This window comes from Catellatospora sp. NPDC049609, assembly GCF_040675365.1.
GTDB lineage: Bacteria > Actinomycetota > Actinomycetes > Mycobacteriales > Micromonosporaceae > Catellatospora.
Genome location: NZ_JBFAOU010000063.1, coordinates 1 through 42222, shown reverse-complemented (window position 1 = coordinate 42222; position 42222 = coordinate 1). Strand labels below are relative to the sequence as shown.

The window sequence follows — 42222 nt, the reverse complement described above, 5'->3', positions numbered from 1 at the left end:
CGACCACCTGCTGCCCCGGCAGCTCGACCGGGCGGGCCTGACCGCCGACGAGGTGTCGGTCAGCGACGGCGCGCTGGGCGCGATCGCCGCCGAGCCGCCGACGCCTACGCCGCGATCGCCGCGACCGGCAGCGCCACGGCGGTCGACCGGATGGCCTGGCCCGACTTCACCTCCCTGGTGGGCCAGGACGACGCGCTCGCCCTCGACGCCAGGTACGCGGCATGAGCCGCCGGAGCGCGCAAGCCGCAGTCTCCCGGCCGCGAAAGCCGGCCGGCCCCCAGCCGTGCCATCCGCAGGATCACCGCGAGGAGAGGCCATGACCCACGTCGTCGTCGCCGGGGCCGGACCGGTCGGGCTGACCGCCGCGCTCGCGCTGGCCCGCCAGGGCGCGCAGGTCACCGTGCTGGAAGCGGGCGGGAGCCTGGCCGCCGAGTCGCGGGCGTCGACGTTCCACCCGCCGACCCTGGAGATGCTCGCCGAGCTGGGCGTCGTCGACGAGCTGCTGGCCCGGGGCCTGGTCGCGCCGACCTTCGCCTACCGCGACCGCGCCGCCGGGCACGTGGCCACCCTCGACCTGGCGGTCCTCGCGAACGACACCCCCTACCCCTACCGCGTGCAGCTCGAACAGTCCAAGCTCACCCCGATCCTGGCCGAGCACCTGACCCGCCGGGGTGGCGAGATCCGCTTCGGGCACGCGGTCACCGGCGCGGAGCACACCACCACGGGGGTACGCGTCCACGCCGGCGCGACGACCCTCGACGCCGACTGGCTGATCGCCGCCGACGGCGCGCACTCGGCCGTGCGCCGCGGCCTGGGCGTCGAGTTCGCGGGCATCACCTACCCCGAGCGGTTTCTGGTCGCCTCGACCGGGGAGGACCTGCACGCGCTGCTCGACGAGCTGGCCGAGGTCAACTACGTGTTCGACCCGGTGGACTGGTCGGTGCTGCTGCGTACGCCGGATCACTGGCGGGTGCTGCTGCCCACCCCGGACGGCTCGCCGGACGAGGCCGAGCTGGCGCGGCTCGACGCGCGGCTGCGCCTGGTCGCCGACCCGGGCCGCCCGTGGCGGGTCGCGCACGCCAGCATCTACCGGGTGCACCAGCGGGTCGCCGCGTCGTTCCACCACGGCCGGGTCCTGCTGGCCGGGGACGCCGCGCACGTCAACAACCCGCTCGGCGGCCTGGGCATGAACTCCGGCATCCACGACGCGGTCGCATACGCCGCCGCGCTGTCCGGGCCGGGCCCGGAGCGGGCCGCCGCCGACGCGGCCGACGACCGGCGCCGCATCGCGCTGGAGTACGTGCAGACCGTGTCGCACCGCAACTACGAGCGGCTCACCGCCACCGACCCGGTCGCGCGCGCCGCGCACCTCGACGAGCTGCGCACGATCGCCGCCGACCCGGCCCGCTCGCGGGCCTACCTGCTGCGCGCCTGCATGATCGCCTCGCTGCGCCCGGAGACGGTGTGAACGCGCCGGCGTGGCCGCACGCCCCCGAGATCGCCGCCCCGCGACCGGTGACGGCGTGAACGCCCCGGCTCCCCTGTCCGGCCCCGAGTCGGTCGCCCGGACCGCTGCGGCGGCCGACGGCGGCCAGGTCGCCCGGTACAACCCGGCGCGGGTCTACGAGCTGGTCGGCACGGTCCCCGCCGCGTCACCGGCGCAGGTGGACCGGGTCGTGCGCGCCGCCGACGCCGCCCAGCGCGGCTGGGCCGCGACGCCGGTAGCCGAACGCGCCGCGCTGCTGCGGGACGCGGCCGGCGCCGTCGAGCCGCACCTGCCACTGCTCGCCGAGCTGCTGGCCCGCGAGTCGGGCAAGGTGCTGGCCGACTGCCGCGGCGAGATCGGCTTCGCGCTGACGTTCCTGCGCTGGGCCGCCGGGCGGGCCACCCGGGTGCTCGCCGACACGGAGCTCGACGACGCGGCCGGCCGGCTGCTGCTGCGCCGCCGCCCGTACGGGGTCGTCGCCGCGATCACGCCGTGGAACGCGCCGATCATCCTGTCCCTGCTGAAGATCGGGCCCGCGCTGGCCGCGGGCAACACCGTCGTGGTGAAGCCGTCACCGCTGGCCCCGCTCGCCATCGACCGCGTGGTGCGCCTGCTCGCCGCCGCGCTGCCGCCGGATGTGCTGCACGCCGTGCACGGCGACACCGAGGCGGGCGCGGCGCTGGTCGGGCACCGGCTGGTCCGCAAGGTCGCGTTCACCGGCGGCGACCGGGCCGCCCGGCTGGTCGCCGCGACGGCCGCGACCCAGACCACGCCGACCGTGCTGGAGCTGGGCGGCAACGATCCGGTGCTGCTGCTCGACGACGCCGACCTGTCCCCGGAGCCGATGCGGCGGCTGGTCATGGCGTCGTTCGCGACCAGCGGTCAGGTGTGCATGGCCGCCAAGCGGCTCTACCTGCCGGAGTCCCGGCGCGACGAGTTCCTCGACGCGTACCTGGCCGCCGCGCAGGAAGTGCTCTGCCTGGGCGATCCGCTGGCCGAGGGCGTGAGCATGGGTCCGGTGGTCAGCGCCGAGGCCGCGGTGCGGGTGAACGGGCTGGTCGAGGACGCGCTGGCGCGGGGCGGCGGCGCGCTGCCGCTGGGCCGCGTCGACCCGGGCACCGACCTGCGGGCCGGTCACTTCGTGACGCCGACGCTGCTGGTGGGCGTACCCGACGATGCTCCGGTGGTGGCCGAGGAGCAGTTCGGGCCGACGGTGCCGCTGCTGTTCTACCGCGACGAGTCCGATCTGGTGGCCCGTGCCAACGCCGGCGAGCTGGGGCTCGCGGCGTCGGTGTGGTCGGCCGACGAGGAGCGCGCGTTCGCGCTGGCCCGGCGGCTGGAAGCGGGGTTCGTGTTCGTCAACACGCACAACCGGACCGGCATGTCCCTGCGCGCCCCCTTCGGCGGCGTCAAACGCTCCGGCTACGGCCGCGAGTACGGCGACGAGGGCATCACCGAGTACACGCAGACCTGCGTGGTGCATGCGCCGGCCGCGTTCCGGGCCGGCGGCGCGGGTGCGGCCGCCAACGCGTACCCGGCATGAGGTGAATCATTTAGGCTGAACGGCCAGACTCGCCGACGTGCGCAAGCGAGTCAGATGCGCCAGAGTGGCCCGTCGATACACTCCGACCATGGAACCGCTTACCGCGTCCGTGCTCAGCGCACTTGCTAAGGCTGTAGCAGGCGAAGTAGGCAAGCTGCTAGGCAGCTCGGCCGTCAAGAGCCTAGGGGCGCGAGTCCTGGGCGACCCGCAGATGAAGGCACTTGAGCACGCACTCGACCGTGCCTATGAAACAACTCGTAGCAAACACGGCCTCCGTCTGGCCGAATTCGATATCAATCCCGACTTCCTCGCGCTCGAAGGTGCAACGGAACTCGCAAAAGCAATCGTGCCAGGATCTCCTCCATCAGCGATCCGGCTAGCCGAGCAGGCGGTCGACTCGTTGGGACCGACGCCCTCCTACGACGAGCGGTGGGACCGCATCAATGCCTTGCGACCGGTGTTCACCACCCTTATCGAGGAATTGGTGGGCGAGGTGCGGCGCGAGCCAGCACTCGCCGAGATAACTGCCCGAGTCGATTCCACCGCCACTGCGAATGTTGCAGTTCAGCTAGCCAAAGGGCTGGGCGTGGCAGCTGCGACCGATGATGACCAAACCCACTACCTCCGGTGGCTGATCGGCCAGTTCCGTTGGATTCCGACAGCCGGTGTAGTCCGCAAGACAACCGTCAAGCTGCCACTCGCTCAAGTCTTCATAGGACTACAGGCACAGCGTGACCGGCACCCAGGAGATCGATCTCGACTTTGGTTCAGCAAGGAACATGACAGGCTGCAAGCGATGCTGCGCGCGGGGCAACTCGACGAGGCATCCTTTGAGGCAGCTCTTGACCGGCTGAATCTAGAGCACGGCCGCACATTCTCCCGCGACACGGCGGATAGCTCCGGTAAGGGCCTGCCGGTACTTGACGCCGTTCGCACGACACCCCACCTTCTGGTACTCGGGGACCCGGGCGCAGGAAAGACTACCCTTTTGCGATATCTGGCGCTGAGTCATGCCCGCGCCTTCAACACCGACCAACAGGTGAACGGCCTGCCTCCGATGTTCCCGATCTATCTGAGGGTCGGCGAGTTCGCACGTAGAACCCACCAAGCGACGTCGCTCACCGATTTCATGCCGACATACCTCAAAAGCCTGGAGTGTCATACGCCCGGCCTGGCCGATCTGATACAACGACGACTGTCGGACGGTGGTTGCCTGGTTCTCCTCGACGGTTTAGACGAGATCGCATCCGCTGAACAACGCCGCAGCGTCGTGGAAGCAGTGGTCAACTTTGTGACCGCGCACTCGCGCCAGGACAATCGCTTCGTAGTAACAAGCCGAATCTCCGGCTACTCGGCCGCACCTCTACCGGCCCCGTTCGAGGCAGTTCGTCTCCAGGACATGGACGATGCAACAATCGCTCGATTCCTGGAAGTCTACTGTCAGGAGGTCGAGCGAGCCGAAACACCTGGAGGCTCCGCGTCGGCAATTCGCGCAGCTGCGCAGCGGGAGACGTCTGCTATCCAGGAAGCCTTAAGCGACAATGCCGGGGTACGCCGACTCGCCACCAACCCGCTGCTTCTAACCGCACTCGTTCTGGTCCATCGCGCCAGCGGACGCCTTCCCCATCGACGGGTCGAGGCTTACGTCGAGGTCTGCCAAGCGCTGGGGCGCACGTGGCGGTCAGTTCAGGGCGTTGCTGAGGCTGATCTGCCGGACGACCGTGTCATGAGCGGTTGGCTGACCGAGCTAGGCGAGTGGATACATGAACACCGCCCCGAGGGCTCCGCAACAAAACTTGAACTCCTGCGCGTGCTCGGCGCTCTTTGGGCCGCCAATCAAGGCATCACCTGGGACGACAAGGTCCTGCAGTCTGCGGATCCGATGAACAGCGCCGCCGGTCTAGGCGTACTGGACTTCGTCGACAAGATCGATCGCCATACCGGGCTGCTGGTCGAACGGGCTCCGGGACGCTACGGATTCACCCACCTGACGTTCGAAGAATATTATGCGGGCCGGGCGCTCGCCTTTCGCGGCGACTCCACCGAACGGGCTGCGATCCTTCGGAGCAGGCTGCACGACCCCCGTTATGATGAACCGATCTTGCTCGCACTGGGCTTGATTGGCATAGATTACTTCGAGCAACTTGAAACTCTAGTCAGCGATGCCATTTACCCCGCCACTCACAATCCCAGTCCCCATGAGGATCTTCTCGGACGGGATTTCCTGTTCATGTTGCGCGCGCTTGCCGATGACATCCCGTTGAGTACCGTCACCATTGATGCCATCATAAATCGTTCAGTCAACGAGTGGCTTAACCCACAGACAAGCCGTTGCCGGTTTAGCGGGTATCGCGCCGCCTTGTCCTGGCACCTATCAGCCCTCGGCTCCACAAAGGCCGCCAACCGACTATTGATGGCCATCGAGTCGTCGGCTGAAATCGCCAGCCGCACCACTCCGGAACAGTTCTGCACTCTTGCAATCATAGCCTGCGAGCTCGGCAGGCTGACCGATCCCATCATCGCCTGTCTGACCAATATAGCCAACACGGCCAGTGACCCCAGCTCAAAGATCAGCGCAGTGGAAGCACTTAGCGTTTGCGGCATGCTCAGTGAGCCGGTGGTTGATATCGCCCAAAGCTTGATTACCACCCTCACTGACTCTGCGATGCAGGTGAAAGCGGTGCAGGCGCTCGCCGCCGGCGATCAACTATACGAACCGGCGCTCATCGCACTAAGCACGCTGGCCATAAATTCAGATCAAGCGTTCGTCCGAATCATTGCGACGCAGGTGCTGGCTGCTCGACGGGCACTCACCAATCAAGTAATCACCGCCGTCACCGAGCAGGTCACTAGTTCCAATGATCAGTTCTTCAAGGTCATCAATATACTAATGTTGGCCCTAGTGGATGCACTTTCGGAGCCTTTGGCTGCAATCGCCCTGCAAGTCAGCACGACGGCGACAGATCACCTCGCTAGAAGCATCAGCACACAGGCGCTCGTCCGAGGTGGGGCGATCAGCGAGGCCACGGTCGCAACACTCACCGAGCTCGCCACCAATAACGATGATCCAACAACACGCGTTCGAGCCGTGGAGGTTCTTTCTGCCGGCAACGCCGTCAATGAGCGCGCGATCCACGCTCTTACGGATCTGGCCACAAGCGCCGACGAACTAACTGTGCGGAACGTGGCCCTCGAAGCACTGGCCAACCCGGTCACACGCAACGAAAGGACCGTCGCCGCGCTCACCGATCTAGCCACCAACGCTTCTGACCCCACCGTACGAATGCTGGCGCTGGAGGCGCTGGTCTCTAGCGGTCCACCCACAGAACACGAGCTCGCCATCGCACGGAGTATCATCATCACCGTGAATGTCCGTGCTGTAAAGGTCCGGGCCCTACAGATTGTAGCCAAGCACGGCACGCTAACTAAAAGCGAGATCAGCACGGCATTGAGGATAGCCACGGGCGCAGGCAACCCATCGACCAGAATTGGCGCTCTAGAAGTACTGGCCAATGGCGGTGCGCTAAGCGAACCGGCTATCCGAGTCGCGATTGACCTGGCACAGAACTCCAAAGCAGCCGAGACTAGACGAGCTGCGGTGCGCGTGCTCGGCCAGACCACACCGACAACGCAAGTTCGAGAATGTCTGTTGTCCAGATTCGACGATGAGACTGAGTTCGTCCGCTTGGAGGCGGAGCGATCCCTCGTCGAGCTAGGGCGGCAGCATCCCGACTCGAAGAACGAGATCGAGACTGACCTGGTTGAAGCCTGTATCGCCTCGGGAATTGAGACGTCCGCCTCATCAAATGACTATCCTTGTTGGGACTACGCCAACAGGGCTTTGCGCCTGTTGCTGGAAGTCGACGTAGCCAGAGAGCGCGCTGGCTCACCGTCGCCGCGCCCGTAGTCGCGCTTAGGTTGAGCCGCGTGCGGTGTCTCGGCTGGAGGCGCTGGGAGCGGATCAGCTGCGGCAAGAGGAAGGCGGCAAGTCGTATCCGCGTGTCCGGGCATAGCTCCACAGGTCGCTTGCCCGATGGCAGCCTGCCCGATGACCACGTACCGTCGGCGCTATCGATCCTCGTGCGGAGGTGCCCTCGGTGAGGAAAGCGGATTTCGGCGCCCGGCTGCGCAGCCACCGGGAGCGGGCGGGCAAGACGAGAACCGTCCTGGGCGGCCTGGTCGGGCGGTCCGAAGAGTGGGTCAAGGCGGTGGAGAACGGCCGCATCCTGCAACCTCGGCTGCCGATGCTGCTCCGGCTCGCCGAAGTGCTCGGCGTGACGGACTTGGCCGAGCTCACCGGCAGCGGCTCGATGCCCGTGGCGGCCCTGACCAAGGCGGCGAGCGTTCCCGGTGACCGGGTCGTCGCAGTGATGACCAGCCACGCACGGCCCTCGGCCCGCACCGAACCCGACGTGGACCGGTTCCTGGGCCGGGTCGACCAGGCCTGGCAGCTGTGGCACACCGCGCCCGCGGGTAAGGCAGCGATCGCCGCCGTCCTGCCCGATCTGCTGGTGGAGGCCCGCGCCACGGTGGCGCACCTCGACGGGACGGCCAGGCGACGCGCGGGCACCGGCGTGGCGCGGACCTACCACCTGGCGCAGCAGCTCTTCGCCTTCAGTCCGCACCCGGAGATGGTGTGGTTGTCAGCCGACCGGGCGATGGCCGCCGCGCAGGACTCCGACGACCCGGCCGCCATCGCCGCCGCCGCCTGGTACTACGCCCACGTTTACCGGTCGTCCGGACAACTCGGCATGGCACATGACGTCGTCGTGGACGCGACCGCCGAGCTGGATCCTCACTCCGGTGAGGCCGAGCAGCTGGCGCGATGGGGCAAGCTCCAGTTGGCCGCCGCACGCACGCACAGCAAGGCCGGCGAGGAAGGGCTCGCCTGGCAGTGCTGGGACCGGGCCAAACGAGCGGCGGATGCGTTGCCCGCCGGCTACATGCACCCGTGGCTGATGTTCGGCGCCGCAGAGGTGGCCGCCACAGCCGTGGGCATGGAGGCAGACCTGTTCCACCCCGGCCGGGCGATCCGCCGGTCCGCGACGCTGGACCTCGGCGGTCTGCCCGCGCACCGTCGTGCCGCCGCCTACATCGACATCGCGCGGGCATACCAGCTGACCGGCGACCCCGTCGGGCTCGTCCACATGATCGGCAAGGCCCTTCGCGAGAACCTCGACGTGACCGAGCGGGAACCGTTCGTCAGGCAGGCGCTCCTCGATCTGGTGGACAACGGTGGTCCGGTCCGCGACGACGCCCGCGAGCTGGCGCTGGTGGTAGGTCTGCTGCGGTAGCCGTACCACAGGTACGGTTCCTACCCGCCGACCTGCCGACCCGCTCCTAACGTGTTCCCCATCGGTCCACTTGGACCGCTGCCGGGCGGGCAACCCGGCTTCGACGGGCACCGGGGCGGCCACGCACCATCTCCCTCGCCTCGGTGCCCCGCTTCGCGGGAGGCATGATGAACATCAAGGAGCGGGACGAGGCACCGCGCGTCTTCGAACGTAAGGAGCCCGCATCGCAGCCCTCGGTCGGCGACGCGGTTCATGAGATCGCCCGCGCCTACGCGGTGAATCGCGCACATCGTTGGAACAGCTCGACGATCGCGGTGCGCGCGATCCTCACCGGCCTGCGGAAGTGTCCATGACCGCTGGTGGCGCAGCGCGCTGGATCATCGCCAGCGGCCAAGAGGTCGGTATAGGCGATCACGTCGCCCTCGCACTCCATCCCCACTCGGTGGGCCGGATCATCGGTGTCGCTGGAGACCAAACCGGCGCACCCAGCATCGAGCTGACCGCAGGGCCACGAAAGGGCAGCACGGTCAGCATCTGGCCCAGCGACATCCTGCGGAGGGTGATCCGCTGACGTCAACAGCGAAGATCTGTTTCTGTGGGCGCCAGCCGTCACCATGGCGGCGGTAAGCGTCCACGGAAACAGATCTTCGACCCCGGACACATCAGCGCATCAACAAACGGACATACCGATAGGTCGCCACCCGCGCCCGCGTCGTGATCTCGACGACGCGGCGGTTGCTCGTCGTCGGCCGCCAGCGGTGCACCACGATGGGCTACTGTGGCAGGCCGCACGCCCGCGGGAGCGGATACCGGGACAGGGAGATCGAGATGGACCAGCCAGCCGAGGAGCGGACGACGTCGCCAGGTCGGCCGGCTCGGCTGTACCCGATGCTGCTCGTGCTCGCCGCCGCGCTGGTCGCGGTCGACCAGCTCACCAAGTGGTGGGCGGAGACCGAGCTGGCCGGCCGGGCACCGATCGACGTCGCCGGCGAGCTGCTGCGGCTCCGGCTGACCTACAACCCGGGCGCGGCCTTCTCGATCGGCACCGAGTACACCTGGGTGCTGACCGTGTTCGCCGCGGTGGCCGTCGTGGCGATCGTCTTCTTCGCCCGCTCGGTGGCGTCGCGGGCCTGGGCCGTCGGGCTGGGCCTGATGCTGGGCGGTGCGTTCACGCACCTGCTGGACCGGCTGTTCCGCGAGCCCGGCTTCGCCCGGGGCCACGTGGTGGACTTCATCGACTACGGCCCGTTCGTGGGCAACGTGGCCGACATCGCCCTGGTGGCGGGGGTCGCGCTGATCTTCCTGCTCAACCTGCGCGACATCCCGATGAGCCGGCGCCCGCAAGTCGCGCCCGACCAGGCGGAAACCGCGTCCTAGCAGCGCAGCTCTGGTGACGCTGCCGCCACGTCACGCCGCCTGCAGGCGGTACAGCGTCAGTGCCGCCAGCGACGGGGCGTCCACGATCTGCCCTGATCGGATCATCGCCGCGATCTCCGCGTCCGTGAACGCACGATGGATCATGTCCTGCTCGGTCGGCTCCCGGTCGTGGGCGCCTTCCTTCAGCTCCGTCGCCAGGTAGACGTCGAACCCCTGGTTCGAGAAGCCGTACGCCTCGAACAGGTGGCCCAGGTGAGCCATGGACCCGGCGCGCAGGCCCGTCTCCTCCGCCAGCTCCGTGCGGGCGAGGTCGGTCCGGTCGCCGTGCTTGCCGCTGCCCCAGCTGCCCTGCGGGAACTCCCACGCCCGCCGGCCGACCGGGTACCGGTACTGCTCCACCAGCCAGAACCCCTCCTCCCAGCGGGGCAGCACCAGGGCGAAGTCCGGCTTCTCCACGACCCCGTAGATGCCGGGGCTGCCGTCCGGGCGCCTGATCTCGTCCTCCCGGACCGTCATCCACGGATTGCGGTACACAACCCGGCTGCTCACCTGCTCCATCACCTGGTCATCCTAAGCCGGGAAGATCATCGCGGTGGCCCCGTGCGGCCGCACCCACGGCGCTGAACCGATCATGGCCGCGCGAGGTGCCGCCGGCCGCCGTACTACGCTGCCGCCATGGCGAGCGTGCTGATCCTGCCCGGCTTCGAGAACTCCGGCCCCGAACACTGGCAGAGCCGCTGGGAGCACGAGCACCCCGAGTACCGGCGGGTCGAGCAGGCCGACTGGTTCCAGCCGCGGCTCGGCGACTGGGTCGCGACCCTCGCGGCGGCCGTCGCGGCCGCGCCCGAGCCGGTGGTGCTCGTCGCGCACAGCCTCGGTTGCGTCACCGTGGCGCACTGGGTCGCCCGGGGCGGCGACACCTCGCGGGTACGCGGCGCGCTGCTGGTCGCCCCGGCCGACATCGACACCGCCGAGGTGCCCGAGCTGGTGAACTTCCGGCCGATCCCGCTGGTGCCGCTGCCGTTCCCGAGCATCCTGGTCGCCGCCGACGACGACCCGTGGGCAGCGCTGCCGCGCTGTGAGCAGTTCGCGCAGGCGTGGGGCTCGCGCCTGGTCGTCGTGCCGGGCGGCGGCCATCTCAACGCCGACTCCGGCCTCGGCTCCTGGCAGCAGGGCAAGGACCTCCTCACCGAACTCCGCTGACCCCGTGCCACCTGGGAGTTTCGTATGAACCTCGACTGGACAGGTTGCCGCAACGCCCGCGATCTCGGCGGTCTACCCGCCGGAGACGGCCCGATCCGGGCCGGTGCGCTGCTGCGCTCGGACGGCCATCACCGGTTGGCGGCCACGGCGGTGCCGACCTTCCGCGCCGGCGCGGTGAGCCGCATCGTCGACCTTCGGTGGGCCTGGGAGTGCGAGCACAAGCCGAGCCCCTTCGCCGGGGACGACCTCTACCGGCACGTGCCCATGCTCGACGACGTCCTGGACTACGTGCCCCCACCGGACAGTTACGCCCCGATGCTGGACCACTGCGCACTCCGCATCGGCGCGGCCGTGCGCGCCGTCGCCGAGGCGCCGCCGGGCGGGGTCGTGGTCCACTGCCACGCCGGACGGGACCGCACCGGCGTACTCGTGGCGCTGCTGCTGCGCCTGGCCGGGGTGGACCACGAGACGATCGCGGGCGACTACGCCCGGACCGACGGCTGCGCGCCGCTTCCCATGCTGAACACGCTCGCCCACCTGGAGAGCCGGTACGGCAGCGCGGAGCAGTACCTGACGCGGGCCGGGCTCACCACGGCCGCTCTGCGGTCGCTACGCGGCCGGCTCTCCGGGTGACCGCGGATCGGCCGGCTGGGTAGCATCGTCCGCGTGGATCTGGACGACATCGCTGCCCGGCTCGGCGTGACCGTCGAGGACGTCGACCGCGTGCACCGGCTCGCCGGTGACCTGCCGTCGGCCCCGCTGCCCGCCAAGGCCGACGCGCCCGCGATCCTCGACCGGCTCGCGGTGCGGCCGGACGACGCTGCCGAGATCATGGCCGGCTGGCCCGACCCGGACTCGCCACTGTGGACTGCGGAGCTGCGCTGGCTGCTCGACCGCTCGATCGCCCTGGTGCGCGCCGATCTCGGCGGCCACGAGTGGCTGCCGCCCGGCCCGGAGCTGCCGCGCGACCGAGGCCCCGCCTGGCGGCACCTGTACGTGTACGCGTACCTGGCGCTGGTCGACGTCGTCCGGGCGTACCACCGCGACCACGGTGTCCCCGACGGCGTGTCCTGGGCGACGCTCGCCGACCTTGGCCGCAACCTCGCGATCGACCGGCGGATGAACCGCGAGGGCTGGCCGGTCATGCAGAGCTGGCTGACACTGCACGCCCGGGGCGGCCTCTACGAGCTGGGCCGGCTGCAGCACCAGCGCGGCGACACCGCCATCGGCCTGCACATCCCCGAGTCGGGGCCGCTGACCCCGGAGGCGGTCGCGGCGTCGCTCGACGAGGCCCGCGCGTTCTTCCCGCGCCACTTCCCCGACGAGCACTACACGGCGTTCTCCTGCGGCTCGTGGCTGCTCGACCCGCAGCTGCTGGAGTACCTGCCCGAGGACTCCAACATCGTCCGGTTCCAGCGGCGGTTCGAGCTGGAGCCCTACGAGGAGCCGGAAGGGATCGACGCCGACGTCGAGGCGCTGCGGTTCGTGTTCCGCACCCTGACCACGCCCCTGGACCGGCTGCCGCGCCGCACCGTGCTCCAGCGCGCGATCATCGACCATCTGCAGGCAGGCCGCCGCTGGCGCTGGTGCCGCGGCCGCTTCCCGATCTAGTCGCTCTACTCGCTCGGCGGTCGGGAGACAGCGCGTACCCGGTGGAGACTGTCGACGAGGTCGGCAACGGCCCGTCATTCCACCGGCTTCGTGTCAGGACGGGCTCCAGTCGTCACCGCCCGCAGCGTCGGACCCGGGGCGCCCGCTCTTCTTCTGGCCGACACGGCTCAGCATGATCAGGAGAGGGCCGCCGACGAACAGTGTGAGGCAGCAGCACAGGCCTTGAAACCCTGGGACCGCATCCGCCGTGGAAGGTTCCATCCTGAGCACCTTACTCAACCGTCGTGATCGCTTGTGCCCGTTGCAGCGGGGCACGACCTTGTCACAGCAGCCGGTATACGTCGGGGTGCAGCTTTTGAAGGCTGGACAGCTCAGGTCGTCAACGCGTCCGGTGGTGATCCGCGATACGGACCGTAGCCGCCTGGGCGATAGGCGCCATCCGCCGGGACGCTCCCGATACCGGGTCTGAGTGACCAGTACGCGCACGCCCCGTTGCCGTTTCGGGTATCTGCCTTCCTCGGCGGCCACGGCATACCGGTGGGCAGTTCCGTTGGACCGCACGCATTACCTTCGTTGAGGATGATGGCGAAGCAACATGACAAGGTGTCGGAGGTTCAGTGGACTCGGCGGACGACAGACAATCGGCGCTGGACCGCCTGCGCCCTGAGCTCAAACTCGCCGCCGGGCTGGTGCCCGTCGTCGGCCCCGCGCTCGCACAATACATCGACGATCATGCCGAACGGCGGCGAGCGCGGATCGCGGCTGTGGGCAGATCCTTTTCCAGCGAATCTGGCGCCGATCCTGAGAACCTACTGGCAGTTGCTGCTGCCCACGAGAGACTCTCGGACCTTGTCGCTGACGTCATGGAGTCGGCTCAACGCACCAGCAGCGAGCGAAAGTTGGCCGCGTTCGGCCGGATACTTGCATCCGGGTTTCTCGCCCACGACGATGCCGCCGTCGATGAGCTTGAGCTTATCCACGCAGCAGTCCGCGATATGGAAGGCGGACACCTGAGAGTGCTTGACCGGCTCGCCCAGTCCGGAGCGGGACCAACGCAGTCCAGTGCGCATCACCTCGGGGTGCCTGACTACGAGCTGGCCGCGATGTTTCCGAATGGCGTTGTCGTGGTCTACGCAATCTTGAAGACACTTGAGCGCCATGGGATTGCCGGTCCGATGACACCGCCCAGCCAGGATCTCGATCAGTCGATCCTTTGGAGTATCTGGGACTTCGGCCTGTTGCTTCACCGAACCATCCTCAAGGCGTCTTGACGACAGCCCGAAATCGGAGGCTCAGCCGGTCATGGGGGCGCCGAGCGCGGGATCACGGTCGTTGGTGAGGAAGGCGGTCGCCGGCAGCCTCCCGTCGCCGGGGCGGGCGCGCTGCGCGCCCGCCGGGTCGTCCTCGACGAGGGCGTCGGCGGTCCAGCCGGACTGGTTCCAAGAGTTGCCGTCCTGCACGGCGTCGGCGGACAGCCGCGCCTCGCGGGCGTTGCCCAGCGCCAGGTTGGCGCGGAACACCGAGCTGGAGTAGAAGAACGCGAAGCCCTCCTTGCCGTTGCGGTAGGCCGTGTTGCTGGTCAGCCGCAGGGTGCCCCGGTTGGCGCTCTCGGTGAAGCCGTAGCCGGTGTTGTCCCAGGCCGCGCTGTTGGTGACCACGTGCGGCACGGCCGGGGCCGGGTTGCCGCCGCCGAGCCGGAAGCCGTTGCCCGCCCCGGTGACGGCCACGCCGGGGTCGCGCCAGTGGTCGATGCCGTTGCCGTACGCCCAGCTGCGGTCGATGGTGACCGGGTCGGTGAACTCGTGCAGGTCGAACCCGTCGTCGACGTTGCCCCACACGCGGCAGCCGCGCACGATGTTGCCGGTGCCCGCGCCGTACTTGAGCGACAGCCCGTCGGCGGCGGCGCCGGCGTCGTGGTTGCGGTAGAAGTCGCTGTTCAGCACCTGGTTGCCCGCGGTGCCCGGGTCGCGCAGCGTCAGGCCGGTGCCACCGTTGTCGTGGATGGACAGCCGGTCGAACACGCCCTGCCGGCACGCCCGGCACACGTACGCGTCACGCGGCGCGTTGCGGATCTCCAGGCCGCGTACGGTCCAGTGGTCCGCGGTCTGCGTGATGAACCAGGTGTTGGCGCGCAGGTCGGCGGCGTCGAACACCGGCCGCTCCCCCGGCGCGTTGGTCAGCGTGATCCGCTGCTGCGCGGTGCCGTCGGTCGCGATCACGACCGGGTCGACCGCGCGGTACGTGCCGCCGCCCGCGACGATCGTCTGGCCGGGGCGCACCACCGACACCGCCTTGGCCAGGCTCGCGTACGGCCGGGCCGCGCTGCCGTCGCCGTCGTCGCTGCCGGTCGGCGACAGGAACAGCTGCGTCCGCGCGGCGGCGGCCGTGACCGACGGAGAAACCGACGCGCTCGGCGGGGCGGCCGGTGCCGTCGCGGCCGGGGTGCTCGGGCTGGGCGGGGCGGCCACCGCACCGCCGTCGGAGCTCGGCTGACCGGGCAGCAGCACGACCACGACGGCGATGGCGGCGGCCGTGCCCGCCGCCGTGCCCGCGGTCAGCGCCGGTTTGGCGGCGAGCGGTTTGAGCAGCGTGCTCCACCAGCCGGTGGCGGCGAGCGCGGTAGCCGCGCCGCCCGGTGCCGCGCTGGTCGCGACGGCGTGCAGCAGGCCTTCGAGCAGGCCGGCGGAGACGGGCAGCAGGCCGGTCCCGGCGAGGATGGTCTCGGTGGCGATCGGCGGGCGGCTGACCGCCTGGCACCGGGGGCAGTCGGTGATGTGCCGGTGCAGCCGCTTCTGCCAGCGCGGCTCCGCGCTGCCGTCCCACCCGCGGGCCACGGCGGTCAGGCCCGCGCAGCGGGGGCGGGCCCGCCACGCCGCCAGCACCGCCCTGGCCCGCAGCAGATGGGCACGCATGCGCTGGATGCGTACGCCGGTGTGCGCGACGGTGAGCCCGAGCGCGGCGGCGACCTCGGCGCGGGTCAGCCCGCCCGCGATCTCCTGCCACCAGAGCGCGAGCACGCGCCGGTCGTCGGCGTCGAGCCAGCGGCCGGCCTCCAGCACGATCCGGCGCTCGTCGGCCAGCCGCAGCCGGGTGACCGCGTCGTCGGCGAACTCGGCGTCCGGGTCGGGCGGGTCCGGCAGCTCCCCGGCCGGGTGCGCGCGGACCAGCTCGCCGCGGCGGGTCCGGGCGCGGTCCTGGATCTGGCGTACGGCGATGGCGAGCAGCCACGACCGGAAGCGCTCGGGCTCGCGCAGCGCCGGCAGCGCCTGCACCGCGCGCAGCATGGTCTCCTGGACGACGTCGTCGACGTCGGGGTGGCCGTGCAGGGCCCGGCCGACAACGTTGTAGACCAGCGGCAGGTGCCCGGCGAGCAGCCGGGCGAGGGCTTCCCGGTCGCCGTCGCGGGCCGCGACGACGTCCGCCGTGTCCGCGTGGGCGTCCATGGATCCTTCCCCGCTCCGGCCGCGAAGTCGTTCTCAAACAAGATCTATTGAGGATCGCCGCCATCCTGGCACGCCGCCCAGCAGGCTGTAAAGACATCGACCGCTGCGGTTGCTTTGGCTGGCGTGCAAACAAACTTCGCCGTTTTCGGTTACGGCCGCGTCTTCGTCCCGTCTACCAGACAGCGACACCGGCCGCGCCCACGGCCACGGCGTCGCCCACGCCGGACCACCGGGCGGTCCGGCACCACCCGTCCCCGGGGCGACGGCGCCCGCCCGGCGCCATCGCCGCTGCACCACCGTCCCGAAAGGACCAGAGATGTTCAGATCATCCCCGCCGACCGGCATCGCCGGGCGGGGCCGCTCCTCGTGGCGCCGCCTGCTCGCGGGCGGCGTCGCCGTCGCGGCAGCGGCGGCCGGCGTCCTGGCCGTCACCATGTCCACCGCCGAAGCGGCCGTCGCCCCGGCCGACGGCGGTGTCTACACCCTGGCCTCGGCAGCGAGCGGCAAGTGCGCCGACGTCGTCGGCGCATCGGTGGACAACGGCGCGCTGCTCCAGCAGATCGCCTGCAACAGCGCCGCCACCGACCAGCAGTTCCGCGCCGTGGCCCGGACCGGTGGGTTCAACCTGGTCAACGTCAGGAGCGGCCGCTGCGTCGACGTGCCGAACAGCTCGACGACGTCGGGCACCCAGCTGCAGCAGTGGGGCTGCGGCGACGGCACCAAGCCCCACCAGCAGTGGACCTTCACCGCCTCCACGGCGGCGTCCGGCAAGTACCTCATCCGCAGCGTCGCCACCAACCTGTGCGTCAGCAACATGGACGGCTCCACCGCCGGCGGCAACCCCGTCGTCCAGGAGACCTGCTCCGACATCGCCCGCATGCAGTGGGCCTTCAACGCCGTCGGCACCGCACCCTCGCCGTCGCCGAGCGGCACGACCACCAGACCGACGGTCGCCTCGGACGGGACCGGGACCTACCGCACCGTGCAGGCGGCGATCGACGCCGTCCCGGCGAACAACACGACCCGCCGGGTGATCACGATCAAGGCGGGCACGTACCGCGAGATCGTGACCCTGCCCGCCAACAAGCCCTACGTCACCTTGCAGGGCCTGGGCTCGGCGGCGTCACACACGGTCATCGTGAACAACCGCAGCGCGGCGGGCGGCTACGGCACCTCGGGCAGCGCGACGCTGTTCGGGTACGGCCACGATCTGGCCCTGGTCAACCTCACCGTCTCCAACGACTACGGCGAGGGCAGCCAGGCGGTCGCCCTGCACCTCAACGCCGACCGGGCGGTGCTGGACAACGTACGGCTGCTCGGCAACCAGGACACGTTCCTGGTCAACGACGCCACGCGGGCGTACGTGCGCAACTCCTACATCGAGGGCACCGTCGACTTCATCTTCGGCGGCGGCACGATCGTGTTCCACAGCTGCCAGATCTACCAGCGGCGGTCGACCGGCGGCCCGATCACCGCGGCGAGCACGCCCGCGACGAAGGCCTACGGGATGCTCTTCTACCGCTCTAACGTCACCGGCGCGGCGAACAACGTGACCCAGCTCGGCCGCCCGTGGCGGCAGGACGCGCAGGTCCTCTACCGCGAGACGGCGCTGAGCGCGACCATCCGCACCGCGCAGCCGTGGACCGACATGTCCACCAACACGTGGCAGAACGCGCGGTTCACCGAGTACCGCAACACCGGCGCGGGCGCGACCGTCAACGGCAACCGCCCGCAGCTGTCCGACGCGCAGGCCCCGAACCACACCCCGCAGCGGTACCTGGCCGGATCCGACGGCTGGAACCCGGTCGGCTGACCGCCCCTCACCCCAAGGAGTGCATCGTGCGTAGCACCAAACGCGGCCTGCTGGCCGTGCTGAGCGCCGCCACCGTGGCGCTGTCCGGCGTGGTCGTCGCCGGATCGGTCTGGCCCGCCGAGGCAGCCGTCGCCCCCGCGGACGGCGGCGTGTACACCCTGGCCAACGGCGCCAGCGGCAAGTGCGCCGTCGTCGCGGGCGGCTCGGTCGACAACGGCGCGCTGCTCCAGCAGATCGCCTGCAGCACCGCCGCCACCGAGCAGCAGTTCAAAGCCGTCGCCCAGTCCGGCGGGTTCAACCTCGCCAACGTCAGGAGCGGCCGCTGCGTCGACGTGCCCAGCAGCTCCACCACCTCCGGCACCCAGCTGCAGCAGTGGGGCTGCGGCGACGGCACCAAGACCAACCAGCAGTGGACCTTCACCGCGTCGTCCGCCGCCGCCGGCAAGTACCTGATCCGCAGCGTCGCCACCAACCTGTGCGTCAGCAACAGGGACGGCTCCACCGCCGGCGGCAACCCCGTCGTCCAGGAGACCTGCTCCGACATCGCCCGCATGCAGTGGGCCTTCAACGCCGTCGGCGCGGCTCCGTCCCCGTCCCCCACCTCGGGCCGGACCTGGTCGAACACCGCCGACGGGTTCGCCGCGGGCACCACCGGCGGCGCGGGCGGCACCACCGTCACCGTCACCAACCAGGCCGACCTGGTGCGCTACGCCGCCGCGAGCGAGGCGTACGTCATCCGGGTCAACGCCACCATCACCGTGACGCCCTACGGCATGGAGATCCCGGTGAAGTCCAACAAGACGATCATCGGCGTCGGGCGGAACGGCAGGATCAAGAACGGCGGCTTCTTCCTCGGCGCGGGCACCCGCAACGTCATCATCCGCAACCTCACCATCGGTGACACGCTGATGGCCGCCGACGACCCCGACGACAAGGACTACGACTACGACGGCATCCAGATGGACACCGCCGACCACGTCTGGATCGACCACAACACCGTCAGCCGCACCAACGACGGCCTGATCGACAGCCGCAAGGACACCACGAACCTGACCGTGTCCTGGAACAACCTCGGCAACACCAACAAGGCCTTCGGCATCGGCTGGACCGAGAACGTCACGGCCCGGATGACGATCCACCACAACTGGATCCACGACACCAACCAGCGCAACCCCAGCACCGACAACGTGGCGTACGCCCACCTCTACAACAACTACCTGCAGAACGTCGCGTCGTACGGCAACCTGTCGCGCGGCGGGACGCGGATGGTGCTGGAGAACAGCTACTTCGAGAACGTCGCCAACCCGTACTACCCCGACACCACGGCCGCGCAGCTGCGGGAGTCGGGCAGCATCCGGGTCGACTGCACCGGCAAGGCGTCGACCAACGGGTCGGCGTTCAACCCGGGCAGCTTCTACGCGTACACGCTCGACCCGGCCGCGAACGTGCCCGCGCTGCTGCGCACGTACACCGGCCCGCAGGCGAACATCGGCAACTAGCGAACCCGCCGGCCGGCCGTGCGTGCCGGGTGACGCACGGCCGGCCAGCCGGTCACCACGGATCGGGCAGACCCGCTCCCGTGGTGATCAGGCTGCGCAGGCTGCCGTTGATGTAGTGCAGCCAGGCCGTCGAGCAAGCGCCGAAGCACTCGACGTCCGGCACCAGACCGACGTGGGTGAACCGAAGCTCGGTCCCCCCGGCGGTGGGGGCGATGTCGAACACGATCTCGGTCCCGATCCACTCGCGCTGCTCCGGGACGAAGGCCAGCAGGCTGTCGGTGACCCGCCAGGCAATGCGCCGCCCCGGCTCCAGCTCGACCACCCGCTGGCGGCTGTAGTGCTGCGGCGGGTGTCGGTAGGTGAACTCGGCGCCCACCGCGTCGGCGCGCCCCTCGACCTGGCCCGTCCACCACGCGCCGACGTCCAGAACGGCGGCGTAGACCTCTTCCGGTGACTGCCCGACCGTGTACGACGTCGAGTAGTCGCGCGAGGTGCGCGATGCAAGCTCCATCTCCAACTCCAAACTAGCAACCTACGGTTGCACGAGCGTAGGCCGATGACGACCCAATCTGCAACCACACATTGCATGTTTCTCCTTCAAGAGAGCACGTCGTGGCAACTGCATACGATTTCGCGCAATGAATAGTTGCGCTTTTCAAGGTAGCCGGATACGCTGGCGGACAACTGACGGTTGCTTGAGATGAGGTGGGACACGTGGAGTTCGGAAGCATTGAGCGGGAGCTTCGCATCGACGCCGCCCCCGAGGTGGTCTACGAGGTGATCAGCTCTCCTGAGCATCTGCGCGAGTGGTGGCCCGATCACGCCGAGCTCGACCCGGTCCCGGGCGCCGCCGGCAGGATCATCTTCGGCGACCCGGCGGCAGCCAACGCCAAGATCGCGCCGCTCACCGTCCTGGAGGCCGACCGGCCCCGCCGGTTCGCGTTCCGCTGGGTGTACGACGAGGCCCCGGCCACCGCGACGAACTCGCTGCTGGTGACCTTCGACCTCGTTCCCTCCGGTGACGGCACCCTGCTGCGCTTCACGGAGACCGGCTTCCGGGAGCGCGGGTGGGAGGCCGCCGTCCTCGAGGAGGCCTACCGCGACCACGTCCGCGGCTGGGACCTCTTCCTCCCTCGCCTCGTCCGGTACGCCGCCCGGCTGGTCGCGCGGCCGTGAACTCCACGATCGACGACGAGCTCTGGTCCGCGGTCGGCGATCCTACCCGTCGGCGGATGCTCGGCCTGCTCCTCGCCGACGGCGGCGGCACGGCCACCACGCTCAGCGAGCAGCTGCCCGTCACCCGGCAGGCGGTCGCCAAGCACCTCGGCGTGCTGGACCGCGTCGGCCTGGTGCATGCCACGCCGGCGGGGCGGGAGCGCCGCTACGAAGTGGACGAGGCCCAGCTCGCCCGCGCGGTCGCCCAGCTGTTCGCGGTCGGCGCGACCTGGGACGCCCGGTTGCAGCGGATCAAGCGGATCGCCGAGCGGATCCAGCACGCGCGGCCGGACTGACCGCGCCGACCCTCAGCAGAGGACGACCGGATTGCTGAGCGCGGCCATGCTCCCCCCGGGATGCCGAACCTCGACGCGGACATACGCCGACTCGTCGGCGCTGGTGGGCCACTCCACGACGCCCGACCCGCCGGCGGGCAGCGTCTCGTGCCGGATCCGGCCCCGGTCGGTGTGCAGGCTGACGACGCCGGACGGCACGCCGCCGACCTCCACCCGCACCATGACCGGCTCGTCGCCGGTCTTCAGCCGCTCGCCGACCCCGGCTCGGCGGTCACCGGCCGTCGCCGTGAACGACAGCGCGACCGCGGCCGACTCCGCGATCCAGCTGTGTCCGGCCCGGATCCCGGCGAGGATCGCCTCGGTGCTCAGCTCCTCGGCCAGCACGACGGTGTGCGGCGTGCCGATCTGGTCCCGCAGATGCACGTCGCTGTTGCCCATGGCGGGTCGCCACCGCCCCGAGTGGACGCCGACGGCCAGGCCGCGACCCCACTCGGCCAGGGCAGCCTCATTGTCGGCGTTCCAGGGCAGGTCGGAGGCCCACAGCCCGTTCCACACCTCGACCACGTCGAACCGCTCGAACGGATACATGAACATGCCCGAGGGGTACGGCGCATGCGGGTGGGCGGCCACGCACAGCCCACCGGCCTGATGCACACGGTCCAGCTGCTCGTCGATCGCGTCGTCGCGCACGCGGTAACGCCAGTCCACGACCTGCCCCGCGCCGATGCCGAGCGTGAGCCAGTGCCCGGTGTGGGTGGTGACCTCCTGACCCAGGATCACCAGCAGGTCGTCACCGGCGTGCGGCCCCCACAGGCCGTGCGTGCCGGCCGTGTTGTGCTCGGTGGTCGCGATGAAGTCCAGCCCGGCCGCACGGGCGGCGGCCGCGAGCTGCTCCGGCGTCAGCTCGCCGCCGTGGGAGTGCGTCGAGTGGACATGGCAGTCGCCCCGGTACCACCCCCGCCCCCGGCCGGGCACCCGCTGCGGCGGGAACCGCGCGTCCGAGGTGGATCCGGCGCCTTCTCCAGCCGCGGTCATCCCGGCAGCGTACGCGCGGCGACCGGCCCCCACCGCCCCGGCGGCTGCGGCACCGGGCAGCGCCCGGCGCACCCGTACGTCAGAATCGACCAGCTCCACAAGCGACGGGGGAAGCATGGAAGACGTCATCGCGCGAGCCTTGTCCGCGCTGGTGCCCGGCGGGGTGACCCGCGGCGCCACGGCACGCGGTGATCGCGAGCTGCGCTGGATCGAGGCGGGCACGGGCGCGCCGACCGTCGTGCTGGACGCGGCCAGCGGCACCGCCGGGCTGACCTGGGCACCCGTGCTGCCCGCGCTGGCCGCGCACACCCGCGTCGTCGCCTACGACCGGGCCGGGCTGGGCGCGAGCGACCCCGCACCGGCGCTGACGCTCGCCTCCCAGCTCGACGACCTCACCGCGTTGCTGGACGAGACCGGCGGCGGTCCGTGCGTGCTGGTCGGCAACAGCTGGGGCGGGTTGCTGGCGCAGCTCGCGGCCTGGTCCCGGCCGGATCTCGTGGCGGGGCTGGTGCTGGTGGACCCGGCGCACGAGCAGTTCCGGCCGTGGCTCATCAGTGCGGTCGAAGGGCTGCTCAACCGGCTGTTCGCCGGGCGCAGGGCGCTCGGCCTGGCCGACCGGTCGCTGCGGGAGCAGGCCGTGGCCCAGGCACGCGCGATCACCGACGACCCGGCCGTGCAGGCCCTGCTCGTCGACGCCGAACTCGCCTGCTGGGCGCAGCGGCACCAGATCCGCACCGGCCTGGCCGAGGGACGGATGATCGCCGCGCAGATCCCGGAGTTCCGGCGCATGCGGGCACGGTCACGGTTCGCCGACATCCCCGTCGTCGTCCTGAGCGCGACCACGGGGATTCCCGCGGGTATGCGTGCGCGGTGGACGGCATGGCAAGCCGGGATCGCCGCGGCGGCGCACCGGGGCGAGCACGTCCAGGTGCCCGACGCGGGTCACTACATCCACCAGAGCAGGCCTGAGGTTGTGGTGGAGGCGATCCTCGGCGTCGTCGCGCAGTCCCGCCGTGCGGGCTGAGACGCGACCTCAGGTCGTGCCCTCGCGGAACCTGAACACCCTGTCCGACCAGCCGGTGTCGGGCACTCCGGCGTCGAGCGCCCTGCTGATCGCGCGCTCCTCGTAGTTGAAGTGCGACTCCATGATCGCCATGAGCCCGTCGAGCTCGCGGCTGACCGCGTCGAGCCCCGTCCCGGGTGAGCGGGCGGCGTCCGCGGCGAGTTCGGCCACCCTCAGCAGGATCGACTCGATCATGTGGTGGTCCTCGACGAGGCTCGCGACGGTCCCTGCGAGGTCGGGTCGTTCGCGTACCAGCTCGGCGAACAAGCCCTGGTCCTCGCCCTGGTGGTGCGTCGTCAGCGCGGCGCAGAACGCCAGGCAGTGGGTGGCGAGCACGTCGTCGTCCAGCCTGCGCCGGCCGAGATCCGCCTTGAGCGCGCCGATCCGGCCGCGCAGTTCCTGATGTGCCTGCGCCAGTTGCAGGCTGAGCGCGACCGCACGGTCGCTGTCGTGGGATGCCACGGATGGTCCTTCGGTGCCACACCTCCATGCCTGACGCTGTCCGCCACCGGCACGCGATGCTGCCGGTATCCGATCACGGCAGCGCCGATGCCGCAAATCAGGCGGCTGAGTGATCGCCCGGGCATGTCCCACGCGGCCGTTAGGCTGTGCGCATGCGGAAGCCGACATGGGGGCGTGATCTTGATGGCTGACGCCGACGACGTCCGCCGGCTGGCGCACTCCCTACCCCACGTGGTCGAGATCGACAGCGAGGGCTTCGACTTCCGGGTCGGCGGCAAGGGGTTCGTCTGGTCATACCCGGAGCGGACTCCAGGCAGCCCGCGCGTCATCCGCACCGACATCGCCGTGCTGTACGTCGGCGACGAGGCGGAGAAGCAGGCGCTGCTGCTCGGCGAGCCCGCGCGCTTCTTCACCACGCCCGCCTACGACGGGCTGCCCCTGGTCATGCTGCGGCTGGCCCAGGTCGACGTCGCCCGCCTGACCGAACTCGTCACCGACGCCTGGCGCATGCGCGCCCCGGACGAGTTCGCCGCCGACCTCGACGGCGTCTGATCAGTCCCGCGGCGCTCCCGGCCCGGCGAAGGTCTCGCGCAGTGACGGGTCGATCGGCCGGCCGGAGGCCGGTTCGATGAAGAGGTCGGTGAGCACGAGGTCGGCGAAGTGGGCGGGGTTGATGCCCGACTCCTTGCGGCCGAGGGCCTGCATCCAGCCTCCGGCCGCCAGCGCGGCCCGGACGGCGGTGGCGGGCAGGCGGCGGACGCGGCGGCTGCGGCCGACCGCCTCGGCGATGCGGCCGATCATGTCGGCCCAGGTGAGGTTCTCGTCCGCGACCGGGATGTCCTCGCCGCTTCCCTTCTCCAGGGCGTCGACCGCGGTCTCGGCGACGCTGCGCGCCGACACCGCGGCGGTCCCGCCGACGGGGACCAGCAGAGGGGTACGCGATCTCGCCCAGCCGTCCAGCGGGCCGGCCCAGTTCGGCAGCCGGTCACCGGCGCGGCCGAAGACGAACGGCAGCTCGATGACGGCGACGGGCAACTCCGGTCCGGCGGCGTCCCGGCCTTCCCTGGCCTGCGCCACGCGGCACCGGATGTACGTGTGGTGCTCCGGGAGCCGCCACTGCGGGTGCAGCCGGTCGAAGTAGGTGTAGTAGGAGCCCGTGATCACGCCGCGGGTCAGGCCCTCTTCGCGGGCCGCGGTGAACAGGCGCACCACCGGCTCGACGAGGTCGGCGCGGAACACCGGATGGATCGGCTTGGGCAGCGGCTTCTGCTCGTCGGTGCGGGCGGCGTACACGACGCCGTCGTGCCCGGCCAGCAGCGTCCGCAGCTCGTCGACCGACGCCGAGCCCAGGTCGAGGGTGTGGTCGACGCCCGGCTGGGCGCTGCGCGCCACCGAGGTCGCGGCATGTCCCCGCTCGCGCAGCACGTCCACGACATGGGCACCGATCAGACCGCTTCCACCGACCACGAGAATTCTCACCGCCGCATCGTCCACGGTGGACCCTGGCGCTTGTCAAGCCACGGTTCCGGCGAGGCAGCGGCGGGCCCGTCGGGCCCGACCCTGGCGGCATCGCGCTCGCCGCGCGCACCGCGACGTCGGCCGCCACTCGCCCGGGTGGTCGATCCCCCGGCCGCTCAGGCGTAGGGTCAGCCGGTGACCGCGTACGACATCGCCGCCGAGCTGCCGCCGATCGACCGGCTGCGGGAGCGGTGCAAGGCGCTGGCCGTGCTGGAACGCATCCTCGACGGCGGGTACCCGTACTACACCTATACGACCGCGTGGGGTGCGGACGAGGCCGCGCTCATGAGCAACGGCAGCGGCGACGAGTGGGCCGTCGTGTTCACGGCCGACGGCGCGTTCATCCGGGTGTTCGACCACGAGTCGAAGATGACGCCCTACCGCGACCCGGATCTCGAACTGTGGCCGGGGCTGCTCGACGGCCTTCCGGCGGTGTTCCTTCCGCAGCTCGACGAGCCGGCGTTCGGGGACGGGACCGGCTTGGACACCTTCGTCGCCACGGCGGTGCTGTGGCGGCTCACCGGCGACGACCGGTGGCACGCCGGGGCGGGCATCGACTTCCCGGCGCTGCGCGGACCGTACGACGACATCGGGCCGGACGGCACCGGCCTGCTCAGGATCCTGCTCGACGACATCGTCGACCGTTATGTCGACTTCGCCGAGGACTACTACGAGCGGAAGCCGGACCGGGCGGCGGTCGAGCACGTGGTCGCTTCGCGCCCGCTCACCGACGCGGTCGTGCGAGCACTGAACCCCGCGATGACGCTCGCCGAGCTGCGGGACGACCTCGCCGCGCTCGGCTACCCGCCCGAGGCGGGGCAGGACCGCGGCCCGCGGTGAGCGGACACCCGGGCCGTCAGGACGTGTAGTCGACGACCGTGCGGGCGGCCAGGCGCGGGCGCAGCCACTGGGCGAGCTCCAGGTGCGCCGGGTGCCGCTGGTATCCGGCCAGGGCGTCCGCGTCGGTGTGCGTGGTGATCATGCACAGGTGCGCGGAGACCGGAGTGTGCAGCTCATCGAGGTGCACAGACATGCTGGAAATCTCCGCAACGTCCGCCACCAGGGCTTCCAAAAGGTCCTTGGCCTTGGCAGCATCTGCTGCGTCGGTGAACGTCATCAGCACTACGTGAGAAAGCATCGCGACCTCCGGTCGACCCCTGTTGCTAACGCTCCCGCAAGTGTAGTTTTGGGAAACAGCGTTTCGCTAGGGGAACCGGAGACAGTGCATGGCTCCAGTACGGGTCGCCGCGGTGCAGCTCGCCGCGTCGCAGGACGTCGACGGCAACCTCGCCTCGTGCCTGCGTCTCATCGACGACGCCGCGGCTCAGGGCGCACAGCTCATCGTGCTGCCCGAATTCTGCAACCACCTGTCCTACTACACCGACCGCGCGCAGGCGCACCGCATCGCGACCCGGCCCGGGGACCCGTTCCTGACCGCGATCGCCGACCGGGCGCGGGCGCACGGCGTACACATAAAGATCAACGTGACGCACGCGCACCCGGACGGGCGCACGGGCGGCACGAACTTCCTGTTCGGCCCGGACGGCGCGCTGCTCGGCCAGTGCGACAAGCAGACCCTGATGGGCGCCGAGAACGACCACCTCGACCCGGCGACCGAGGTCGGGCCGATCATCGACACGCCGCTCGGCCGGCTCGGCATGTACGCCTGCATGGAGGGCGTCATCAACGAGGTGGCCCGCGGCCTGGCGCTGCGCGGCGCGCAGGTGCTGCTCAACAGCCTCAACTCGTTCGCGCTGGACGAGGCGAGCCTGCACATCCCGGTGCGCGCCGCCGAGAACAAGGTGTGGGTCGTCGCCGCCAACAAGATCGGGCCGCTGCTGCCGGAGGAGCACCTGCCCCGGCTCAGCGCCGCCCTCGGCGTACCGGCGGAATGGCTGCACGGTGCGGGCGAGAGCCAGATCGTCGCCCCCGACGGGACGGTGGTCGCCAAGGGGCCGCGCACCGGCGAGGCCGTGGTCATCGCCGACATCGACCCTGACCTGGCCGACGGCAAGCTGCGCCCGGACGGCACCGACATCTTCGCCACCCGCCGCCCCGAGCTGTACGCGCCGATCGCCGCCCCGCCGCACGGCCGCCGCCGCCCGGCGGGTGCCGCCGGCTTGCAGGTCGCGGTGGTGCGCGGCGACGCCGCGACCGCCGAACGGGAAACAGCCCTGGCCGCCGCAGCCGGGGCCGAGCTCATCGTGGTCCATGAGGGCGATCCGGCCGTGCTCGCGGCAGCTCTGGACGGCACCCGCGCCCACGCCGTCGTCGGCACCGCCACGGGACCGGTCCTCATCAACGCCGCGGGCGTCGTCGCCCGTCAGCCGCGGCTACATGGTGGCGCGACGGGCGACAACCCAGAAGTTGTCACGACAACCCAGAAGTTGTCGTCGCGCCAGGCAGCAGTGTCGCCGGCCGACACCACCGAAACGACCGGGACAGCCCCGACGACCGAGACAGCCGAGGCGGCCACATCGCCGACCAGCGCGCTGACGGCTGCGAGCGGGCCGGCCGCGCAGCCCTCGCCGGACGGCGCGGGCGACGCGGCTCGCCTGCTGACGGTGGACCTGCCCTGGGGACGGCTGGCGATGGTGGCGAGCGGCGACTCGATCTACCCCGAGCTGTTCCGGGTCGCCGCGCTCGAAGACGTCGACGTCGTCGCGGTGACGCTGACGGCCGCCGAGGAGTGGGAGCTGGCACTCGGGCTGCCGGAGCGGGCGGCGGAGAACCGTCTCAACGTGGTGGCGGCCACGCCGCTGCACCAGGACGCGGCGGTATTCGCGCTGTCGCCCGACTTCACGCTGTGGACCGCGTGGCAGGGGCCGTTCACCGGGCGGATCAGCCACCCCGTGGTGTCGACCGTGCCGGCGGGTCAGGCCGTGGGGCGGGCCGACGTCGCGCCGGCCCAGGCCGCCAACCGGCTGGTGTCCCGCCAGACCGATCTCGTCGACGGCCGCCCGTGGCGGCTCGTGCAAGCCCTCACAGAAAGGTAGGCCACGGTGGCCGAAACACTCCGGCACGTCGAGGACATGGTGGACAACTCCCCCGTCGTCGACGTCCACGAAACGTTCCACGAATGGCAGCAGCTGCTGGCCGAGCTGAAGGCGAAGATCGACGCCCGGTTCGAGCTGCACCGCGACGAGTCGACCCGGGAGCTGGAGTCGTACGGGCAGTACCCGGACGGCCCCGGCGGCTCGCTGGCCGCGTACAGCGGGCCCGAGGTGGACTGGATGGTGCACTCCTGGCTGGGCAACCCGGCCGCGAGCTTCGCCAACCTGCACCTGACCGTGTGGCTCGGCCCGCAGGTCAAGGTGCCGCACCTGGGCCTGGCCCTGCTGGTGTGGCCGGAGGGCTGGTTCTACCTCGACTCCGTGCCGCGGGTGAACCTGGTCGAGGACGGCGAGTACTACGACCGCTACTACGCCCCGCTGGACCAGGAGTGGCTCGCGCACCGCGGCGACCCGGAGTTCGAGTACTTCGTCAGCCGGGCCGGGTTCATCCGGGCCAGCCTGTCGCCGACGGCGTACTGCTACTCGTTCCAGCGCAGCGCGCGCAACATCGACATCGTGCGCAAGCTGACGCACGAGCACGTGGACCGGTGGCTGCGCTGGGTCGACGAGGCCGAGCCGGTGCCGGTCGAGCAGCGGGCCGCGCTGGCCGAGACGGACCTGCGCATCCGGCGCAACATCGCCGACCGCGACCCGGCCAACGTGATGGGCGTGCGCTTCTTCGGCCAGGAGACCACCGACAAGCTGGTCCGCGGCCTGTGGGGCGGGGACCGGAAGTCGGAGCGCCCGAGATGAGCACCATCCGCTCGGTGTGGTGGGCGACCACCGTGCCCGGTCACGAGCCGCCGTTCGACACCGCCCACCTGCGCGTGTACTACCCGGCGGCGCCGGACGGCTCAGACCGCGAGCGGCTGTCGGGGGTGATGGCCGCCGAGACCTCCGGTGCGCCGTACCCGGTGGCGGTGATCGTGTCCGGGGTGAACGTGGGCCAGGAGGCGTACCGCTGGCTGGCCTGTGCGCTGGCCGAGCGGGGCATCGTCGCGGTCACCTACGACTGGGTGGGCACGCTGTTCGGGGGCCTGCACGGGATCACCCCGGGCGTCGACCTCGACGCGGCCCGGCCCGACGGCTACGGCAAGCGGCCCACCACCCCGTCGCTGCGGCCGGTGCTCGACGCGCTGGCCGCGATGACCGGGCCGCTGGCGGGGCTGCTGGACCTGGACCGGGTGGCGCTGATCGGCCACTCGGCGGGCGGCACCGTGGCGCTGCAGTCGGCGCGGTTCGTGCCCGAGGTGAAGGCGGTCGCGACGTACGGCGCGCACACCATGGTCGCCACGATGCTGGGCTGGCCGGCGGGCACCGTGCTGCCGGCGCAGGCCGACTGCCCCGTGCTGCTGGTCGCGGGCACCAACGACGGCGTGATCAACGGCTCGGCGGACCGGTACGGCGAGGACGCGGCGACCCGGCGCGACCCGATCACCCGCACGTTCGACGAGGCGCTGCCCGACCGCGACGGCGCCAACCTGCTGGTGCGCCTGGCCGGAGCGAACCATTTCGCGATCGTGCACCCGGTGGACCACACGGCGGCGCGGGCGTTCCTGGACCAGCCCGCCGAGGGCGACCCGGACGCGCACCGCGCGCTGCTGGCCGACCTGCTCGGCGTGTTCTGCCAGGCGCACCTGTCCGGCGCCGCGGCGGCGTATCCCGAACTGGACAAACTCACCGGGCATCCCGGCGTCGACTCCATCCGGCGGAGGTAACACCCATGTTGAAGAACTTCTGGTACGCGGTCGAGTTCGCCGACCGGGTCACCACCAAGCCCGCCCGGGTGACCGTGCTCGGCCAGCACCTGGCCCTCTACCGGACGCCGAAGGGCCGCCCGGTGGCGCTGTCGGACCTGTGCGTGCACCGCGGTGCGGCGCTGTCGGGCGGCTGGACCAAGGGCGACTGCATCGTCTGCCCGTACCACGGCTGGGAGTACGAGCCGGACGGGCAGTGCACGAAGATCCCGGCGAACCTGCCGGGCCGGGGCATCCCGAAGAAGGCCCGGGTGGACTCGTACCCGGTGCAGGAGAAGTACGGCTTCGTCTGGGTGTTCATGGGCGACCTGCCCGAGTCCGAGCGCCCGCCGCTGCCGGTGTGGCCGGAGTTCGACGACCTCAAGGAGAACGGCGGCCGCTTCCGGGCGGTGACCGGCGAGTTCCTGTGGCAGGCGAACTACGAGCGGATCCTGGAGAACGGCTGCGACATCGCGCACGCGCCGTTCGTGCACGCGGGCGCGTTCGGCAACCCGGAGCGCCCGGAGGTCGCCGACTACGAGCTGGAGACGCCGGACGAGTGGTCGGCGTTCGCCACGGTCGACCTCTACCCGCCGCGGCCCAAGGGCATCTGGGCGCTGCTCAACCGCAACAAGGGCGATCTGAGCAACCGCCCGCCGGTGCGCACCTCGGCCGGCTGGATGCTGCCCAACATGATCAAGCTGCACGTGCGGCTGCCGATCGGCGAGCTGATCATCTACGACACGAACATCCCGATCGACGAGACGACCACGCTGGTCAAGTGGGTGGCGCTGCGCACCTTCTTCACCGGCAAGTGGGCCGACAAGAACGCGATCAACCGTACCCTCAAGATCTTCTATGAGGACGCGGAGGTCGTGAACAAGGTCCGGCCCGAGCTGCTGCCCTTCGACCTGGGCGCGGAGCTGCACATCAAGAGCGACCTGATCGCGGTGCACTACCGGCGCCGCCGCCAGGAGCTGGCCGAGAAGGGCTGGCTGCTGTCCGACGAGGACAGCATCACCGGCGACGTGCCGCGCCGCACCGCGACCGTGATCGCGTCCCCGGCCCGCCGGGAGAACGCCGAGCTGGCCCGCGCCTGGGTGCACAAGGCCCGCGGCGAGCACCCGACCGTCCAGGCCGCCTGGGACGCCGCCGACGCGGCCGAGGCCGACCCCACCCCCGAGGAGTGACCCCGTGAGCCTGCCCGCCGACCTGTGCGAGCGCACCCTGCAACGCATCCTGGCCCGCCACCCCGACCTGGTCGAGCAGGAGACCCCGCTGGCCTCGCTGACCAGCCCGATGTCGCCCGCGCCGGTCGGCTCGGTGCGGATCTTCAAGGGCTCGGCCGTGGCCAAGGTGGTGTACGTCGGGCTGGTCGTCCCGATGATCCAGCTCGACAGCCACATGATCTTCGCGTTCACGCCGGAGGACTCGGCCGTCCCGCACTTCACCCTCGACTCGGTGTACGGCGGGTCCTACCACGCCTTCCACCTGGACCTGATCCCGCGCGCCGACCTGGCCTCGCACCTGCCGTACACCGACGCCGCGTTCCACCCGCTGAGCCCGGTGTTCGAGTCCGCGGCGGCCATCGAGGGCCTCACGCCGGCCGCGATCGGGCCCCGGCAGCGGGCCATCATGTCGCCGTGGATGCTGGTCAACCGGGCGTCCGAGGAGGCGTTCGCGGCGATCACCGAGCACGTCGACGCGTACGCCGGACACTGGTCGGCGCTGGTCGACAAGGGTCTGCCCGACGACGTGCTGGCCGGGCTCGCCGACACCGACCTGGCCGCCCGCGACACGGCGGTGCGCGCCAACATCTTCAGCCGCGACGTCGACCCGGTCTGGGCGCAGGTGTCCCGGCTGCTCGGCGACGAGAAGACCGACGCGATCCGCGCCGAGCTGGTGGCCAATGGCTGAGCCCAGCGCGTGGCAGCAGCGCATCACCGGGGAGTGGCACGGCCGGCCGTCGCTGTTCGACGCGTCCGGCACGTGGTGCGGCTACGAGGACATCCGCCGCTCCTCGGTGTTCGCCGACGGCGTCACCACGTACTACATGGACGGCGGGCTGACCGGCGGCGGGCCGCTGGCCGGGCAGTTCCGGCTCGGGGCGCCGTTCGCGTTCGGGGTGAAGGACGCCGACGACAACCGCGTCTACACCGGACCGGACTTCTACGGCACCGGGCAGCCCTACGGCTCCTTCGTCGACTCGCACTACTACGGGCCGGGCTGGCAGGTCGACCTGAACACCTGGAACCAGATCCTGCCCGACGGGCAGACCCAGGTGTACTCGTCCGTGCTCTACCAGGGCTGGTCCGTCGTCGGCTGCTTCAACGGCGTCTACACCCGCTCGCACGACCACGACGAGAACCCCGCGACCCAGGCCCGGGTCGCCGAGTTCCTGGCCGCCGAGACCCGCCGCGGCCCCGTCCCGCACATCATGCCCACCAAGCAGGCCGGGGCGTACGCGGGCAGCGTCGAACTCTGGGGCGCCGACCAGAAGCAGCGCGGCACGGTCGACGTGCGGCTCGCCCTGGAACCGGTCGACCTGCTGCACACCCGCCGCACCCTGACCTGGTCGGGGGCGCTGGAGCGCACCGCCACCGCGGTCGTGCGGCGCGACGGCAACCGGCTGTTCCACGAGGGCCCGCAGGTGTGGGGCAACGCGATCGCGTTCGGCCGCGCCGCGTTCGGGTCGCTGCACTTCACCGACGTGGTGAAGCTGAAGACCCGCGAGGTCCTCATCGACGCCGAGCCCGGCATGTCCGCCGGGAAGCAGCTGGCCGTGGTGTACGAGGTCTTCGACGGCAACGTCCTCGACGGCGTCATGCACGGCCTCCTGGAATGGGAGGACGCGGCATGAACGAGCGGATCGCCACTCCCCGTCATGGCCACGGCGAGGAGGCGTCATGAGCAAGGTCGTCGTGGTCACCGGCGGGACGCGCGGCATCGGCCTGGGGCTGGTGCGGGAGCTGACCGCCCGCGGCGCGCAGGTCGTCTACTGCGGACGGTCGGTCGACTCGGTCGAACGCGCCGGCGCGCAGGTGCCGCAGGCGTACGGCGTGGTCGCCGACGTCACCGACCGGGACGCGGTGCGGCGCCTGTGGGACGCCGCCGTCGACAGGCACGGGCGCGTCGACATCTGGATCAACAACGCGGGCATGTCCCCCGCCCGGCACCGGCTCTGGGAGCTGCCGCCCGGCGAGCTGGACGCGACCGTCGACCTGAACCTGCGCGGCCTGCTGCACGCCGCCGCCGTGGTGCTGGCCGGGATGGCGGCCCAGGGCCACGGCGCGCTGTGGAACATGGAGGGCTTCGGCTCCAACGGCATGATCCGGCCCGGCCTGACCGTGTACGGCGCCACCAAGCGCGCCGTCACGTACACCACCGACAGCCTGGCCAAGGAGGTCGCGGGCACCGGCGTGACCGTGCACCACCTGTCCCCCGGCATGGTCGTCACCGACCTGCTCACCCACGACTACACGCCCGACGAGCTCGCCCAGGCCAAGAAGATCTTCAACATCCTGGCCGACCGGGTCGAGACCGTCACCCCCTGGCTGGCCGAGAAGGTGCTGGCCGGCGCCGCCAACGGAGCCCGGGTGGCGTGGCTGACCCGCGGCAAGGCCTTCTGGCGTTTCATGACCGCATTCCGCAAGCGCGACGTGTTCGGGGAGGACGCGTGAACACCAACGACTACCCGGTGATCCTCGCTCTGGAGGACTACGTGCCGACCCTGCTGGCGCTGGCCGGGTTCTGGCTGCTCGGCGGGGCGTCCCGGCGGATCGACCCGGTCGCCGCCGTGCTCGGGCGGGCCGGGGCGGTGCTCATCGGCCTGGGCGGCGTCGCCAAGTCGACCTGGAAGCTGCTGCTGTCCGGGTTCGGCACGGACTGGCCCTGGCTGGAGCAATCGCTGTTCCCGCTGATGGCGACCGGGTCGCTGCTGGTGCTGTGGTCGCTGCACACGACGCTGCGCGGCAGGATCACGCCGTGGTGGCCGTACGCCCTGATCGGCGTGGCCGTCGCGGGCGCCGCCGTCGGCACCGGCACCCTGCAGCCCACGTTCATCGCGGCCACCACCGGCGTAACCCTGATCAGCGTGCTCGGCGCGGTGGTGGCCGGACGCCACCGGGCCTGGCTCGCCGTCGTCCTGTTCGTGCTAGGCATCGTCGGGGTGACCTCGCTGGTGCCGCTGCGCAGCCACCCGGAGCACCACACCCTCGGGTTCCAGTGGATGGAGCAGGGCATCAACACCATCGCCCAGGCCCTCTTCCTGATCGCGGCGGTGCTGACCGTCCGCGCGGCCCGCACGGTCACGCCCGCCCCCGCAGCCGTCGGAGTGACCGCATGACCGACGCACTGGGCTGGCGGCGGAAGTTCGGCGTGATCGCACCGTCCACCAACACCATCGTCGAGCCGGACTTCTACTCGATGACCGTGCCGGGAGTGACCGCGCACTTCTCCCGCATCCACATCCGCAACCAGGACCTGTCCGACGACGCGAACTTCGAGCACCTGCTGGTGCAGATCCGCGACGAGATCGGCGCGGCCTGCGAGCGGGTGCTGACCTGCGAGCCCGACTACATGGTCATGGGCATGTCGGCGGAGACGTTCTGGGGCGGGGTCGAGGGCAACCGCGAGTTCGTACGCCAGATCAAGGCCATCACCGGCCTGGAGGTCGCCACCGGCGCCGAGGCGTGCGAGCGGGCACTGCAGCTGTACGGGGCGCGCCGGATCGGCGTGGTCACCCCGTACCAGCCGGTCGGCGACCAGAACGTGGTGAAGTTCTTCTCCGAGATCGGGTTCGAGGTCACCGCGATCGAAGGGCTCAGGTGCCCGACGGCGGTGGCCATCGCGCACGTCACCGAGGACGAGCTGCGCGACGCGATCCGCAAGGTCGACGGCCCGGACGTGGACGCGATCGTGCAGTGCGGCACCAACCTGTCCATGGTGCGGCTGGCCGACGAGGCGGAGCGGTGGCTGGGCAAGCCGGTCATCGCGATCAACGCCGCCACCTGGTGGATGGCGCTGCGCGACAACGGCATCGCCGACAAGGTGTACGGCGCGGGGTCGTTGCTCCGCGAGCACTGACCCCCGCCGCGGTTCCGGCGCGGTTGCGCCGGGCTTCCGTCCGGCTCCCGCCGGGCTGCGGCCGGTCTTCCGTCGGGCTTCCCTCGGTGATCGCGAGTTCGGGTCATGATCTGCAGTCGGACTGCATTTCGTGACCCGAACTCGCGATCATTGCATTGCGCCCACGGCAAGGCGGGGGCGGAGACGGCGTTGCCGGGAACCGCCGACACCTCGGCCCGTCGCACGGGAGAATCGGCCTGAGGGGCACCTGGCTCCTGCGGCCCGCCGATTCACCAGGAGGCGATCATGACCGGATGGACATCCGACGAGCTGGCCACGATCGGCCAGGCCGATGAGCTGGAGCTCGCCTCCCAGCGGCGCGACGGCAGCCTGCGCGACCCGGTGACGATGTGGGTGGTCCGCGACGGCGACGACCTTTACGTCCGGTCCATGCACGGCCGCGCCGGCGCCTGGTTCCGCGGCACCCAGACGCGGCACGAGGGCCACGTCCGGTCCGCCGGGGTGGACAAGGACGTCGCGTTCGTCGTCGACGCCGACCCCGGCCTCAACGACCGCATCGACGCCGTCTACCGCAGCAAGTACGGCCGCTACGGCAAGAAGTACGTCGACAGCGTCGTCAACCCCGCGTCCCGCGCCTCCACGATCAAACTCGACCCGCACTGAGCCCGCAGGCCGTGGCGGGTCGTGAAGTCGTCAGGCTGCCGCGGTGGTGCGGCGGCGGGGCAGCAGCAGCAGCAGGAAGCCGATGCCAGGCAGGAGCAGGGCCGTTCCCGCCAGGACGATGAACCAGTGCTCGTCGCCCGGACCGGTCTTGGCCAGGCTGGCACCCGGGCTGGACGACGCCGTCGGCGCCGTGGTGGCGCCCCCGGACGACCCGAACGAGATCTTCACGCTGGTCGCGTTGAACTTGACGATGTCGTCCGGCGCCGACGACGGCAGGATCTGCGCCGCGATCACGCACTGCCGCTTGGTGCAGTCGAACGACCCGAACTTCTTCGCCACGCGCAGCGTCACCCCCGGGATCTTGCCGCTGGCATCGGCGTTGACGAACTGCGCGCCGCCCGCGAGATTGCAGTCCGTGGGGCCCTTCACCTCCGCGATGCACTGGCCGATCGCGATCTGCTTGAGGCCGGCGGTGAAGCCCGACCCGTTGACCGTGATCGAAGCCCCGTCGGCCAGGCCGCTGGACTTGCTCAGCCGCAGCGCCGGCTTGGCCGCGGCGGGCTGGGCGAACATCGGCACGGCCACCGCCACGACGGCGAGGACCGCGACCACACGTGCTCTCCACATGGGAAACCTCCTTAGACGGGTACGCCGGAGCGGTGCACCGCCACGGCATCGGTGCCCAGGTATGCCGCGACCACGGCGGGGTGCTCGCGGACCTGGTCGGGAGTGCCGTCGGCGATGACCCGGCCGGCGTCCATGGCGACCATCCGCCGTGCCAGCCGGGACAGCAGCGGCAGGTCGTGCTCGATCACCAGCAGCGCCACGCCGAGCTCGCGGTTGACCCGCAGCAGCAGGTCCGCCAGCGCGACGCCGTCGGCCTGGGACACGCCCGACGACGGCTCGTCGAGCAGCAGCAGCGACGGCTCCAGCGCCAGCAGGCAGGCCAGCTCGGCGGTGCGGCGGGTGCCCGTGGACAGCGCCCCGACCGGCCGCTCGGCGACTTCGCCGAGGTCGAACAGGTCGAGCAGGTCCGCGGCGAGCGCGGCCTGCCGCCGCTGCGGCCCGCGCCCGCCGAGCGCGGCGGTCAGCAGCCCTTCGGGCGCGGTGCGCTCGGCGGCGACCATCAGCGACTCGCGTACGGTCAGTGTCGGGAACAGCCGCGAGTCCTGGAACGAGCGCACCAGCCCGAGCCGCGCCCGCCGCTGCGGGCTGTACGCGGTGACGTCGCGCCCGGCGAACTCGACCGTCCCGCCGTCGGGCTTGGTGAACCCGCCGAGGATCTCGAACAGCGTGGTCTTGCCCGCGCCGTTCGGCCCGATGATGCCGACGACCTCTCCGGCCGCCACGTCGAGCTCGACACCGGCGACCGCCTGGACGCCGCCGAAGGCCCGCGCGACACCGCTAGCCCGCAGCAGTGGACCGCCCGTCACCACCAGTGGCCTGGTCCGCTCCGGCAGCCGCACGCCGCGACGCCGCCCGACCTCGTCAAGGCCGGTCACAGCAGGGTGCGCCGAGGGTTCGGCTGCGGCCACAGGACGCGCCACCGGTGAAGCCGCTTCCGCCGGGTGGGCCAGCGGTGAGGCGGCTGCCGCTGGGCGCCTGCGCGGCAGCGGATCCGGTGGCGACGGCACCTGTCTGATCTCGGCTGCGGGTTCGTGCAGGGCCGCCCGGCGGTGGCGTCCGATCCGGCCGCGGACGTCGAACACCGCGAGCGGGCCCCGACCACCCGCCGCGCCGCCCGCGCCGGCCGCTGTTCGCCGACCTGGTAGGCGGCGCAGCAGGCGGGCGAGCGGTTCGCCGAGGCCGCCGGGCAGCAGCACGACGACCAGCAGCCAGCCCAGGGTGAGCGCGGCCTGGCCGATGATGCCCAGCTCGACCAGGCCGGGTATGCCGACCAGCAGCAGCGCGCCGAGGATCGGCCCGCCGAGCAGGCCCAGCCCGCCGACCACGGTCAGCGCGACCGCGTCGATGCCCGCCACGGCCGGGAAGCTGTTGACGGTGACCTGGGTCTGCCCGTGTCCGATGACGACGCCGCCGAGCCCGGCCAGCGCCCCGGCGGCGGCGTACACCTGCAGCTTGCGCAGCGGCGCGGGCACGCCCAGGGCGCGTGCGGCATCCTCGTTGTCGCGCAGCGCCAGCACCGTGCGGCCGAATCCGCCCGCCCGCAGCCGGTGCGCCAGCCACAGCGCGAGCACTAGCATGAGCAGCGCGAACAGGTAGTAGTCCTTGGCCAGCACGAGGGTGTACCCGGTCCAGCTCGGTTTGGGGGCGCTGACGCCGTCGCCGAGCAGGATCGGCAGCCGCAGCAGCCACGCCTCGGCGGCGAGCGCGAACGCCAGGGTGGTCGCGGCCAGCGCGACGCCGCGCAGCCGCAGCGCGGGCAGCGCCACCAGCGCGGCGGCGCCGGCCGCAGCGGCACACCCGGCTACCGCGCCGGTGAAGAAGTTGCCGGTGGCGGCCGACACGTGCAGCGACACGGCAGCGCCGATGCCCGCGAAGGCGAACTGCCCCAGCGACAGCTCGCCCGCGAGCCCGGTGACCAGCAGCACCGACAACCCGACGACGGCGAACCCGGCGACGGCGGTCAGCGCCGAGGCGGTCTGGTTGCTGACCAGGTACGCCGCACCGGCCGCCGCCAGCAGCCCGGCGAGGGCCGCGATGCGGGTGGCCGGGGTGCCGGGCACGGGCACCGCGCGCGGCCAGCGCACCTGCTCGCCGTCGCGCCGCCCGAGCCTTGGTTGGGACAGCAGCGCGACCAGGATGAACAGCGCCAGCGCCAGGGACACCCCGCCGCGGCCCGCGCCCAGCGACAGCAGCACCTGCTCGCCCACGCCGACGGCCAGGCAGGCGGCGAACGCGATCGGCAGCGACGTCATCCGGGCCGCGACCGCACCGGCCAGGCCGCGCAGCAGCAGCTCGGGGCCGAGGGTGTCGATGGACTGGGCGCCCTGGGTGGGGGTCACCAGGATCGCCGAGAACGCGGCGACGGCCCCGGCGATGGCCCAGGCCAGCGTGGTCATCCGGGCGGCGGGGATGCCGTCCAGTCGGGCGGTGTCGGCGTCGTCGGCGGCGGCGCGCACGGCCAGGCCGAACCGGCTGCGCCGCAGGAACAGCGCGAGGCCGCCCAGCAGCAGCGGTGCCAGCAGTGCCATCGCGGTGAACGCGGGCCCGATCGGGGTGCGCCCGAGCGTGAACGACGGCAGGCCGGGCGGCTTGGGAAAGGTGAGGCCGCTGAGTCCCTGGCTGTTGATCAGCAGCGCGAGCACCAGCACGAACTGCGACAGGCCCAGCGTCGCGATCATCCCCGTGACGGCGGGGCGGCCGTGCAGGCGTCGTACGACGCCCGTCTCGATGCCCGCCGACACCGCCGCGGCGACGGCCATGGCGAGCACGAAGGCGAGCCAGTACGGCACGCCGGCGCCGGTGACCAGGCGGCCCAGCACGGCGGCGCCGAACACGCCGACCGAGCCGTGGGCGAAGTTGAGGAACCGGCTGGACCGGAAGACGAGCACCAGGCCGACGGCGAGCAGGCCGTAGGTGAGGCCGGTGAACAGGCCGAGGACGATCGGGTCGATCATGCGTGACCGCCCAGCACCAGGGAGCGCACGAGGTCGGGCCGGGCGGCCAGGTCGGCCGGGCGGTGTTCGGCGGCGATCGTGCCGCGCTCCATGAAGTACACCCGGTCGACCAGCGACAGCGCGACGTTGACCGACTGCTCGACGACCAGGATGGACATGCCGGTGGCGTTGAGCCGCCGCAGCATCTCCAGCAGGCCGCCGACGACGATCGGGGCGAGCCCGAGCGACAGCTCGTCGACGAGCAGCACCCGCGGCTGCTGGATCAGCGCCTTGGCGAGCACCAGCATCTGCCGCTCGCCGCCGGACAGCGTGGACGCGGGCTGCTGCGCCCGCTGCGCCAGGCGCGGGAACACCGCCAGCGCGGCGTCCACCGCCTCACGGGACCGGGCCGGGGCGACGGCGTACCCGTGCAGGCGCAGGTTGTCGAGCACGGACAGCGACCCGAACGCGGCCTGGCCGACAACGGTGGACAGGCCCAGCCGCACCCGCCGCACGGCGGAGACGGCGGTGACGTCGGCGCCGAGCAGGTCCACCCGCCCGGCGCTCGGGCGGTGCAGGCCGCACAGCACCCGCAGCAGCGTGGACTTGCCGACGCCGTTGGGGCCGCACAGGCCGACCAGCTCGCCCGGCGCGACCCGCAGGTCCACCCCGAACAGCACCTGCACCGGGCCGTACGCGGCCTCGACGCCGGTGACCGACAGCGCGTCAGCGGGCAAAGCGCACCTCCTCGCCGCGGTAGGTGAAGCAGGAGCACCCGGTGTCGTACGCGAGCACGCGGTAGCCGTCGCCGACGGTGCGCCGCTCGCCGCCGAGCAGCCCGCGGGTGCCGGCGGCGGGGGTGAACCGGTCGCCGAGCCCGGCGGCGGCCTGCGCGAATGCGGCGGCGTTGAGGTTCGGCCCGAGGTCCTTCGCAGCGGCGTGCAGCAGCAGCGCGGCGTCGCAGTAGGTGAAGGCGACCCGCGCGTTCTCCCGGGTCCGGAAGGTCTGCCCGGCGGCGGCGAAGATGTCCAGGCAGGCCCGCTCGGCGTCGCCGCCCGGGAACGGGAAGCGGCTGTCGGGCACGTCCTGGCTGGGGTTGAAGCCGACGCCGAGCATGCCGTCGAGGGCCGCGACCGGGATGGTCTCGGGGTTGTTCACCAGGAAGGCCGGGTTGTCGAAGCTGGACACGGCATACCGGGCGGTGTAGCTCTGCGCGGCGGCGGTGGTGAGGAAGAACGACGCGAGCCGGGCGCCCCCCAGGAACAGCACCCGGCTGATCCCCCTGCTGCGGAAGTCGACGACGGCCTGGTTGAGCCCCGCGTTCAGGGTGCCGAGGTCGGTCGTGTCGATCCAGGACACGGTGGGCGTGATCCCGACCCGGGTCAGCTCGGGCTCGGCCAGCCGCTGATACACGGCGCGATTGACCGGAGTGTCCGCCGCGACCACGCCCGCGCCGTCGACTCCGGCGAAGAATTCCTGTTCGGACAGCGTACGCAGCAGCGCGCCGACGAACTCGTCGTAGCTGGGGTAGCTGGCCGACCACAGGTAGGGCGACAGCCGCGCGTAGGTGGCGTCGTCGGTGGCGACCAGCGTCGCGTCGAGCATCAGCGTACGGCGCTGGGCGTAGCAGGGGCGGGCGTTGGCCTGGAACTGCCCGGTGAGCACCACGGCGAACGCCTGGTCGTCCTGGGTGATCTGGTTGCAGAGCTTCTCCTCGGCGGCCGGGGAGTCGTTGCTGGCCTCGTAGCTGCGGAACATCGCCTGCATGCGCCGCCCGGCGATGCCGCCGTTGGCGTTGACGTACGTCTCCAGCGCCTTGACCTGTGCGGGCAGGTCGCCCGCGTCGGCGGTGCGGAAGCCGAGGCTGCTGCCGGTGGTGCCGAGGTCGACGCCGACGAACACGACCTTCACGGTGGTGTCGGTGACGCCGGGGCCGGTGCCGGTCACCGCCGTGCCGCGTGGGCCGCCGTCGAGCGCGCCGGGCATGACGGCCGAGCAGCCGGTGAAGGCCACCGCCGCCGCGATCGCCGCGGCGGCCGCGCGCAGTGCCGTCGACCTGTCCATGGTCACCTGCTTTCGCGGGAGGTGAGGAAGGCGTCCAGCGCCGCGAGGTCGACGACGGCGGTGGGCTGCTGCGCCTCGCGTTCCAGCAGGCGGCGCAGGTCCTCCGGGGTCAGCCGCCCACCGGCCAGGCGCCGCATCCGGCCCGCGCCGGGCGCGTCGTCGAAGACGAGGTACGCCCCCAGGTCGGGCAGCCGAACCACGGCGGGCAGCAGCACCGCCCCGTCAACGGCGAGCTGCGGGCCGTAACCCCGGACACGCCGTCGGCGCAGCAGCCGGCGTACCCCGAGCGCGATCATGATCAGGCCGACGAGGTTGAGGAGCACCAGTCCCCACGGGTACGCCCGATGCACGGCCCGTGCCTGCCCCAGCCCGCCCAGCTCGGCGGTCACCGGGTAGTCCCCGATCGCCGCGAACGGGATCGGCACGGCGACCTGGTAGGTGCGGGTCTCGCCCGGGCGCAACTCGCCGGTGGGCGGGGTGGCGACGGCATCGGCGCCGTTGCCGACGCGCACGGTCAGCGGCACCCCGGTAAGCGTCTGCGTGCCCGCGTTGCGCACGGTGTAGACGAGGGTGCGCTCGTGCGGTGCGCCGAGCCAGGCGGGCAGCGAACCGCCGCCGGTGAGGCGGGCCTCCACGACCTCGAGGCTGGTGGGGGTGCGGGCGGGTCTCGGCACCGGCCCCGTGGGGTGGCCCGAGATCTCGATCGGGGCGTCGACATGGCCGCCGCCCCCGGCGCCGACCGCGGACACGTGCACCACGCACGGGCACGGCCGGGGCGGCTCGCCGACGGTGAGCGAGACCGCGAAGCCGCCGTCGCGTCCCACGGCGGCAGCCAGCGCCGCGCGCATGTCGCACGAGGACGATCCCGGCAGCGCCAGCTCCCCGCAGGTCACGAGCTGAACCAGTTGCCCCGCGGGCCAGTTCGCGCCGGTGACCCGCACGGCGTCACCAGGCCGCGCGCGGGCGGCGGACAGTGTCACGCTCCACCCGTCCGTCCGAGCAGCGGAAAGTGCGGCGCTCCGGCTCTGAGCCCGAGCAGCGACGACGGCACCTTCACCCTGAGTTCGAGCAGCGACGACGGCGGTACTCTCGCCTCGAGCGCGAGCCACGACGACGGCCGCGGACTTACTCTGCTGCGCGGTCGACAACTTCTGGGGCCGCCCGAGCGCCCGACCGAGCTCACCAAGCGGGACTGGAAGGACG

At 71.4% G+C, this 42222-nt stretch carries 39 protein-coding genes and 1 pseudogene; 28 read left to right on the top strand and 12 right to left on the bottom strand.

Translation table 11 applies throughout. The annotated features are described in order from the left end of the window. The 7 genes and pseudogenes from AB0J67_RS19370 to AB0J67_RS19340 form a co-directional block, all read left to right on the top strand. A pseudogene (locus AB0J67_RS19370) lies at positions 1-225 on the top strand (hypothetical protein); the annotation flags it as partial. A 91-nt stretch (positions 226-316) separates the two neighbouring features. Next, the gene (locus AB0J67_RS19365; protein WP_363484271.1) at positions 317-1468 is read left to right on the top strand and encodes an FAD-dependent oxidoreductase; all 1152 of its coding nucleotides are present in this window, start codon (positions 317-319) and stop codon (positions 1466-1468) included. Between the two features lie 55 nt (positions 1469-1523). Beyond that, the gene (locus AB0J67_RS19360) at positions 1524-3029 is read left to right on the top strand and encodes an aldehyde dehydrogenase family protein (RefSeq protein WP_363484268.1); all 1506 of its coding nucleotides are present in this window, start codon (positions 1524-1526) and stop codon (positions 3027-3029) included. Positions 3030-3117: 88 nt separating this feature from the next. Then, positions 3118-6936, top strand: coding sequence for a HEAT repeat domain-containing protein (locus tag AB0J67_RS19355; RefSeq protein ID WP_363484265.1), 3819 nt, complete (start codon positions 3118-3120; stop codon positions 6934-6936). Positions 6937-7126: 190 nt separating this feature from the next. Next, entirely contained in the window at positions 7127-8323 is a 1197-nt protein-coding gene (locus AB0J67_RS19350) for a helix-turn-helix transcriptional regulator (protein WP_363484262.1), read from the top strand. Between the two features lie 167 nt (positions 8324-8490). Then, complete coding sequence (locus AB0J67_RS19345; RefSeq protein WP_363484259.1) at positions 8491-8676, top strand: hypothetical protein; 186 nt, start codon at positions 8491-8493, stop codon at positions 8674-8676. 475 nt (positions 8677-9151) lie between these two features. Then, positions 9152-9700, top strand: coding sequence for a signal peptidase II (locus tag AB0J67_RS19340; protein ID WP_363484256.1), 549 nt, complete (start codon positions 9152-9154; stop codon positions 9698-9700). A gap of 30 nt (positions 9701-9730) precedes the next feature. Here the strand turns inward: AB0J67_RS19340 and AB0J67_RS19335 are convergent, their stop codons facing one another. Continuing rightward, the gene (locus tag AB0J67_RS19335) at positions 9731-10258 is read right to left on the bottom strand and encodes an NUDIX hydrolase (RefSeq protein WP_363484273.1); all 528 of its coding nucleotides are present in this window, start codon (positions 10256-10258) and stop codon (positions 9731-9733) included. Positions 10259-10375: 117 nt separating this feature from the next. Here AB0J67_RS19335 and AB0J67_RS19330 point away from each other — a divergent pair, with 117 nt between their 5' ends. The 4 genes from AB0J67_RS19330 (at position 10376) to AB0J67_RS19315 (ending at position 13785) form a co-directional block, all read left to right on the top strand. Next, positions 10376-10903, top strand: coding sequence for an alpha/beta hydrolase (locus AB0J67_RS19330; protein WP_363484253.1), 528 nt, complete (start codon positions 10376-10378; stop codon positions 10901-10903). 24 nt (positions 10904-10927) lie between these two features. Further along, positions 10928-11536, top strand: a complete 609-nt coding sequence (locus AB0J67_RS19325; protein ID WP_363484250.1) for a tyrosine-protein phosphatase — start codon at positions 10928-10930, stop codon at positions 11534-11536. 33 nt (positions 11537-11569) lie between these two features. Then, the gene (locus tag AB0J67_RS19320) at positions 11570-12514 is read left to right on the top strand and encodes an acyltransferase domain-containing protein (protein WP_363484247.1); all 945 of its coding nucleotides are present in this window, start codon (positions 11570-11572) and stop codon (positions 12512-12514) included. Between the two features lie 617 nt (positions 12515-13131). Next, positions 13132-13785, top strand: a complete 654-nt coding sequence (locus tag AB0J67_RS19315) for a hypothetical protein (RefSeq protein WP_363484244.1) — start codon at positions 13132-13134, stop codon at positions 13783-13785. Between the two features lie 21 nt (positions 13786-13806). Here AB0J67_RS19315 and AB0J67_RS19310 read toward each other — a convergent pair whose 3' ends face one another. Next, positions 13807-15957 (bottom strand): sigma-70 family RNA polymerase sigma factor, encoded by a 2151-nt coding sequence (locus AB0J67_RS19310; protein ID WP_363484241.1) that lies wholly within the window; start codon positions 15955-15957, stop codon positions 13807-13809. Positions 15958-16273: 316 nt separating this feature from the next. On the opposite strand from AB0J67_RS19310, the gene AB0J67_RS19305 reads away from it, so the two are divergent. Both AB0J67_RS19305 and AB0J67_RS19300 read left to right on the top strand, forming a co-directional pair. Then, the gene (locus AB0J67_RS19305) at positions 16274-17770 is read left to right on the top strand and encodes a pectinesterase family protein (RefSeq protein ID WP_363484238.1); all 1497 of its coding nucleotides are present in this window, start codon (positions 16274-16276) and stop codon (positions 17768-17770) included. 26 nt (positions 17771-17796) lie between these two features. Next, complete coding sequence (locus AB0J67_RS19300) at positions 17797-19269, top strand: RICIN domain-containing protein (protein WP_363484235.1); 1473 nt, start codon at positions 17797-17799, stop codon at positions 19267-19269. A 52-nt stretch (positions 19270-19321) separates the two neighbouring features. Here AB0J67_RS19300 and AB0J67_RS19295 read toward each other — a convergent pair whose 3' ends face one another. Next, entirely contained in the window at positions 19322-19780 is a 459-nt protein-coding gene (locus AB0J67_RS19295) for an SRPBCC domain-containing protein (RefSeq protein WP_363484232.1), read from the bottom strand. Between the two features lie 203 nt (positions 19781-19983). On the opposite strand from AB0J67_RS19295, the gene AB0J67_RS19290 reads away from it, so the two are divergent. Both AB0J67_RS19290 and AB0J67_RS19285 read left to right on the top strand, forming a co-directional pair. Beyond that, positions 19984-20445 (top strand): SRPBCC domain-containing protein, encoded by a 462-nt coding sequence (locus tag AB0J67_RS19290; protein ID WP_363484229.1) that lies wholly within the window; start codon positions 19984-19986, stop codon positions 20443-20445. Then, positions 20442-20780, top strand: coding sequence for a helix-turn-helix transcriptional regulator (locus AB0J67_RS19285; RefSeq protein ID WP_363484226.1), 339 nt, complete (start codon positions 20442-20444; stop codon positions 20778-20780). The genes AB0J67_RS19290 and AB0J67_RS19285 overlap by 4 nt, the downstream gene beginning before the upstream one ends. Before the next feature lie 12 nt (positions 20781-20792). Here the strand turns inward: AB0J67_RS19285 and AB0J67_RS19280 are convergent, their stop codons facing one another. Then, a complete protein-coding gene (locus AB0J67_RS19280) occupies positions 20793-21815 on the bottom strand; it encodes a CehA/McbA family metallohydrolase (RefSeq protein ID WP_363484223.1) in 1023 nt (340 codons plus the stop codon). A 115-nt stretch (positions 21816-21930) separates the two neighbouring features. On the opposite strand from AB0J67_RS19280, the gene AB0J67_RS19275 reads away from it, so the two are divergent. Next, positions 21931-22839 carry an alpha/beta hydrolase gene (locus tag AB0J67_RS19275; protein WP_363484220.1) on the top strand — a complete coding sequence of 303 codons (909 nt, stop codon included), beginning with the start codon at positions 21931-21933 and terminating at the stop codon, positions 22837-22839. 9 nt (positions 22840-22848) lie between these two features. Here the strand turns inward: AB0J67_RS19275 and AB0J67_RS19270 are convergent, their stop codons facing one another. Continuing rightward, complete coding sequence (locus AB0J67_RS19270) at positions 22849-23340, bottom strand: hemerythrin domain-containing protein (protein WP_363484217.1); 492 nt, start codon at positions 23338-23340, stop codon at positions 22849-22851. A gap of 183 nt (positions 23341-23523) precedes the next feature. Here AB0J67_RS19270 and AB0J67_RS19265 point away from each other — a divergent pair, with 183 nt between their 5' ends. Next, entirely contained in the window at positions 23524-23892 is a 369-nt protein-coding gene (locus tag AB0J67_RS19265; RefSeq protein WP_363484215.1) for an MmcQ/YjbR family DNA-binding protein, read from the top strand. Here AB0J67_RS19265 and AB0J67_RS19260 read toward each other — a convergent pair whose 3' ends face one another. Further along, positions 23893-24819 carry an NAD(P)H-binding protein gene (locus AB0J67_RS19260; protein ID WP_363484212.1) on the bottom strand — a complete coding sequence of 309 codons (927 nt, stop codon included), beginning with the start codon at positions 24817-24819 and terminating at the stop codon, positions 23893-23895. A 174-nt stretch (positions 24820-24993) separates the two neighbouring features. Between AB0J67_RS19260 and AB0J67_RS19255 the strand changes: the two genes are divergently transcribed. After that, positions 24994-25698: a hypothetical protein gene (locus tag AB0J67_RS19255; protein WP_363484210.1), complete on the top strand. Its 705-nt coding sequence runs from the start codon at positions 24994-24996 to the stop codon at positions 25696-25698. A 16-nt stretch (positions 25699-25714) separates the two neighbouring features. On the opposite strand, the gene AB0J67_RS19250 is transcribed toward AB0J67_RS19255, so the two are convergent. Continuing rightward, positions 25715-25996 carry a Dabb family protein gene (locus AB0J67_RS19250; protein WP_363484207.1) on the bottom strand — a complete coding sequence of 94 codons (282 nt, stop codon included), beginning with the start codon at positions 25994-25996 and terminating at the stop codon, positions 25715-25717. A gap of 88 nt (positions 25997-26084) precedes the next feature. Between AB0J67_RS19250 and AB0J67_RS19245 the strand changes: the two genes are divergently transcribed. The 10 genes from AB0J67_RS19245 (at position 26085) to AB0J67_RS19200 (ending at position 35395) form a co-directional block, all read left to right on the top strand. Next, positions 26085-27854 (top strand): nitrilase-related carbon-nitrogen hydrolase, encoded by a 1770-nt coding sequence (locus AB0J67_RS19245; protein ID WP_363484204.1) that lies wholly within the window; start codon positions 26085-26087, stop codon positions 27852-27854. Between the two features lie 6 nt (positions 27855-27860). After that, a complete protein-coding gene (locus AB0J67_RS19240; RefSeq protein ID WP_363484201.1) occupies positions 27861-28664 on the top strand; it encodes an oxidoreductase in 804 nt (267 codons plus the stop codon). Then, entirely contained in the window at positions 28661-29629 is a 969-nt protein-coding gene (locus AB0J67_RS19235; RefSeq protein ID WP_363484198.1) for a dienelactone hydrolase family protein, read from the top strand. Before AB0J67_RS19240 ends, AB0J67_RS19235 begins: the two co-directional genes overlap by 4 nt. 5 nt (positions 29630-29634) lie before the next feature. Beyond that, positions 29635-30837 (top strand): aromatic ring-hydroxylating dioxygenase subunit alpha, encoded by a 1203-nt coding sequence (locus AB0J67_RS19230; RefSeq protein WP_363484195.1) that lies wholly within the window; start codon positions 29635-29637, stop codon positions 30835-30837. Positions 30838-30841: 4 nt separating this feature from the next. After that, positions 30842-31564 carry a hypothetical protein gene (locus AB0J67_RS19225; RefSeq protein WP_363484192.1) on the top strand — a complete coding sequence of 241 codons (723 nt, stop codon included), beginning with the start codon at positions 30842-30844 and terminating at the stop codon, positions 31562-31564. After that, positions 31557-32507, top strand: a complete 951-nt coding sequence (locus AB0J67_RS19220; protein ID WP_363484189.1) for a hypothetical protein — start codon at positions 31557-31559, stop codon at positions 32505-32507. The genes AB0J67_RS19225 and AB0J67_RS19220 overlap by 8 nt, the downstream gene beginning before the upstream one ends. Before the next feature lie 46 nt (positions 32508-32553). Continuing rightward, complete coding sequence (locus tag AB0J67_RS19215) at positions 32554-33327, top strand: SDR family oxidoreductase (protein WP_363484186.1); 774 nt, start codon at positions 32554-32556, stop codon at positions 33325-33327. Next, entirely contained in the window at positions 33324-33992 is a 669-nt protein-coding gene (locus tag AB0J67_RS19210) for a hypothetical protein (RefSeq protein WP_363484184.1), read from the top strand. The genes AB0J67_RS19215 and AB0J67_RS19210 overlap by 4 nt, the downstream gene beginning before the upstream one ends. Beyond that, positions 33989-34732 (top strand): arylmalonate decarboxylase, encoded by a 744-nt coding sequence (locus AB0J67_RS19205; protein ID WP_363484181.1) that lies wholly within the window; start codon positions 33989-33991, stop codon positions 34730-34732. The genes AB0J67_RS19210 and AB0J67_RS19205 overlap by 4 nt, the downstream gene beginning before the upstream one ends. Positions 34733-35017: 285 nt before the next feature. Further along, entirely contained in the window at positions 35018-35395 is a 378-nt protein-coding gene (locus AB0J67_RS19200; protein WP_363484178.1) for a DUF2255 family protein, read from the top strand. A gap of 30 nt (positions 35396-35425) precedes the next feature. On the opposite strand, the gene AB0J67_RS19195 is transcribed toward AB0J67_RS19200, so the two are convergent. From AB0J67_RS19195 to AB0J67_RS19175, 5 genes are read right to left on the bottom strand one after another with little or no spacing between them, the layout of a single operon-like run. Beyond that, entirely contained in the window at positions 35426-36022 is a 597-nt protein-coding gene (locus AB0J67_RS19195) for a neocarzinostatin apoprotein domain-containing protein (protein WP_363484175.1), read from the bottom strand. Positions 36023-36033: 11 nt separating this feature from the next. Then, entirely contained in the window at positions 36034-38976 is a 2943-nt protein-coding gene (locus tag AB0J67_RS19190; RefSeq protein ID WP_363484172.1) for an ATP-binding cassette domain-containing protein, read from the bottom strand. Continuing rightward, positions 38973-39692 carry an ABC transporter ATP-binding protein gene (locus tag AB0J67_RS19185; RefSeq protein ID WP_363484169.1) on the bottom strand — a complete coding sequence of 240 codons (720 nt, stop codon included), beginning with the start codon at positions 39690-39692 and terminating at the stop codon, positions 38973-38975. The genes AB0J67_RS19190 and AB0J67_RS19185 overlap by 4 nt, the downstream gene beginning before the upstream one ends. Then, on the bottom strand, positions 39682-41019 hold the full coding sequence (locus AB0J67_RS19180; RefSeq protein ID WP_363484166.1) for a hypothetical protein: 1338 nt from the start codon (positions 41017-41019) through the stop codon (positions 39682-39684). Before AB0J67_RS19180 ends, AB0J67_RS19185 begins: the two co-directional genes overlap by 11 nt. Before the next feature lie 2 nt (positions 41020-41021). Continuing rightward, complete coding sequence (locus AB0J67_RS19175; protein ID WP_363484163.1) at positions 41022-41999, bottom strand: NEW3 domain-containing protein; 978 nt, start codon at positions 41997-41999, stop codon at positions 41022-41024. Positions 42000-42222: the final 223 nt, after the last annotated feature.

What these genes read in the sequence shown, in the direction of transcription:
- AB0J67_RS19365 (WP_363484271.1), top strand. Translation starts at nt 317, where the DNA reads ATGACCCACGTCGTCGTCGCCGGGGCCGGACCGGTCGGGCTGACCGCC.
- AB0J67_RS19355 (WP_363484265.1), top strand. Translation starts at nt 3,118, where the DNA reads ATGGAACCGCTTACCGCGTCCGTGCTCAGCGCACTTGCTAAGGCTGTA.
- AB0J67_RS19345 (WP_363484259.1), top strand. Translation starts at nt 8,491, where the DNA reads ATGAACATCAAGGAGCGGGACGAGGCACCGCGCGTCTTCGAACGTAAG.
- AB0J67_RS19340 (WP_363484256.1), top strand. Translation starts at nt 9,152, where the DNA reads ATGGACCAGCCAGCCGAGGAGCGGACGACGTCGCCAGGTCGGCCGGCT.
- AB0J67_RS19335 (WP_363484273.1), bottom strand. Translation starts at nt 10,258, where the DNA reads ATGGAGCAGGTGAGCAGCCGGGTTGTGTACCGCAATCCGTGGATGACG.
- AB0J67_RS19330 (WP_363484253.1), top strand. Translation starts at nt 10,376, where the DNA reads ATGGCGAGCGTGCTGATCCTGCCCGGCTTCGAGAACTCCGGCCCCGAA.
- AB0J67_RS19325 (WP_363484250.1), top strand. Translation starts at nt 10,928, where the DNA reads ATGAACCTCGACTGGACAGGTTGCCGCAACGCCCGCGATCTCGGCGGT.
- AB0J67_RS19310 (WP_363484241.1), bottom strand. Translation starts at nt 15,957, where the DNA reads ATGGACGCCCACGCGGACACGGCGGACGTCGTCGCGGCCCGCGACGGC.
- AB0J67_RS19305 (WP_363484238.1), top strand. Translation starts at nt 16,274, where the DNA reads ATGTTCAGATCATCCCCGCCGACCGGCATCGCCGGGCGGGGCCGCTCC.
- AB0J67_RS19295 (WP_363484232.1), bottom strand. Translation starts at nt 19,780, where the DNA reads ATGGAGCTTGCATCGCGCACCTCGCGCGACTACTCGACGTCGTACACG.
- AB0J67_RS19280 (WP_363484223.1), bottom strand. Translation starts at nt 21,815, where the DNA reads ATGACCGCGGCTGGAGAAGGCGCCGGATCCACCTCGGACGCGCGGTTC.
- AB0J67_RS19275 (WP_363484220.1), top strand. Translation starts at nt 21,931, where the DNA reads ATGGAAGACGTCATCGCGCGAGCCTTGTCCGCGCTGGTGCCCGGCGGG.
- AB0J67_RS19265 (WP_363484215.1), top strand. Translation starts at nt 23,524, where the DNA reads ATGGCTGACGCCGACGACGTCCGCCGGCTGGCGCACTCCCTACCCCAC.
- AB0J67_RS19250 (WP_363484207.1), bottom strand. Translation starts at nt 25,996, where the DNA reads ATGCTTTCTCACGTAGTGCTGATGACGTTCACCGACGCAGCAGATGCT.
- AB0J67_RS19245 (WP_363484204.1), top strand. Translation starts at nt 26,085, where the DNA reads ATGGCTCCAGTACGGGTCGCCGCGGTGCAGCTCGCCGCGTCGCAGGAC.
- AB0J67_RS19235 (WP_363484198.1), top strand. Translation starts at nt 28,661, where the DNA reads ATGAGCACCATCCGCTCGGTGTGGTGGGCGACCACCGTGCCCGGTCAC.
- AB0J67_RS19230 (WP_363484195.1), top strand. Translation starts at nt 29,635, where the DNA reads ATGTTGAAGAACTTCTGGTACGCGGTCGAGTTCGCCGACCGGGTCACC.
- AB0J67_RS19220 (WP_363484189.1), top strand. Translation starts at nt 31,557, where the DNA reads ATGGCTGAGCCCAGCGCGTGGCAGCAGCGCATCACCGGGGAGTGGCAC.
- AB0J67_RS19215 (WP_363484186.1), top strand. Translation starts at nt 32,554, where the DNA reads ATGAGCAAGGTCGTCGTGGTCACCGGCGGGACGCGCGGCATCGGCCTG.
- AB0J67_RS19205 (WP_363484181.1), top strand. Translation starts at nt 33,989, where the DNA reads ATGACCGACGCACTGGGCTGGCGGCGGAAGTTCGGCGTGATCGCACCG.
- AB0J67_RS19200 (WP_363484178.1), top strand. Translation starts at nt 35,018, where the DNA reads ATGACCGGATGGACATCCGACGAGCTGGCCACGATCGGCCAGGCCGAT.
- AB0J67_RS19195 (WP_363484175.1), bottom strand. Translation starts at nt 36,022, where the DNA reads ATGTGGAGAGCACGTGTGGTCGCGGTCCTCGCCGTCGTGGCGGTGGCC.
- AB0J67_RS19190 (WP_363484172.1), bottom strand. Translation starts at nt 38,976, where the DNA reads ATGATCGACCCGATCGTCCTCGGCCTGTTCACCGGCCTCACCTACGGC.
- AB0J67_RS19180 (WP_363484166.1), bottom strand. Translation starts at nt 41,019, where the DNA reads ATGGACAGGTCGACGGCACTGCGCGCGGCCGCCGCGGCGATCGCGGCG.